Here is a 51,376-nt window from a genome sequence, read left to right as displayed (position 1 = left end):
CTCAACTCCCTCGCCGACTACCTCACCAAGGTCGGAACCGCCAACCAGCAAACCGAGCAGAAATAACCATCAGGATTTCTGGCGCATCACACTAGTGCACCAGGCCGTCTCCTCCGGATCCTCCCGGGGTCAGAAGCCGTGCCGGGAGCCGCCGTCGACCGGGAGCATGATGCCCGTCAGGTACGACGCCGCCGGGGAGAGCAGGAAGGCCGCCGTGCGGCCGAACTCCTCCGGTGCGCCGTACCGGCGCAGCGGGATGCGGGACTCGTTCCCGGCACGCGCGGCCTCCGCATCACCGGACAGCGCGTCGAGCTCGCGCACGCGGTCGGTGTCGATGCGGGCCGGAAGCAGGCCGACCACCCGGATCCCGCGCGGGCCGAGCTCCAGCGAGAGGGACTTCGCGAAGCCGGCGAGGCCCGGGCGCAGGCCGTTGGAGATGGTCAGGCCGGGGATCGGCTCGTGGACCGAGCCCGACAGGACGAAGCCGATGACCCCGCCCTCGCCCAGCTCGGCGGCCGCCGCCCGGGCGAGGCGGACCGCGCCCAGGAAGACCGACTCGAAGGCCGCCGACCACTGTGCGTCGGTGTTGTCCGCCGCGAAGCCCGGCGCCGGGCCGCCCACGCTGATCAGGATGCCGTCGAGGCGGCCGAAGCGCTCCCGCGCGGTGGCGACGAGCCGTGCGGCCGCCTCCGGGTCGGAGTTGTCGGCCGCCACACCGGCCGCGTTCGGGCCGAGCTCGGCGGCGGCGTCGGCCGCCCGCTTCTCGTCCCGGCCCGTCAGGAGCACCTTCGCACCGTCGGCGGCCAGTTCCCGGGCGGAGGCGAGGCCGAGGCCGCGCGTGGCCCCGGTGACGATGTAGACACGGTCTTTCAGTCCAAGATCCATGCCGACACGCTACGCCGTCGCCGGCTCCTGCCGGGAGGCTTCGGCCCGGGCGGCCTCTTCCTCGCGCTCGCGCTTCTCCCGCCGTACGAGGACCACCCAGCCCACCGGAACCGCGCCGGCGAACAGCCACCACTGGACGGCGTACGCCATGTGCGGGCCGATCGAGTCGTGGTCGGGGTCGGAGACGGTCTCCGGGGTGCCGTCCGCCGGGGCCGGAGCGGTGAGCTCCAGGTATCCGCCGAGGACCGTCCGGCCCAGGTACTCCGCCTGCTGCTCGCTGTTGATCAGCATCACCTGGCGGTCCGGCAGGCCCTTGCGGTCCTTGATGCCGCTACCGCCGCTGGTCTCGTCGGCCTTCAGCCGGCCGGTGACCGTGACCTCGCCCGCGGGTGCGGCCGGCACCGGGGGGTAGGCGCGCGGGTCGTCGCCGCCCGCCACCCAGCCCCGGTTGACCAGGACCACCCGGCCGTCGGAGAGGACCAGCGGGGTCAGGACGTGGAAGCCGACCTTGTCGTCGTTGTCGGTGCGCATCCGGACGACGACCTCGTGCGCGGTGTCGTACGTGCCGGTCGCGGTGACCGAGCGCCAGAAGTCCGCGCGGGGGACCCGGTGCCCGGGGGAGGTGATCCCGGTCATGGGGACCGGCTTCGCCCGCAGGTTCGCCTCGATCAGCTGGTTCTGCGTGACCCGGTGCTCATGGCGGTGGTACTGCCAGAACCCCAGCTCGATCATCGCGGGGATGAGGGCGAGGGCCATCAGGGTGAGGAACACCCACTGCCGGGTCAGCACAAAGCGGTACACGCCCACGACGGTACCCGCAGCGCGAAGGACCCCGGCGGCCGGGTGGCCGTCCGGGGTCATGGCGTACGGAACGGGATGTCGGGACGGGATGCCGGGACGGGGTGTTGCAACGGGGTGTCGGGACGGGGTGTTGCAACGGGGTGTCGGGACGGGGTGTCGCAACGGGGTGTCGGGACGGGTCGCGACGCGGGGAGTCAGACGCGGTCGACGATGCCCACCTTCCCCTCCGCCCGGGCGCAGTGCGCCCCGCAGAACCACTGGCCCGCGACCTCGACACCCTGGCCGATGATCGAGACCCGGCAGTGCTCGCAGACGGGCGCCATGCGGTGGATGGCGCAGGAGAAGCAGTCGAAGACGTGCACGGCGCCCTGCGCGTGCACCTCGAAGGACATGCCGTAATCGTTTCCGCAGACCTCACAACGTGCCATGGGCCGAATGCTGCGCACGGGGAAGGAGCGGAACAAGATCCAGCGGGGTGAGTCGCCGCGCCTGCACCCGGCCGGCGCAACGGCTCTCCGGTTCAGGACTCGGCCGGGGCCACGTCCCGCAGCAGCTGGGTGAAGGCCGCCTCGTCGACGACCGGCGTGCCGAAGCTCTTCGCCTTGACCGTCTTGGAAGTCGCCGAATCGGGGTCGTTGGTCACCAGGAGGCTGGTGAGCCGCGACACACTCGTCGCGATGTGCAGGCCCGCCTCGACCGCACGGTCCTCCAGCAGCTCCCGCTCCACCGAGGTGTCACCGGAGAAGGCGATCCGCATGCCCTGCTTCAGCGGCTTGCCGTCCTCGAAGCGCCCCGGATTCGGGTGCGGGCACGGCGGCCGCTTGCGCGAGGGCCGCCAGCTGCTGCCCCGGTAGGAGGCCTGGTACCCGACCCGCGGGGTGACGGCGGAGTCCGACCACTCCGTCAGCGGCCGGCATTCCAGCAGGGGCAGCCGTACGCCGCCCTGCGCGGCCGCGTGCAGCGAGGGACGGAACGCCTCCGCGAGCACCCGGGCGTCGTCGAGCGCGTGGTGGGCGCGCTGCTGGACCACGCCGAAGTGCGCGGCGAGCGACTCCAGCTTGTGGTTGGGCAGCGGCAGGTTCAGTTCCTTCGACAGGGCGATGGTGCACAGCCGCTGACGGACCGGTGCGGTCGCGGCGGCCCGCGCGTACTCCCGGGCGATCATCTGCCAGTCGAAGATGGCGTTGTGCGCGACCAGTACCCGGTCCGCGAGCCGGTCGGCGAACTCCCCGGCGATGTCCTCGAAGAGCGGGGCGTCGGCGAGCATCGCGCTCGTCAGCCCGTGGATCCACACCGGTCCCGGGTCCCGCCGCGGGTTGACCAGCGTGTACCAGTGGTCCTCCACATTGCCCTGGGCGTCGAGCCGGTAGACGGCGGCGGAGACTATCCGGTCGTCGCGAGCGAGCCCGGTGGTCTCCACGTCGACGACCGCGTACCCCTGTGGGTACGCGGTCGGCCACATCGTCTCTGCGGTCGTACGGTCGTCGAGCATGGTCACAGAGGATATCGGCCCCGACTGACACCCGTGGCCGCACCGGCGCTTCCCGGCCGTCAGCCCAGGGCGGCGACCAGGTCGCCCGCCGCGAGCTGTTCGAGGCCGCAGCCGTCAACCGGCCCCGGCAGCAGCCGGTATACGGAGCCGCTCGCGCCGGCGGGCGCGACCTCGCCGTCCACCAGCGCGAGGAACACCGACCGCCCCGAAGCCGCGGTGCCCGCGAGGGCGTCGGCCTCCGCGGAGGCCAGCACGCCGTCCGGATCGCGCAGGCCGACCAGCCGGGCGGCGAAGGCTGCGGTGCCCTCGCCGGAGCCCCGGCGGTAGGTCCACAGTTCGTCGGGGTCGCTCGGCCGGGGCGTACGGCGCAGCACGGTCACCTCGCGGCAGCGCGCGGCCGCGTGCCAGCCGGCCAGCTCCCACAGGGTGGTGCGGCCGGTCGAGAAGTACTGGAACAGGTCGCGGCCGATCCGGGCCAGGTCCTCCTGGTGCGCCCACACGCTGTGGTAGCCCTCGTCGTCCGGCAGGTGGACGTCGGTCCACAGGAACCCGCGCCGCTCCAGGTCGACGAGGAGCGGCACGTGGATCCGGGAGTTGCCGACCAGGTCGTAGCGCTGGCGCACGGTCCGCGGGTCGTAGCGGGCGGTGCGGCCGGAGCGGGTGGGCAGGGCCATGAACCCGGCGAAGGCATCGGGCAGCAGCTCGAAGGGGATGTTGTTGAAGCTGAAGACGACCGGCATGGCGAAGCGCACACCGGAGTCGGCCAGGGCGTCCAGGTCGATGTCCACGTACTCGCTCGCCCCGTGCGGCGCCGGCGCCGAGACGAGGTCGCCGGAGTGGACGACGGCCCGCGCGCCGTACACGAGGTTCGTGAAGTCGCACAGGCCCGCGTAATTCCAGTCGGCGTCGAACAGCACCACCGACAGGTCCAGGTCCACGCGCTTGCGCGCCGGCTCCATCCAGTGCAGGAACATGCGCAGCACCTCGCCGTCCGGCAGCGCCTGGAAGCTGCCCTTGGGGACGGTGACCAGCGCCTTCGCCGCCGCCCGCTCGGCGGAGGGGACGTGGAGGTGGGCGAGGCGGGAGTCGAGGACCGCCATGTCGTACGGGTCGGCCGCGGCCAGCCGGCGCAGCACCTCGGCCTCGAACAGCTCGCACACCGCCCGGGTCACCGCCTCGGCCAGCGGGGCCCGGCCGTCGTCCACGGTGAAGGAGTGGGCGACCTGTCCGCGCGGGAAGAACACCCGCCGGGTACCGGGCAGATGGCGGATCCGCAGCCGCCCGAGCGCGGACAGCACGGGCCCCGGCCCGGCCTTCGGCAGCCGCTGCGCCAGTACCTCGGCGACCTGCGGCGCCAGGGTGTCGGCCGCGTACAGCCGCAGCAGGTGGTCCAGGCGCCGGACGAGCTCACCGGGCCGTTCGGCCAGCACGGCCAGGGCCCGGTCCGGATCCCCGCTGCGCAGGGCCTCCTCGGCGCGGCCCAGCCAGGTGGCCGCCCGGATGCGCGAGCCGTCGATCCGTACCGCGTGCGGGTACGCGGCCGCGGTGGCGAGCAGCGCGGCGCCGAGGGCGGTGCCGGTGGTGCCGGTGGTGTCGGTGCCGCGCAGCACGGCGAAGGCGAGGGCGGCGCGCGGGTGGCGGGCGTACCGCTCGAAGGGGTGCAGGATCTCGGCGGCCCGCTTCCACAGGTCCTCGTGGCGCAGTACGTCCTCGACGAGCAGCGCGGGATCGAGCCCGTCCAGGACGGCCAGCAGGTCGCGCCGCAGCGGGCGCGGCAGGGAGCGCAGGCGCGGGGGTTCCAGGAGGTCGGCCTCTCCGCCGGACCACACGGCGAGCAGCCGCAGCACGTCGGTGGCGGTGGTGAGCCTTTCGGGCAGCAGGGTCCGTACGGTCTCCCGCGTGCGGCGCTCGCGCAGCAGGGTGCCCAGCACCAGGGCCTTGGTCTCCCGCACCGGGACGGCGTCCGGGAGCCAGTCCAGGCCGGCCGGCACGTGGGCGAGGAGCACCCGGGCCTCCTCGGTGTCCTGCGGCGAGAGCGGGGTGCGGCGGGCCAGCAGCTTGCCGAGGGCGGTGACGGAGTCGGCCGCGCGGTCGGTGCCGAAGGCCAGCAGCCGCAGCGGACCGCCCCCGGAGGGAACCTCGCCCGGGTCCGGGGACGGCCGGATGAACGGGTCGTCGGCGTCGACGCGGCGGTGGCAGACCGGGCAGCCGGTGTAGTCGGCGCCGTCCCAGCAGGTCCGGCAGACCAGGTGGGCGCACGGGGCGACGGGGTGGACGCTGCCGACGGTCGCGCACAGCACGCACGGCTGGTCCGGCCACTGCAGGAGCAGGGTCAGGACGCGGTCGATCCACAGTGCGTGGGTGTCGTCGGGCACCGAGGCCGGGAACGAGCGGAACAGCGGCATGTGGGTGCGGTCCGCGCCCAGCAGGATGTCGATGTCCCCGATCAACTGCGTGCCGGCGGCGGCGAGTCCGGTGGGTCCCAGCCAGGCGAGTGCCGAACGCAGCGGGCCCGTCAGGGCGTAGCCCCGGTCGAGCAGTTCGGCTTCCAGGGCCGTCAGGCCCTCGGTCGTCGACGGGTCGCCCGGGCGTGGCCCGGCCTGGTCGACGTAGACGGTGTGCAGACGGCGCAACAGGACGGTCGACAGCTCGGGCAAAGGGGGGAGTCCTCCGGAACCGGAAAGGGAGAGTGGGCGGGGGCGGAGAGGGGACGCGCTACGGTTTTCAGAGGAAGGTGAGAAGGAAGCACGTCGCGGAGCCGCCCCCGCGCCGCAGATACAACCACGGGTGCGGGAGCGCGCCAAGCGATTTATCGCGGCGGGGCTGTGTCGGCTGTGTCGGCCGTGCCGGTCGTGTCGGCCGTGTCGGTCGCACCGTCCGGCGCGAGCAGGGCGTGCACCAGGGCCCGTACGGACAGCAGGAACAGCCGGTCCGGGTCCGCCGGGCGGGCCAGGGCGCGGGCGAGCGCCGGGTCGTGGGGGGCCGCGGCCGGGTCCCAGAGCTCGCTCTCGGCCGGGGACTGCGCGGGGGAGCGTTCGCGGTTGCGCTCGACGAGCAGGTACCCGACGACCTGGAACTGGACGGCGCGGACCGCGTCCGCCGCCCGGGCGCCGCGCAGCCCGGCGGCGTGCACCTCGTGGACGAGTGCCTGCTGGGCGGGCAGGAACATCCGCTCGGTGAGCCCGCGTTCGTGGACCATCGCGATCAGGTGCGGACGTGTCCGCAGCTCGCGGCGCAGGATCCGGGCCACCGCCATGATCCGGTCGGCCGGGGTGCGGCCGGTGGGCCGGATCGCGCCCATCTCCTCCACGGTCCGCTGGACGAGGGCGTCGAGCAGCGATTCACGGTTGCCGACGTGCCAGTAGATGGACGTCACGGCGGTGCCCAGCTCGGCGGCGAGCCCCCGCATGGTGAGCGCGGCCGGACCGTGCTGCATGACCAGGGACGCGGCGGCGTCCAGCACCTCGTCGCGGGTGAGCGTGGTTCTGGCCACGGTGTCCACCACCAATCTGTCGGATCGTCAATTCTGGTCCGTGCAGGGGTCTTTACCCTTCATCGGTGGCGGTGTAACTGTGTTACAGAACCGACTCCCCCCGAGCCGAGGGATGGTGCGAGACATGGCACGCGTACGGTACGGAGCGCGGACCGAGGCCGAGATCGCGGCGTCGCGCGAGAAGAGTTCCCAACTCCCCGACATCTGGTCCACCGGCGTCGTGGCCGTCTGGGAGAGCGACCCCGACGTGGTCGCGGCGGTCCTGCCGCCGCCGCTCAAACCGGCCGACCGGCCCCTGGTGCGGGCCAACATCAGCAAGGTCGACCTGCCCGGCTACCCGCTCGGCGCCGGCTCGGTGGCCGTCGCCGCCCGGCACGGCGGGGTCGAGGGCTGGTACCCCCTGGTCATGCCGATGACCTTGGAGCGCGCCCTGACCGGCGGCCGCGAGGTCTTCGGCGAGCCGAAGAAGCTGGGCGAGGTCACCGTGGAGCGCGACGGCCTCGTCGTACGGGCCGCTCTCGCCCGGCACGGGATCGCCTTCGTCGAGGTGCGCGGGGCGGTGGACCGCGCGCTGCCGCTGCCCGAGCCCGCCCAGAAGACCGACTTCTACTTCAAGTTCCTGCCCGCCGTGGACGGTTCGGGCTTCGACGTGGACCCGGTGCTCGTGCACTGCACGCGCAACGAGAAGGTCCGCAAGCTGGAGCACGTCACCGGCGACGTCGTGCTGCGGGAGTCGATGTTCGATCCGGTCGCCGACCTTCCCGTCCGCCGGATCGTGGAGATCACCATCGGCGAGAAGACCACCGACCAGAAGGGCCGGGTCGTCGAGCGGGTCAGCGCCCAGGCCCTGCTCCCGTACATCCACCAGCGCTACGACGACCCCATGCAGATCCTCGACGGACCGCCCGATGGGAGTGTCTGACATGCGACTCGAACCAGGACAGGTGGCCGTGGTCACCGGAGCCGCCGGCGGCATCGGCCTCGCCATGGCCCGCCGCTTCGCCGCCGAGGGACTGAAGGTGGTCCTCGCCGACGTCGAGGAGGGCGCCCTGCACAAGGCCGCCGACGAACTCGTCGCGGACGGGGCCCAGGTGCTCGCCGGAGTGGTCGACGTCAGCGACCGCGACTCCGTGATCGCGCTCGCCGACGCCGCCTACGAGGCCTTCGGCGCCGTGCACGTGCTCTGCAACAACGCGGGCGTCGGCTCCGGCGCCGAGGGCCGGATGTGGGAGCACGAGCCCAACGACTGGAAGTGGGCCTTCTCCGTCAACGTGTGGGGGGTCTTCCACGGCATCCAGGCCTTCGCCCCCCGCATGATCGCCGCCGGCGGCCCCGGCCACATCGTCAACACCTCCTCCGGCGACGGCGGCATCGCCCCGCTGCCCACCGCGTCCGTGTACGCCGTCACCAAGGCGGCCGTGGTCACCATGACCGAGTCGCTCTACGCCCACCTCAAGGCGGAGGGCGCCGCCGTCGGGGCCTCCGTCCTGTTCCCCGGACCGTACATGCTGCGCACCGGACTGTGGGAGTCGCACCGCAACCGGCCCGAGCGCTACGCGAAGGAGCGGCCGCGCAAGGCCCCGTACCGCAGCCTCGACCAGTACGAGGCCGCGATGAGGAAGGCCGGCCACGAGGTGGAATTCACCCCGGTCGAGGAGGTCGCCGAGCACGTCGTCGACGGAATCCGCGCCGGCCGCTTCTGGATGCTCCCGGCGAGCGAACACAGCGACCGGCAGATCCGCGCCCGGTCGCAGTCGATGCTCGACCGGGCCAACCCCGGCTACCTGGAAAGCTTCATCCTCGACTGAGGGGCGTCAGTGGTGAGTACGAACGAAGACCGGACCGAAGACCGGACCGAAGACCCGTACCTGATCATCTCCTCCGACTGCCACGCGGGCCTGCCCACCGAGCAGTACCGGCCCTACCTGGATTCCCGCTTCCACCCCCAATTCGACGAGTTCCTCGGCGAACGCGACGCCCGCCGGGCGGAGGCCACCCGCCTCGGCGTCCGCAACGAGGCCTTCGCCGAGAAGTGGTTCCACGACCACGAGGAAGGCCTCAAGGGCGGCTGGGACACCGGGCAGCGGCTGAAGGAACTCGACGGCGACGGTGTGGCCGCCGAGGTCGTCTTCCCCGACGCGGACGCCGTCGACAGCCAGACCGCCGCCCCCTTCGGCGTCGGCCTCGGCCTCTCCGGCGACCAGGACCCCGAGCTCGGCATGGCGGGCGCGCAGGCGCACAACCGCTGGCTCGCGGAGTTCGTGGGGCAGCACCCGGAGCGGCACTGCGGAGTCGCCCTGCTCCCCATCACGGGCGAGCCGGAGAAGGTCGTCGCCGAGATCCACCGGGCCAAGGCGTCCGGGCTGGGCGCGCTGATGATCCCCGCGATGTGGGTGGACAAGGCGCCCTACCACGACCGCCGCTACGACCCCGTCTGGGCGGCGGCCGCCGAGACGCAGATGCCGATCGTCACCCACTCCGGGTCCTCGCCGCGCCACGAGTACGGCGATCACCTGGGCATCTTCGTCTCCGAGGTCACCTGGTGGCCGGCCCGCCCGCTGTGGTTCCTGCTCTGGTCGGGGGTCTTCGAGCGCCACCCCGGGCTGAAGTTCGGCGTTGCCGAGGCGGGCTGCTGGTGGCTGCCGAACCAGCTGTGGTTCATGGACCGGCTCTACCTCGGCGCGCACGGCGGCAAGAAGCTCTCGCCGTTCGAGGAGCTGAAGCGGCCGCCCAGCGAGTACCTGGACCGCCAGGTCTTCATCTGCGCGACGAACACCAAGCGCCGGGAGCTCGCGCAGCGGTACGAGATCGGCGTGGACAACATCCTGTGGGGCTCGGACTTCCCGCACCCCGAGGGCACCTGGCCGAACACCCGGGCCTGGCTGAAGAACACCTTCCACGACATCCCGGTCGCGGAGACCCGCCGGATGCTCGGACTCGCGGCGGCCGGGGTCTTCGGCTTCGACACCGCGAAGCTGGCCCCGATCGCCCGCCGGATCGGCCCCACCCCGGCCGAGCTGGGCCAGTCCCCGGACCAGGCGGCGGTGGAGGCCTCCTGGGCCCGCTCCCGCGAGGTGGGCCGCCACTGGCTCACCGACAACGACTTCCCGGTGCTGGGGGTGAACCCGTGACGTCCGAGGACCGCTACACGGTGATCTCGGCGGACTGCCACGCGGGCGCCGACCTGCTGGACTACAAGCCGTACCTGGAGAAGCGCCACCACGAGGACTTCGACGCCTGGGCCGCCACCTATGTGAACCCGTACGAGGACCTCCTCGCGGACACCGCCGACCGGAACTGGAACTCGGCGCGGCGGCTCGCGGAACTGGAGGCCGACGGCATCGTCGCCGAGGTCCTCTTCCCCAACACCATCCCGCCGTTCTTCCCCAAGGCCTCCCTGATGGCCCAGCCGCCGACGGCCGCCGAGTACGAGATGCGCTGGGCGGGGCTGCAGGCCCACAACCGCTGGCTGGCGGACTTCTGCGCGGACGCGCCGGGGCGGCGGGCGGGGGTGGCACAGATCCTGCTGAACGACGTGGACGCGGCGGTCGGCGAGATCCGCCGGGCCCGGGCGGCCGGCCTGACGGGCGGCATCCTGCTCCCGGGCGTCCCGCCCGGCTCCACCGTCCCCGAGCTGTACTCCGCCGCCTACGACCCCATCTGGGCGGTGTGCGACGAGCTCGACGTCCCGGTCAACCACCACGGCGGCTCGGCCTCGCCGCCGCTCGGTGACGAACCTGCGGCCCGGGCCGTCTTCATGGTGGAGACGACCTGGTTCTCGCACCGCGCCCTGTGGCACCTCGTCTTCGGCGGAGCCTTTCGCCGCCACCCGGGCCTGAAGCTGGTCCTGACGGAGCAGGGCTCCGGGTGGATCCCCGGCGTGCTGGAGATGCTGGACTATTACCACGGCCGCCTGGTCGCGGCATCGGCCACGGCCGAGTCCAAGTTCGGGGCGGGCCTCGCGGAGTCGATGGGCCGGGGCCCGAGCGAGGTCTGGCGGGACAACTGTTTCGTGGGAGCGAGCTTCATGCGCCCCCACGAGGTCCCGCTGCGGGAGCGGATCGGCCTCGACAAGATCATGTGGGGCAGCGACTACCCCCACGACGAGGGCACCACCCCCTTCTCCCGCGAGGGCCTCCGCATCGCCTACGCGGGCCTCCCGCGCGAGGAGGTCGCCGCGATGGTCGGCGGCAACGCGGCCCGCGTGTACGGCTTCGACCTCGCCCTGCTGGACGCGGTCGCCGCCAAGCACGGCCCGCTGGTCTCGGAGATCGCGGAACCCCTGACGCAGATCCCGCCCGAGGCCACCAGCCCGGCATTCGCCCGAGGGGGGTCGGTCCGGGTCTGGTGACACCGGCTCCCGCCGGGGTCGCTCGGTCCGTGGGGGACCCGGGCCGCCCCGGCGGGCCCGCGCCCGGCCGGGGCGGCTCACGGGAGGTACGTGATCCGCTCCGGCGGCACGAGCTCGGCCCCGTGCACCCGGACGTTCGCCCCGACCTCGATCCGCAGTCGGTCCAGCGGTGCGAGGGGCGCGAGGTCGTACTCGCCCCCGTTGAAGAGGCTCAGCCTGGTCAGTTCGGGCAGCTCCCGCAGGGCGTGCAGGCCCGCGGGGAGGTCACAGTTGCTCAGGGCGAGCGTCTCCAGGCGGGGACACCGCAGGAGCGCTTCGGGGCCGAACCGCGCGTCGAGGACCTGGAGCCCCGTCAGGCCGCCCGGATTGGGCAGCGCCATGAAGTCCGCCACCCGCTCGGACCCGGAGAGCGTCAGCCAGGTCAGCCCCGGCCAGCGGTCGATCCCGTCCAGGGCCAGGTGCGCCGCCTGCGGCAGCAGGCTCAGCGCCGTCAGCCCCGGGGGAGCGGGCAGTTCGGAGACCCGGTCGATGCCGGCCACCGCGTAGTTCAGGTTCAGGACGGTCAGGGTGTCCATGCGGGCCAGCGGGGCGAGGCTCAGCCGGTCGCGGACGCCGGTGAGGGACAGGGTGTCCAGCCGCAGCGCGTTCAGGGGGTCGAGGAACTCGATCCTCGGGCAGTCGTACAGCCCGAGGGACGTCAGGTCCTCGAAGACCGTGAGGGGGGCCAGGCCGGTCAGCGGGCTGCGCAGCAGCGTGAGGTGGCGCAACCCCTGCAGGGCCAGTACCTCGGGGGGCAGCGGCCGGTCCCAGGTGAGGTGGATCCGTTCGATCCCGTGGAGCCGGCTCAGGGCGGCGAACTGGTCCCGGTTGCCCACCCACAGCTGGACGTCGTCCAGGCGGGTGCGCGCTAGCACCGCGTCGGCGTACCCGTTCACGTCCTCGAAGCGGTCCCAGCCGTCGGCGAGTTCCCGGCGCACCTTGTAGCGATCGTCCGGCCGGAACCGGGCGAGGCGCTCCATTGCCTGCTCGCCGCCGATCAGCGTGGCCGTCCGGACCGTGGCCGCGGCCGCGTCCTCCTCCAGGTACAGGGGTTCCGTCAGCAGCTCCAGCACCAAGGGGCCCGCCTTCGCCAGCTCCTGGGCCTGCGCGGCGCTGCGGGGCGGCAACAGTTCGGCCGTGCGCTGCTCGATCTCGGTGCGGACCGCCGGATCCAGCTCCGGCGCGTGTTCCAGGCAGGCCGCAGCCAGCAGGACCAGCCGGCTGCGGTACTTCTTCACCTTGTCCGCCCGTCCCAGGAGCCGCCGCAGCAGGGTGGCCCGCTCGTCCGGACGCGCGTGGCCCACGGCCATCCGTACGACGTCGTCCCAGGTGTCGTCGTGGGCGTTGCTCACCAGCACGCCCAGGTCGCGCGCCTCCACCGCGGCCTTTGCCCCGAGGTAGTCCTGGAAGGTCCGGTGGACGAAGTCGACCGATCCCGGCACCGGTTCGCGCAGCAGGCCGCTGCGGATGAGCAGGTGGCTGAAGACCTCGGCCGCGCTGCCCTGCGCCCGAACCTGGGGCATGGAGTCGAGCCACTTCTCCACCATCTCCACGACCTCGTCGCAGTCGGCCTCCGTCTGGCCGTTGCGGATCAGCCAGTACGCCAACCGCTGGAGCAGCAGGGTCTGTTCGTCACGGGTGAGGTGGACCTCCTCGACCCCGGTGATCTCCCGCTCGGCGTCCCGCCGGACGAGGAGCATCTCCAGGGCCGCGTCGTACAGCTCTTTGCGGGCCCGGGGCAGTTGCATCCTCCGGTCCCGGTTGAGCGCGCACAGCAGGGCGCACATCAGGGGGTTGGAGGCGAGGGCGGCCAGATCGCGCCGGGTGCCCACGGCCTCCCGCAGGGAGGCCTCGTACGCGTCGATCTCCGCCCGCTCCGCGTCGCGCGCGTCCTCGGCCCGAGCGGCCTCGTGCCAGTGCCCGATGAAGACGCCCGTGTCCTCCCGTTTCATGGGCAGCAGGGAGTACGAGGCGAAGCCCTGGCCGGCCGGCCAGTCCTCGGGGACCGCCGACGGCCGGGTCGTCACGACGAACCGAGCCCGCGGGAAGGCCGCGACGAGACCGCGGAGCCACACCTGGGTCCGGCCGCGCAGGCGCAGCGGCACCTCGTCCACCCCGTCGACGAGTACGAGGGCCCGCCCGGCCCGCATCAGCCCCTCGGCCCAGCCAGCCGGGGCGCTCAGCGGTACTCCGGAGGCGGAGAGAACTCCTCCGGCAGCGGCAGGCGTTCGGCGGAGGTGAAGGACCGCAGCCGCAGGACGAACGGCACACAGGCGTTCCACGGGGCGAGGTCTCCCTCGAAGGACCGCCGGGCCGCGTTGACCGCCAGCCACTGGATGAGGGTGGTCTTCCCGGATCCGGCGGGCCCGCGCAGCAGGATCCGGTCCGCCGAGGCCAGGGCGCGTTCGGCCCTCTGCGCGGTCTGGTGCGGTTCGGCCTTCCCGGGGAGCAGTTGCTCCCCGCCCACCGCGAGGCTGATGTAGGCCACGTCCAGCGGCCACTCCTGCCGGGAGCGGCTCAGGGTGACGCCGAAGAGCTGGAGGCGGCCGTGGGTGCGGGCGAGGTAGTCGCCGTAGCGCTCCTCGAAGGCGTGGTCGGCTCCGTCCGCGCCGCCCTCCTGGAGCGTGCGCACCGCCCGGGTCAGCTCCCCGGTCCGGCGGATGACCTCCACGTCCGCCCGCGCCGCGAAGGCCGGCAGCCGGGTCATGTGTTCCAACGCGTGTTCGCAGCTCAGGGCGACCAGGGCCCGGTACAGTTTCTGGCCGGCCACGCTCAGCCCGGCCGGCGGGCCGTGGGCGCGCACGTGCGCGGCGAGGGCCGTCGGGGACAGGTCCAGGGAGAGCATCGTGTCCATGTCCAGGGCGCCCAGCGCGGCGAAGGCGTCGCCGACGGCGTCCACGGCCGCAAGGCGCTCGTGCTCGGGCAGGTGGGCCGTCGCTCCGCCCATCCGTCCGGCCAGGGTCTCCGTGAGCCGCCGGATCTCCGGATCGCGCAGCTCCGGAGGGGGACGGCGCCAGCGTTGTCCCGGGCCGACCGGGTCCTGCGTCAGGCCCGCGCCCGGGGTCCGGGCCAGGAAGGACTTCACCACCGCGCTCGCCGCGGTGGCCGCCACCCGTAGAAGAAGCGTCTCGAATCCCGTCACGTGGCCTCCCCGCCCTGGCCGACCAGTATCGGCGGTACCCGCGGTAACCCGGATGGATACCGATCGGTAACAACCCCTAGCGGCACCCCCGAGGGCGCCTCTATGGTGCGGGACATGCCGAACCTGCCCGATGTCGTGCTGTGGTCCATACCTGCCTTTGTGCTGCTCACCGTCATCGAGGTGGTGAGCTACCGGCTCCATCCCGACGAGGACGCCGCCGGCTACGACACCAAGGACGCCGTCACGAGCGTCACCATGGGGCTCGGCAGTATCGGCTTCGACCTTCTCTGGAAAATCCCGGTCGTCGCCGTCTTCACCGCGGTCTACGAACTGACCCCGCTGCGCGTGCCGTTCCTGTGGTGGACCGCGCTGCTGATGCTGCTCGCGCAGGACTTCCTCTACTACTGGCAGCACCGCCTGCACCACGTCATCCGCATCCTATGGGCCTGCCACGTGGTCCACCACAGCAGCCGGCGGTTCAACCTCACCACCGCCCTGCGCCAGCCCTGGACCAGCGCCACCACCTGGTGGTTCTACCTGCCGATGGTGGCCCTCGGCGTGCACCCGGCGGCGATCCCGTTCTGCTACGGGATCAACCTGCTCTACCAGTTCTGGGTCCACACCGAGCGCATCGGCAAGCTGCCGCGGCCCTACGAGTACGTCTTCAACACCCCCTCCCACCACCGCGTCCACCACGCCTCGCAGGGCGGCTACCTGGACCGCAACTTCGGCGGCATCCTGATCGTCTGGGACCGGATGTTCGGTTCCTGGGTGGGGGAGACGGACAAGCCCGTCTACGGGCTCACCAAGAACATCGGCACCCACAACCCGCTGCGCGTGGCCACCCACGAGTACGCGGCCATCGCCCGGGACGTGCGCGCCGCCGGGAGCTGGCGCCAGCGGGCCGGACACGTCTTCCGCGGCCCCGGCTGGCAGCCCGCCCCCGCATCCGCCCCCGCCCCCGGATCAGCATCCGCCCCCGCTCCGGCCGCCGGCGCCGCAGCCGACCCCGCCGCCCCGGCCGTACAGGAGACCACCGCGTGAGCACCGCCGAGTCCCCGGGCCGACCCGCCCCCGCCTGGGCGGCGGACCAGGCACCGGCCGGCCGGCCGCGCCTCGGCCGCATCGCCCTCGTGGCCTTCGCCGTGGCCGCCGCCGTCGACCTCGGCTCGCTGCTCGCCGGCTGGCACCTCGGGCACGTCATCGCCAAGCCCCTGCTGATGCCGCTGCTCGTGACCCACATGGCCGCCCGCGGCGCGCCCCGGCTGCTGCTCGCCGCCCTGCTGTTCGGCTGGGGCGGGGACCTGGCCCTGCTCTTCGACGCCGAGCCCGCCTTCCTCGTAGGCATGGGCTCCTTCGCCGTCGGGCACGTCTGCTACCTCGTCCTCTTCGGCAAGCGGCCCGCGAACCCGCTGGTCGGAGGCGCGTACACGCTCGCCCTCCTCGGCACCGTCGCCCTGCTGTGGTCCGACCTGCCGGCCGACCTGCGGATCCCCGTGGCCGGCTACAGCCTGCTGCTCACGGCCATGGCGTTCCGCTCCAGCGCCCTCGGCCTGCGGGCCGGGATCGGCGGCGGGCTGTTCCTGCTCTCCGACACCCTCATCGCCACCGGCGTCGCCGAATGGCCCCAGCTGCCCCGACCGGACTTCTGGATCATGGCCACGTACCTCGCCGCCCAGTACCTGCTGGCCACTGGCGCGACCTCGCGGGAAGCAGGCGTACGGTATGACGGTTCCACAGTCGTACAAGACTGAACGATCCCGAACCGGAGGACTGCACCACCATGCGCGCCACCGTCATCCACGCCCCCCACGACATACGCGTGGAGGAGGTGCCCGACGCTGCGATCCAGCGCCCCGAGGACGCCGTCGTCCGCGTCCTGCGTGCCTGTATCTGCGGCAGCGACCTGTGGGCCTACCGCGGCGAGGCCGAGCGTCAGCCCGGCCAGCGCATCGGCCACGAGTTCCTGGGCATCGTCGAGGAGACCGGCTCCGCCGTGTCCGGCGTGCGGGCCGGTGACCTCGTCGTCGCGCCCTTCATGTGGTCGGACGGCACCTGCGAGTACTGCAAGGAGGGCCTGTTCACCTCCTGCGACCACGGCGGTTTCTGGGGCTCGGTCGGCCACGACGGAGGCCAGGGCGAGGCCGTCCGCGTCCCGCACGCCGACGGCACCCTGGTGACGCTGCCCGCCGGGGCCGTTTCCGACGACCACCTGCTGACCGGGCTGCTCGCGCTGTCCGACGTCATGGGCACCGGCCACCACGCGGCGCTGGGCGCGGGCGTGCGCATGGGCTCCACGGTCGCTGTCGTCGGCGACGGCGCGGTCGGCCTGTGCGGCGTCCTCGCCGCCAAGCGCCTGGGAGCCGAGCGGATCATCGCGCTGGGCCGCCACACCGCACGTACGGACATCGCCAAGCTCTTCGGGGCCACCGACGTCGTCGCCGAGCGCGGTGAGGCCGCCGAGGCGGCCGTGCGCGAGCTCCTCGGCGGCCGGGGCGCGCACGCGGTCATCGAGGCGGTCGGCACCGAGGAGTCGATGCGCACCGCCGTGAACATCACCCGCGACGGCGGGGCCATCGGCTACGTCGGCGTCCCGCACGGCAGCGGCACCGGCCTCGACCTCGGTGTCATGTTCGACCGCAACATCACCCTGCGCGGCGGCGTGGCCCCGGTTCGCGCGTACATCCCGGAGCTGCTGGAGGACGTGCTCAGCGGCGCGATCGACCCGGCGCCCGTCTTCGACCGGACCGTGTCCCTGGACGAGGTCCCGGACGGCTACCGGGCGATGGACGACCGCAGCGCGCTCAAGGTGATGATCAAGCCCTGACCTGCCGGACGGACGAACGGACGGACGGACGGACGGGCCGGGCGGGTGATCCCCGCCCGGCCCGTCCGCCTCGTTCCGGCAGCGGCCGCTACTTCACGGCCTTGAGCGCGTCGATCACGCCGTAGCCGTAGTAGCCCGTCTGCCCCCACTTGCTCTGGCAGGTGGTGGCGTCGATCAGGGTGCCCGCGGCGTCGTATATCTGCGCCGGACAGGCCGCCTTCGTGGACTGGGCCTTCAGCATCGCCTGGAGCTGAGAGGGCGTGGCCGACGGGTGGGTGCTCTTGAGGAGCGCCGCGACGCCCGCGACGTGCGGAGCGGCCATCGAGGTGCCCTGCTTGTAGCCGTAGCCCCCGCCCGGGACGGTCGACAGCACGCGCCCGTTGGCGTCCGGGGTGTCCGGGACCTGCCACTTGTCGCCGCCGGGGGCGGCGACGTCCACGACCCCGAGGCCGTAGCTGGAGTAGTACGAGCGCAGGCCCTTGTCGCCGGTCGCGGAGACGGTGACCACACCCGGCAGCTGCGTGGGCAGGTCCAGGCAGACCTTCGGGTCGATGGTGCGCGGCACCGGGGTGGTGTCGTTCGGGCTGGTCTCGTCGACGAGGGAGTCGGCCGCCAGGTCCTGGTTGGAGTTGCCGGCCGAGGCGATGTGGAGCGTGCCCTTGCGCTCGGCGTACTTGGTGGCCCGGCCGATGGCCTCCACCAGCGCCTTCTGGTCGTCGTCGGACTTGCAGTTGAAGAGCCACGGGTCGACGTAGTAGCTGTTGTTGGTCACCTCGATCCCCTTCTCGGCGGCGAACATGAAGCCGCAGACGACCGCCTCGGTGTAGAAGAGGCTGGTCCCGGGCTCGCTCACCTTGATCGCGGCGATCTTCACGCCCGGCGCGACACCGCTGACGCCGATGCCGTTGCGCGCGGCTCCGATGGTGCCGGCCACGTGCGTGCCGTGGTCGCTCCCGTCGGCGTACGGGCGCCAGGCGCCCTCGGTGGTGTCGGCGACGCCGCCCACGCAGTTGGCCGACTGGCTCCTGGAGAAGTTCGGGGCGAGATCGGGGTGGGTGTCGTCGACACCCGTGTCGATGATGCCCACGGTGACGTTCCGGCTGCCATCGTTGATCTTGTGAGCCTTGTCGGCCTTGATCGTCCGCAGGTCCCACTGGTTGGGCTCCAACGGCTCCTGACCCTCCTGGGCCGCTGCCGCCGCCTTGGCGGCGTCCGCCGCGCTCAGCTGCTGGGTCGCACCCTCCTCGGTGGTCCGCGCCGCCGACATCGGGGCCGTCCGGGTGGCGCCGACCGACACGAACAGGCCGCGCTGGGCTCGCAGCTGCTTGGCGAAGTCCGGGTTCTGGGAGTGTGCGACCACGACCCCGATCTGTTCATAGGACGTCACCACCGTTCCGCCGGCCCGCTCGACGGCCTTCTTCGCCGCCTGCACCGTGGCGTACGCGTTCAGGTTGGCCACGTACGACAGCTTGGGGCCGGAGGTGTCGGCCTGCGAGGCCGTCGCCGTGCCGGCCGTACCGCCCAGCGGGGCGGCCGAGGCCGAGACCGCGGGCAGGAAGGCGAGCGAGGCGGTGAGCGCCAGGCCGACGGGTACGGCGAGAGCACGGCTGCGCTTCTTGGGCGCACGCGACCCCAGCTGATCCATGGGTTCTCCAGGTCATCTTCGAAAAAGCCGCCCGGACGCGATCGCGTCGGGCGGGTTCATGACAAGTGAACCTAGCGTCGCCGTTCCCCTCTACGCCATCAGTTCGAGAAATCAGTTCCCGAAGAATCAACGGGTGTTGAACCGTCCTGCCGCGCCGTCCGTGCCGTTGACAGGGGGGATCGGCACCACCGTCCCCCCACACGGAGGTTGTTTTGTCCGTCGTCCCCACCGCACCCGCGTCACAAGGAGATCCCCCCGTGACCACCGAAGCAGCGCCGCCGCCGGGCAGCGCGGGAACGCCACCGGCCGCCCCCACGGCAGACGACTACGCGAGCGTCCAGCAGAGCGCGGAGTTCGCCGAACTGCGCAGCTCCTACCGCTCCTTCGCCTTCCCGCTCACCGTGGCCTTCATCGCCTGGTACCTGCTCTACGTCCTGCTGTCCAACTACGCGGGCGGCTTCATGGGGACCAAGCTCTTCGGCAACATCAACGTCGCCCTCGTGCTCGGCCTCGCCCAGTTCGCGACGACCTTCCTGATCGCCTGGCTCTACGCACGGCACGCGGCCGCGCAGCTCGACCCCAGGGCCGAGGCCATCAAGGCGCGGATGGAGGCCGCCGAATGAGCGGCGCGACGCACCTGACGACGCTCGCAGCGGGAGCCTCCGAGCACCGCCCGCTGATCATCACCCTGTTCGGGCTGTTCGTCGTCGCCACCCTGATCATCACCGTCTGGGCCGGCCGCCAGACCCGGGGTGCCGCCGACTTCTACGCGGGCGGCCGCCAGTTCACCGGCTTCCAGAACGGCCTCGCCATCTCCGGCGACTACATGTCCGCCGCGTCCTTCCTCGGCATCGCCGGAGCCATCGCCCTCTTCGGCTACGACGGCTTCCTCTACTCGATCGGCTTCCTCGTCGCCTGGCTGGTCGCCCTGCTGCTCGTCGCCGAGCCGCTGCGCAACTCCGGCCGCTACACGATGGGCGACGTCCTCGCGTACCGGATGCGCCAGCGGCCCGTCCGTACCGCCGCCGGCACCTCCACCATCGTGGTCTCGATCTTCTACCTGCTCGCCCAGATGGCCGGCGCCGGCGTGCTCGTCTCGCTGCTCCTGGGCATCACCAGCGACGGCGGCAAGGTGGCCGTCGTCGCGCTGGTCGGCGTACTGATGATCGTCTACGTGACCATCGGCGGCATGAAGGGCACCACCTGGGTCCAGATGATCAAGGCGGTGCTGCTGATCGCGGGCGCCCTGCTGATCACCCTCCTGGTGCTGGTGAAGTTCAACTTCAACATCTCCGACCTGCTGGGCAAGGCCGCCGAGAACAGCGGACAGGGGACGAAGTTCCTCGAACCCGGGCTCAAGTACGGCAAGGACCCGACCTCGAAGCTGGACTTCATCTCGCTCGGCCTCGCCCTCGTCCTCGGCACCGCGGGCCTGCCGCACATCCTGATCCGCTTCTACACGGTGCCCACCGCGCAGGCCGCCCGTAAGTCCGTCCTCTGGGCCATCGGCATCATCGGCGGCTTCTACCTGATGACGATCGCCCTCGGCTTCGGCGCCGCGGCGCTGCTCGACCGCGACGAGATCATCAAGTCCAACAAGGCCGGCAACACCGCCGCACCCCTGCTCGCCCAGGCCGTCGGCGGCGGCCCCGACTCCACGGGTGGCGCCATCCTGCTGGCCGTGATCTCCGCGGTCGCCTTCGCCACCATCCTGGCCGTCGTCGCGGGCCTCACCCTCGCCTCCTCCTCGTCCTTCGCGCACGACCTGTACGTGAACGTGATCCGCAAGGGCAAGGCCACCGAGAAGGAGGAGATGCGCGCGGCCCGCTGGTCCACCGTCGTCATCGGGGCCGTCGCCATCGGCCTAGGCGCACTGGCCCGCGACCTGAACGTGGCCGGCCTGGTCGCGCTCGCCTTCGCGGTCGCCGCCTCCGCGAACCTGCCGACGATCCTCTACAGCCTCTTCTGGAAGCGCTTCACCACCCAGGGCGCGCTCTGGTCCATCTACGGCGGACTGATCTCGGCGGTCGGCCTGGTGCTGTTCTCCCCGGTCGTGTCCGGAAAGCCCACCTCGATGTTCAAGGACGCGGACTTCTTCTGGTTCCCGCTGGAGAACCCGGGGATCATCTCGATCCCCCTCGGCTTCCTGCTGGGCTGGCTGGGAACCGCCCTCTCCAAGGAGAAGGCCGACCCCCAGAAGTTCGCCGAGCTGGAAGTGCGATCCCTCACCGGAACCGGGGCGCACTGACATCGTCCGAACACCCAGCGTGGCCGCGTCGTAGATCTCTACGACGCGGCCACGTTACGTCTCGTTCATTCGGGCACCTCTGGATGACACAGGGGTCCCGTAGTCTCGAAATAGAACGCGTGAAGTAGATCCAATGTCCGCGCGTACCTCTACTTCCGGACAGGGGAGGGGGCCCACAGTGCTTCTCGACACCTACGGCCGCGTGGCCACTGACCTGCGCGTCTCACTGACCGACCGGTGCAATCTGCGCTGCACCTACTGCATGCCCGAAGAAGGGCTGCAGTGGCTCGGCAAGTCGGACCTGCTCAGTGATGACGAGATCGTCCGGCTGATCCGCATCGCGGTCACGCAGCTGGGGATCACCGAGGTCCGGTTCACCGGCGGAGAGCCGCTGCTGCGGCCCGGTCTGGTCGGTATCGTCGAGCGGTGCGCGGCCCTGGAGCCCCGCCCCAAGATGTCGCTGACCACCAACGGCATAGGTCTCAAGCGCACGGCGCAGGCCCTGAAGGCCGCCGGGCTGGACCGGGTGAACGTGTCCCTGGACACCCTGCGGCCCGAGGTCTTCAAGACCCTCACCCGCCGCGACCGGCACAAGGACGTCATCGAGGGCATGGCCGCGGCCCGCGAGGCCGGCCTCACCCCCGTCAAGGTCAACGCCGTGCTCATGCCCGGCCTCAACGACGACGAGGCCCCCGACCTGCTGGCCTGGGCCGTGGAGAACGAGTACGAGCTCCGCTTCATCGAGCAGATGCCGCTCGACGCCCAGCACGGCTGGAAGCGCGACGGCATGATCACCGCCGGAGACATCCTGGAGTCCCTGCGCACCCGCTTCACGCTCACCGAGGAAGGCGCCGTCGAGCGCGGATCCGCCCCGGCCGAGCGCTGGGTGGTCGACGGGGGCCCGGCCACCGTCGGTGTCATCGCCTCGGTCACCCGGCCGTTCTGCGGCGCCTGCGACCGTACGCGGCTCACGGCCGACGGCCAGGTGCGTACGTGCCTGTTCGCCACCGAGGAGTCGGACCTGCGCGCGGCCCTGCGCTCGGGCGCCCCGGACGAGGAGATCGCGCGGCTCTGGAAGGTCGCGATGTGGGGCAAGAAGGCCGGGTCCGGTCTTGACGACCCGTCCTTCCTGCAGCCCGACCGCCCGATGTCCGCGATCGGCGGCTGACCGGGTCCCGGGTCCCGGGACCCGAGTCCGGGTCCCGGTCGGTTCAAGCCAGGTCAGCGCGGGCGGTCCGAGCCCTCCGGCTGCACCCACTCGTCCAGCTTCACGACGTCCTTGAGGAAACCGCGGACCCCCAGGAACTGGGAGAGGTGTTCGCGGTGCTCCTCGCACGCCAGCCAGGTCTTGCGCCGCTCCGGCGTGTGCAGCGTCGGGTTGTTCCACGCCAGGACCCACACGGCCGCGTCGCGGCAGCCCTTGGCGGAGCAGGTGGGGTTCTCTTCGGGGCCGGCGGCGCTGGAGGAAGTCACAGCCCCACATTAGAACGGAATGGCGACGCCGAGCAGCCACGGGGGGAGCTGCCCGGCGTCGGTCCGTCGCTCCGACGGGGGATGCGGAGCGCGTGAGCAGTATGTCACGCAGGACCCGGTGGAGTGCACCGGAACTTCACGATTGATCTGAGCTCTTCTTGAGGTTTCCCGGGTCCAGTGCCGGTCGCACGGGGGCCGGGGCGAAGTGCGAGGGCAGCGAGGGCGTCGACTCGCGCCCGGCGTTGGCGATGACCACGGCAACGTAGGGGAGCAGGGCTCCGGCCACGAGCGTCACGATGGCCACCGGGCGCTGCACGTTCCACAACAGCACGGTCGCGATGACCGACAGGGTCCTGATCGTCATCGAGATCACGTACCGGCGCTGGCGGCCCCGCACGTCCTCGGCGAGACCCATCCGGGCACCGGTGATCCGGAAGACCTCGGCCCCGTTCCGCTTCTGCCGCTTCGTCCGCTCCACGCTCCACCACCCGATCGCCAACCGGGCACTCCCGGCCCGGACCCTCCCACGGTACGCCCGCCCCCGGGCCGGGAGGAGAGGGGGGACCCCCGTACGGCACTGTCCGAAATGCGTCGTACGCCGGATGGGCCGACACTGGGCGCACGTGCGCACAACGCGCCAGGAGGAGGCTCGACATGGGTTGGTTGTGGGCGATCATCGTCGGTTTCGTGCTGGGGCTGATAGCCAAGGCCATCCTGCCGGGCAAGCAGCACCAGCCGCTGTGGCTGACCACCCTCTTCGGTATCGCCGGTGCCGTCCTCGGCAATGCGGTGGCCACCTGGATCGGTGTCGGTGAGACCGCGGGCATCGACTGGACCCGGCACCTGCTGCAGATCGTCGGGGCGGTCGTCATCGTCGCGCTCGGCGAGATGATGTACGGAGCGATCAAGGGCAAGCGGCAGACGACATGACGCACCGCGGGCCATCCGCGGGTCATGACGGAGGGGCCGGCCGGACCCAGGGGGTACCTCCCAGCGGTAGCTGGGGGAGTCCGAACCGGCCCCTCCGCCGTGTTCTGCCGTGCTCACGCGCCCTGCGAGGCGTCAGGCGCCGGTGACCTCCACCGCGGCCAGGTTCTTCTTGCCCCGGCGCAGCACCAGCCAGCGCCCGTGGAGCAGGTCCTCCTTGGCGGGGACCGCGTCCTCGGCGGTGACCTTCGCGTTGTTCACGTAGGCGCCGCCCTCCTTCACGGTCCGGCGGCCGGCCGACTTGCTCGCGACCAGGCCGGTCTCCGCGAGCATGTCCACCACGAGGCCGGGCTCCGTCACCTGGGCGTGCGGCAGCTCGGACAGGGCCGCGGCCAGCGTGGCCTCGTCCAGCTCCGCCAGGTCGCCCTGACCGAACAGTGCCTTCGACGCGGCGATCACGGCGGCGCACTGGTCGGCGCCGTGCACGAGCGTCGTCAGCTCCTCGGCCAGCGCCCGCTGGGCGGCGCGCGCCTGCGGCCGCTCGGCGGTCTGCGCCTCCAGCTCCTCCAGCTCCTCACGGGACTTGAAGGACAGGATCCGCATGTAGGTGGAGATGTCCCGGTCGTCCACGTTCAGCCAGAACTGGTAGAACGCGTACGGCGTGGTCATCTCCGGGTCGAGCCACACGGCCCCGCTCTCGGACTTGCCGAACTTGGTGCCGTCCGCCTTGACCATCAGCGGGGTCGCCAGCGCGTGCACGACCGCGCCCGGCTCGACCCGGTGGATCAGGTCGAGTCCGGCCGTCAGGTTGCCCCACTGGTCGGAGCCGCCCTGCTGGAGCACGCAGCCGTAGCGCCGGTACAGCTCCAGGAAGTCCATGCCCTGGAGCAGCTGGTAGCTGAACTCGGTGTAGCTGATGCCCTGGTCGGAGTCGAGCCGCTTGGCGACCGAGTCCTTCGTCAGCATCTTGTTGACGCGGAAGTGCTTGCCGATGTCCCGCAGGAACTCGATGGCGGACATGCCCGCCGTCCAGTCCAGGTTGTTCACCATGAGCGCCGCGTTCTCGCCCTCGAAGGACAGGAACGGCTCGATCTGGGTGCGCAGCCGGGTCACCCAGTTCGCGACGGTCTCCGGGTCGTTCAGGGTCCGCTCGGCCGTCGGTCGCGGGTCGCCGATCTGCCCCGTGGCCCCGCCGACCAGCGCCAGCGGCCGGTTGCCGGCCTGCTGGAGCCGGCGCACGGTGAGCACCTGGACCAGGTGCCCCACGTGCAGCGAGGCCGCGGTCGGGTCGAAGCCGCAATAGAAGGTGACCGGACCGTCCGCGAAGGCCTTGCGCAGGGCTTCTTCGTCGGTGGACTGGGCGAAGAGCCCGCGCCACTTCAGTTCGTCGACGATGTCAGTCACGGTCGTGACTCTCCTTGAGAGATGGAGTGAGTAGGGACGTGGATGAGGGGTCTACCCGCACATTCTAGGTGGTCAGACGCCCTTGCTCACCGAACTCATGTTGAAATCGGGGATACGCAGCGCCGGCATCGCGGCGCGCGTGAACCAGTCGCTCCACTCGCGCGGCAGGGTCTTCTCGGTCCGGCCGGCCTCCGAGGCCCGCGACAGCAGGTCCACGGGGGACTCGTTGAACCGGAAGTTGTTGACCTCGCCGACCACCTGCCCGTTCTCCACCAGGTAGACGCCGTCCCGGGTCAGGCCCGTGAGCAGCAGCGTCGCCGGGTCCACCTCGCGGATGTACCAGAGGCAGGTCAGCAGCAGACCCCGCTCGGTGGACGCGACCATCTCCTCCAGCGACTTCTCGCCGCCCGCGTCCAGGATCAGGTTCCCGAAGCCGGGGGAGAGCTGCATCCCGGTCAGGCCCGCCGTGTGCCGGGTCGTGCTCAGCCGGTTCAGGTGACCGTCCGCGATCCACTCGGTCGCCGGGACCGGCAGGCCGTTGTCGAACACCGAGGCGTCGTCGCCGGAGCTGTGCGCGATCACGAACGGCGCGGACTCCAGGCCCGGCGCGTTCGGGTCGCTGCGCAGGGAGAGCGGCAGTCCGGACAGCTTCTCGCCGAGCCGGGTGCCGCCGCCGGGCTTGGAGAAGACCGTACGGCCCTCCACCGCGTCCCGGGCCGCCGCCGACCACATCTGGTGGATCAGCAGGTCGGCCACGGCGGTCGGCGGCAGCAGGGTCTCGTACCGGCCCGCGGGCAGGTCGATCTTCCGCTCCGCCCAGCCGAGGCGCACGGCGAGCTCCGCGTCCAGCACGGTCGGGTCCACGTCCTTGAAGTCCCGGGTGGAGCGGCCCGCCCAGGCGGAGCGCTGCCGGTCCGGGGACTTCGCGTTGAGCTCCAGGGTGCCGTTCGGCTGGTCGTGGCGCAGCCGCAGGCCCGTCGAGGTGCCGACATACGTGGAGACCAGCTCGTGGTTGGCGAAGCCGTACAGCTCCCGGCCGCCCTCGCGGGCCCGGGCGAAGGCCTCGCCGAGGGCCGGGGCGAAGTCCGCGAAGACCGCCGAGCTCGTCTCGGCCGGGGCGTCGGTGAAGTCCGGCGAGGCCGGGGTCCCGGTGACCAGCGGCTGGGCGTCCTCGGCCGGGCCCGCCCCGCGGGCGGCCGCCTCGGCGGCCCGGACCAGCGGCTCCAGGTCGTCCGCGGTCACGGCGGAGCGCGAGACGACCCCCGAGGCCGTGCCCTCCTTGCCGTCGACCGTGGCGATGACCGTCAGGGTCCGGCCGCGGGTCACGCCGTTCGTCGTCAGGGCGTTGCCCGCCCAGCGCAGATTGGCGCTCGACCCCTCGTCCGCGATGACGACGCAGCCGTCGGCGGTGGACAGCTCCAACGCCCGCTCGACGATCTCGTGGGGCTTGGTGATGCGAATCGACGAGCTCATCGCCCGGCCTCCTGCGTGGTGTTCAGGATGTTCACGTCGCGGAACAGCGCGGACGGGCAGCCGTGCGAGACCGACGCCACCTGGCCCGGCTGGGCCTTGCCGCAGTTGAAGGCGCCGCCCAGGACGTAGGTCTGCGGGCCGCCGACCTTCTCCATCGAGCCCCAGAAATCGGTGGTGGTGGCCTGGTACGCGACATCGCGCAGCTGCCCGGCCAGCTTGCCGTTCTCGATCCGGAAGAACCGCTGCCCGGTGAACTGGAAGTTGTAGCGCTGCATGTCGATCGACCAGGAGCGGTCGCCGACCACGTAGATCCCGCGCTCCACCCCGCCGATCAGGTCCTCGGTCGAGAGCCCGCCCGGATCCGGCTGGAGGGAGACGTTCGCCATCCGCTGGACCGGCACGTGCCCGGGGGAGTCGGCGAAGGCGCAGCCGTTGGAGCGCCCGAGGCCGGTCAGCTTCGCGATCCGCCGGTCCAGCTGGTAGCCGACCAGGGTGCCGTCCTTGACCAGGTCCCAGCTCTGCGCCTGGACGCCCTCGTCGTCGAAGCCGACGGTGGCCAGCCCGTGCTCGGCGGTGCGGTCACCCGTCACGTTCATGATCGGGGAGCCGTACCTGAGCTTGCCCAGCTGGTCGAAGGTGGCGAAGGAGGTCCCCGCGTACGCCGCCTCGTAGCCCAGCGCCCGGTCCAGCTCGGTGGCGTGGCCGATCGACTCGTGGATGGTGAGCCACAGGTTGGACGGGTCCACCACCAGGTCGTAGCGGCCGGCCTCGACGCTCGGCGCCCGCATCTTCTCGGCGAGCAGGCCGGGGATCTGCTCCAGCTCGGAGTTCCAGTCCCAGCCGGTGCCGGTGAGGTACTCCCAGCCGCGGCCGGCGGGCGGGGCGATGGTGCGCATCGAGTCGAACTCGCCGGTCGTGCCGTTCACGGCGACCGCGGTGAGCTGCGGGTGGATCCGGACCCGCTGCTGCGTGGTCGAGGTGCCCGCGGTGTCGGCGTAGAACTTGTTCTCGTGGACGGCGAGCAGCGAGGCGTCCACGTGGGCCACCCCGTCGGCCGCCAGCAGGCGCGCGCTCCAGTCGGCGAGCAGTGCGGCCTTCTCGGAGTCCGGCACCTCGAAGGGGTTCACGTCGTACGCGGAGATCCACGTCCGGTCGGCGTGCACCGGCTCGTCGGCGAGCTCCACCCGCTCGTCCGAACCGGCGGCCTTGATCACCTGGGCGGACAGCTTCGCCATGGCCACGGCCTGCGAGGCCACCTTGGCGGCGGCGTCCATGGTCAGGTCCACACCGGAGGCGAATCCCCAGCTGCCCCCGTGCACGACCCGGACCGCGTACCCGAGATCGGTGGTGTCGGAGCCACCGGAGGGCTTGGCGTCCCGCAGGCGCCAGGAGGCGCTGCGGATCCGCTCCAGCCGGAAGTCGGCATGCTCGGCGCCCAGCGCGCGGGCCCGGGCGAGCGCCGCGTCGGCGAGCGCCCGCAGGGGCAGCGCGGTGAAGGCCGCGTCGATGGAATGGGGCACGGAAGTCCTCCCGTGGTCGGAGCCGGTCGCCCCGATCATGTCGCGATCGGGGCCCTTGTGCCTACATCTTTCTGTAGGGATTCGACAGAGCCGGTCGCAAGGCCCTGTCGGGGGTCGATTCTCCGTACGAGCGATGCGACCTATAGGTTTTTGGTATTCAGACCGCTAGCGAAAGGGTGATCCGTTGAGCCGCTCGGTTCTCGTCACCGGAGGAAACCGGGGCATCGGCCTCGCCATCGCCCAAGCCTTCGCGGAGGCCGGCGACAAGGTCGCGATCACGTACCGGTCGGGTGAGCCGCCGGAGGCGCTCACCTCGCTCGGTGTCCTGGCGGTGCGGTGCGACATCACCGACTCCGAGCAGGTGGAGCAGGCCTACAAGGAGATCGAGGACGCGCACGGCGCGGTCGAGGTGCTCGTGGCCAACGCCGGCATCACCAAGGACACGCTGCTGATGCGCATGTCCGAGGAGGACTTCACGTCCGTCCTCGACACCAACCTCACCGGCACCTTCCGGGTGGTCAAGCGCGCGAACCGTGGCATGCTCCGTGCCAAGAAGGGCCGCGTCGTCCTGATCTCCTCGGTCGTCGGGCTCCTGGGCTCGGCCGGCCAGGCCAACTACGCCGCCTCCAAGGCCGCGCTGGTGGGCTTCGCCCGCTCCCTCGCCCGCGAGCTGGGTTCCCGCAACATCACCTTCAACGTCGTCGCCCCCGGTTTCGTGGACACCGACATGACGAAGGTGCTCACCGACGAGCAGCGCGCGGGCATCGTGGGCCAGGTGCCGCTCGGCCGTTACGCGCAGCCCGAGGAGATCGCGGCAGCCGTCCGCTTCCTGGCGTCCGACGACGCCGCGTACATCACCGGAGCCGTCATTCCCGTTGACGGCGGATTGGGCATGGGTCACTGATCACCATGAGCGGAATTCTCGAGGGCAAGCGCATCCTCATCACGGGTGTGCTGATGGAGTCCTCCATCGCCTTCCACACGGCCCGGCTGGCCCAGGAGCAGGGCGCCGAGGTCATCCTCACCGCGTGGCCGCGTCCGTCGCTGACCGAGCGCATCGCGAAGAAGCTGCCGAAGCCGGTCAAGGTGATCGAGCTCGACGTCACCAACGACGAGCACCTGGCCCGCCTGGAGGGCCTCGTCCGCGACGAGCTCGGCGGCCTCGACGGCGTCGTCCACTCCATCGGCTTCGCGCCGCAGGACGCCCTCGGCGGCAACTTCCTGAACACGCCGTTCGAGTCGGTGGCCACCGCCATGCACGTCTCGGCGTTCTCGCTGAAGTCGCTGGCCATGGCCTGCAAGCCGCTGTTCCCGGCGGAGGGCGCGGCCATCGTCGGCCTCACCTTCGACGCGCAGTTCGCCTGGCCGCAGTACGACTGGATGGGCCCGGCCAAGGCCGCCCTGGAGGCCACCAGCCGTTACCTCGCCCGTGACCTGGGCAAGGAGAACATCCGCTGCAACCTGGTCTCGGCCGGGCCGATCGGCTCCATGGCCGCGAAGTCCATCCCGGGCTTCTCGGAGCTGGCGGACGTCTGGAACTCCCGCTCGATGCTGGAGTGGGACATGAGCGACCCGGAGCCGACGGGCAAGGGCGTCGTGGCCCTGCTGTCGGACTGGTTCCCGAAGACCACCGGCGAGATCGTCCACGTGGACGGCGGCCTGCACGCGATGGGTGCCTGATCTCCGATCGGGTCTCCCGTATCCGTACGGCGGCGGCCGCGCTTCCCTTCCGGGAGGCGCGGCCGCCGCCGTTTTCGCGTTGCGGCGGTGGCGTGTTCGATCGCATGTTCACCGGCCGACTGGATCTTCCCGAGTCGAAAACCGTGACAGATACCTGCAAACTGACCAAGCCGGGATCTTCTCGGCTCCTGCGGGGAGGAGGTAGGAGTGCGCGCGAGGCCGAGCCGAGCTGTATCCGTGCTGGTCACGTCCGTGATCCTGACCGGACTCATGGTCCCCGGAGCCGCCGCGCAGCCCGTGGGGGAGGAGCCCGTACCCGGCCCCGAGGTGGTGGCCCCCGCCGTCGTGGAGTTCACCGACATCCCCGTCGAACCCCCCGCGCAGCCCGTACGGCCCGCCGGGGGCGAGCTCTTCGGCGCCGACTGCGACACCGTGATCCACGGCTCGCAGGTGTCGGCGTACTGCCACAACGCCTACCCGGAGACCGACCTCGTACGGCTGCACGTCGAGTGCGACCGCTGGTGGGACGTGGACGGCGACGGTGTCGCCGTTGCCGTCGGCCCGGCCGGCCGGACCGAGCTCGTCGGCCGCTGCTGGAAAGAGGTCCGCTCGGCCTGGGTCAGCCACCGGCGCCCGTGAGCGGGGCGTCCTCCGGGTTCCTGCCGAGGCAGGCGAAGGGGTAGCCGGCGGCCTCCGAGGCCGCCGCGTCCCCGTCGCCCCGCCGGATCGCCTCGATCAGCCGGGCGTGGTCCAGATGGGCGGAAGGGCGCAGCTCGGCCCCCACGTCCGCCCGCAGCCAGTCGGCCACCAGGTCGCCGAGGTCCGCGTACAGCTCGATCAGCACGTCGTTGTGCGAGGCGGTCACCACCGCCATGTGCAGACTCACGTCCGCCGCCACGAAGACCTCCGCGTCCCCGCCCGCCCAGGCCTCCTCACGGCGCGCCAGCAGGGCGTCCAGCTGTACGAGGTCCCGCTCGGTGCGCCGCTCCGCCGCCAGCCGGGCCGCCGAGGACTCCAGCGTCGAACGCAGCTCGGCGATGTGCCGCGGCTCGGCCCCGGCGAAGCGGCGGTGCATCACGCCGGCCAGCTCGCTGGTGGCGATGACGTACGTCCCCGAGCCCTGCCGGATGTCGAGGAGGCCGTTGTGCGCCAGCGCCCGCACGGCCTCGCGCACCGTGTTGCGGGCGACCCCGAGCAGCTCGACGAGTTCCGGCTCGGTCGGGATACGGGCGCCGACCGGCCACTCGCCGGAGGTGATCTGGTTCCGCAGCTGGGCGATCACCTGATCGACGAGTGCGGAGCGCCGAGGCGAGGTCAGCGGCATGGGTTCCTCTCCGGAGTGACTTCAGGGGACTTCAAGAGACTTCACGAGACGTCACGGGACTTCAAGAGCGATTGGACAACCAATCATCCCATGATTCTATGATGGTTGAATGCCCGACGAAGAAATCCGGACCATGAACCGCCCGCCGGTCGTGCGCACCGCCCCCGACCAGCACCTGCCCGCCCCCGCCCAGGCCGTCCCCACCTGGCTCGGACCGGTGCTCATCGTCGGAATCGTGCTGGCCGCCCTCAACCTGCGGCCCGCCATCACCAGCCTCGGCGCCCTCTTCGAGGAGACCCGCACGGGTCTCGGCATGAGCGGCACCGTCGCCGGACTGATCACCTCCGTCCCCGCCCTCTGCTTCGCCGTCTTCGGCGTCACCGCGCCCCGGCTCTCCCGCCGCTTCGGCCCGGCCGCCGTCGTCTGCGCCGGCATGGCCGCGGTCGCCACCGGCCTGCTCATCCGCCCCTTCGCCGGCGGCGCCGTCGGCTTCCTCGCCGCCAGCGCCCTGTCGCTGGCCGGCATAGCCCTCACCAACGTGCTGCTCCCGGTGATCGTCAAGCGCTACTTCCCGGACAAGGTCGGCACCATGACCGGCCTGTACTCCATGTCCCTGGCCGCCGGCACCTCGCTCGCCGCCGCCGCGACCGTCCCGCTGACCGACGCCCTCGGCGGCAGCTGGCGCACCGGCCTGCTGATCTGGGCCGTGCTCGCCCTGCTCGCCGTACTGCCCTGGCTGCCCGTCGCCCGTGCCTCCCGGCGTGCCGACCGGGCCGGGGCCGCCGCCGGCCCCGTCGGGTCCGGGGCCGGCCCGCGGGTCGTCCGCAGCCGTACCGCCTGGGCCCTGGCCTGCTACTTCGGCCTCCAGGCCACCGGCGCGTACATCACCATGGGCTGGCTCCCGCAGATCTTCCGCGACGCCGGGGTCTCCGCCTCCACGGCCGGAGTGCTCCTCGCCGTCACCATGGTCATGGGTGTCCCGCTCGCCTTCGTCATCCCCGGCCTCGCCGCCCGGATGAAGAACCAGGGCGCCATCGCCGTCACCCTCGGCGTCTTCGGCCTCACCGGCTACCTCGGCCTCTACTTCGCCCCCGCCGCCGGAGCCTGGGCCTGGGCGCTCCTGCTGGGCATCTCCAACTGCGCCTTCCCCCTCGTCATCACCCTCATCGGGCTGCGCGCCAAGTCCCCGGCCGGCGTGGTCAAGCTCTCCGCCTTCGCCCAGAGCACCGGTTACCTCATCTCCATCCCCGGGCCCCTCCTCATCGGCGCCCTCTACCAGCACAGCGGAGGCTGGGACCTGCCGCTCGCCCTGATGGCCGGACTGCTCGTGCCGCAGATCGCGCTGGGCATCCTCGCCGGACGGGACCGCACGATCGAGGACGAATGCGGCATGGGAGACTGACCGGCATGTCGCCCGTACTTGAACCGAACCCGCAGAACGGCCGCAAGAAGCTCGGCCTCGTGCTCGGCGCGTTCCTCGCCGTGACCGTGATCATCTCCGTCATCGCCACGATCGCCTCCCCCTGAGCGCCGTGCCCCTGTGCGCCGTGTCCCCTGAGCGCCGTGTCCCCGTGAGGGCGGACACCCGGGGAGGGTGGGGCTAACCCCACCACCCCTAGGGGGTCAGGCTCAGGGTGAAGTGGGGTGTGCCCCGGATGGGAACCACTGCCCCGGATCCATAGATTCGTAGGCAGCGAGTCAGTCCGGTCCACACTCACGGAGGCGGCCATGTCGGCCCCCACGCACATCAGGCCCCTCCCGCCGGGCCCCTCCGGCCCCCGGGCCCGCGCCACCACCGCCGCCGGCACCCGGCTGCACTGGTGGGCACTGGCCCTGCCCGCCCTCGCCTTCGGGCTCCTGCTGCTGCTCCTCGCCGGATCCGGCGAGGCCCACGCGGCCACCGGCGAGGTCTCGGGCCTCGTCCAGGTCGCCGAGCGGGTCCTGCGCGCCGTCGGCTGACCTCCCGCGCCCCCTCCCCTTCGTGGTGAGCCCCCCAACACCCACCGCCCCGTGGCTCGTTTCGTGGGAAGCTGGGAGTCATGAGCGCCGACACACCCCGCAGGATCGCCCTCCTCCGGCACGCCAAGGCCGACTGGCCCGAGGTGTCCGACCACGATCGACCGCTCGCGGAACGAGGCCGCAAGGACGCGCCGGCCGTCGGTCTGAAGCTCGCCGAAACCGGCATCGTCTTCGACCTGGCCCTGTGCTCCACCGCCGCCCGCACCCGCGAGACCTGGAAGCTCGCCGTCCAGGAGATGCCGCACCGCCCGAAGACCCACTACGAGGAGAGGCTCTACGACGCCTCGCTGGGCGAGCTCATCGCCCTGCTCAACGAGACCTCCGACGAGGTCTCCGACCTCCTCGTCATCGGGCACAACCCCGGCATGCACGCCCTCGCCGACGCCCTCTCGGCGCGCGCGGAGGGCGAGACCCAGACCCGTATGGCCCGTACGGGCTTCCCGACCGCGGCCCTCGCCGTGGTCTCCTTCACCGGATCGTGGAAGTCCGTGGAACACGGCGTGGGCACACTGCTCGACTACTGGACCCCCAAGGGCCTCTGACCAGCGGTCCCAGGACACCGAAGGGCCCCGGCAGCCGCATCGGCTGCCGGGGCCCGTTCGCGCTCGTCGGGGTCAGGGCTCAGGCCAGGTCGGCGGCCTCGATCTCCTCGCGGGTGATCCCGAGCAGGTACAGCACCGCGTCGAGGAAGGGCACGTTCACCGCGGTGTGCGCGGCCTCGCGGACCACCGGCTTGGCGTTGAAGGCCACGCCCAGCCCGGCCGCGTTCAGCATGTCCAGGTCGTTGGCGCCGTCGCCGATGGCCACCGTCTGGGACAGCGGTACGTCGGCCTCCGCGGCGAAGCGGCGCAGCAGCCGGGCCTTGCCCGCCCGGTCCACGATCTCGCCGGTGACCTTGCCCGTCAGCTTTCCGTCGACGATCTCCAGGGTGTTGGCGGAGGCGAAGTCCAGCCCCAGCCGCTCCCGCAGATCGTCCGTCACCTGGGTGAAGCCGCCGGAGACCACACCCACCTGGTAGCCGAGCCGCTTGAGCGTGCGGATCAGGGTCCGCGCGCCCGGGGTCAGCTGCACCTCGGCGCGGACCTTGTCCACGACGGACGCGTCCAGGCCCGCGAGCAGTGCCACCCGGGCGTGCAGCGACTGCTCGAAGTCCAGCTCACCGCGCATGGCCCGCTCGGTGACCTCGGCGACCTCGGCCTCGCACCCGGCGTGCGCGGCGAACAGCTCGATGACCTCGTCCTGGATGAGGGTCGAGTCCACGTCCATGACGACCAGGCGCTGGGCCCGCCGGTGCAGTCCGGCCGAGACCACGGCCACGTCCACGCCGATGTGCGCGGAGGCGGTGGCCAGCGCGGTGCGCAGCGGCTCCGTCTCGACGCCGGAGACGGCGAACTCCACCGCCGTCACCGGGTACTTGGCGAGCCGGAAAATACGGTCGATGTTGCCGCCGGTCTCGGTGATCCGGGAGGCGATCGCGGCCGTGGACTCGGCGGTGAGCGGGTGCCCGAGCACGGTGACATGCGAGCGGCCGCTGCCGCGCGGCCGGTTGTCACCGGTACCGGAGAGGATCTCGGCCTGCATCTTGAGGGATTCGGCCCAGCTGTGGACGGTGGCCCGCAGGTCGCCCTCGGCTCCGTCGGCGGGCTTGGTGACGAGGGCGCACAGGACGATGCGGCCACGGGTGACGACCTGCTCGATGTCGACGACGTCGACGGAGTAGGCGGCGAGGGTGTCGAACAGCCCGGCGGTGATCCCGGGACGGTCCTTGCCGAAGATCTTGACGAGGAGGGTGGGGACGTCGGAGGTCTGCGATGCGCTCATGGTGCCCTCACCGTATCTTCCCTACCCGGGCCCCAGGACCCCCGTCCCACCTCTTGAACGGTCGCGCCGACCGGGCGGCGGCCGCCGGGCCTCACCGCGGTGGCTTCGGCGGCTTCGGCGGCCTCGGCGGGGGAGGCGGGGCCCCCGGCGGGGGAGGGGGAGTGAAGGGCTCCCGGCGGGGCGGTCTCGGCGGCCTGGGCGACCAGGGCGGGATGCCGGTCACGGTCACGTCCCAGGAGCCGTCCGCCTCCCCGCCCGCTCCGGGCCGCGGGCCGCGCGCGGGCCCGCCGTACGGTACGGCCCCGGGGTACGCGGCCGTCGGCGCGCCGGGGTCGGGCCACCCCGGCGCGGGCCCCGGCGGCCCGGCCCGGCCCGGCAGGCCCGCCCGGCGCCGGCGGGTCAGCAGCGCACCCGCCGCCCCGGCCACCGCCCCCCAGAGCGCGCCCAGCAGCAGCGCGTACGGGACGTCCCCCCGCAGCTCCACCCCCGCGTCCACCGCGTCCACACCCAGCACCGCGAGCGAGGCGTCCGCCGAGAACCCCGTCAGCCGCACCAGCACCGCCAGCGCCACCCCGGCACAGGCCGACAGCCGCGCCGCGCACCCCAGGATCCCGCGCCCCGGTGTCCGTACGGCCGCCAGCACGCCCGCGTAGAGCAGCAGCAGGGCCGCCCCCGCGACCAGCAGCCAGATCCGCTCGTCGTACTCCCCGAGACGGGCCACCGTCACCGGCTCCCGCGCGGACACCGCCGGCAGATCGTCCAGCGGATCGGGAAGCAGCCGGGCCGGAACCCCCGTGACCCGGCCGCGCACCGGCACGAACAGCCCCAGCAGCACCCCCAGCCAGCTCCCGTTCGGCGCCCCCAGCAGCGCTCCGCCCAGCACCCGCCGCGGCTGGTCGTCGCCCAGCGCCGCCCACACCGCCGCCGCCCATCCGGCCGCCACCGCGACCAGCAGCATCGCCACCACCGCCGAGGCGGCCGGGCGCAGCCGGGCCAGGGCCGCCGGCCCGCGCCGCGAGACCAGCAGCGCGAGCGCCAGTACGGCGAGCACCCACACCCCCGCGTCCAGCAGGGTCGGTCCGAGCTCCACCGAGAACCCCACCCGGGTCCGGGTCTCGATCAGGTCCCCGATGCGGTCCGGGAGCAGCCCGCCGATGTCCCCGATCCCCGGGATCTCGACCTTCGCGGGGGTCTTCGGCAGCGGCAGCGTCCCGTCGAGGGTGACCACGTCGTGCCCCGCCCACGCCAGCCCGCCCGCCGTCGCCACGAACAGCGCCCCGAGGACCGCCACCCTGGCCGCCGTCTCCCCGTGGCCCGCCCCGGCCCGGAGGGAACGCAGGAACAGCGACGCCAGGACCAGCGCCCCGGCCAGCGACACCCCCAAGGGCATGACGTCCAGGGAGGTTTCGGCCCCCGCACCGGTGACTCCGAGGACCGAGACGTCACCCGAGGGGGTCACGGTTCCACCGACCGCGAGGACCACCGCGGCGGCCGTCATCGCGCCGAGCGAGCCTCCCGCGGCGTCGGAGGCGTCGGCGCCCAGCAGGTGCAGCCCGAGTCCGGCCGCCCCCGCCATCACGATCAGGGACCAGCCGACGGCGGCGACGGCGGACAGCAGCACGTCCCCCCAACGAATGCGGCGCATACGGTGAACCCCCGATGCCTACCGAGCGGTACGCGACGGGACCACCGGGCGAGAAGTCCCGTATCTCACTCTCCGGGTGACTTTCGACCCCGTCAACGGGCAGTCGTAGACGCCCCGGCAAGGCCCGGATTCCACATACGGCTGTAGGCCTGAAATAGTTCCCCCGGATGTTCGCCATCCCTAGACTCCCTGACGTCATGGGGGATCTCGGGGGACTTAAGTGGGGCTGGAGTGCCGGAACTCGTACTGGAATTGAATGGAAGGACCTGGACGCTCGATCCGTCCAGGTCGTACTCGCTGGGGCGTGACCCCCAGGGAGACGTGGTGATCGACGATGCCCGGGTGTCGTGGCGGCATGCCACCATCACCTGGAACGGCCGGGGTTGGGGCATCGAGGACCACGGCAGCACCAACGGCACCTACGTGCACGGGGCCAGGGTCCAGCAGACCGAGCTCGTGCCCGGCACGCCGGTCCACCTGGGCAACGCGACGGACGGCCCGCGGCTGAATCTGAGCGCCGCCGGCGCCGCCGCGCCGCAGCCGGCCGTCGCGCAGCAGGCGCAGCAGGCCCCGGCCCAGGCGTACGCCCAGCCGCAGGCCCCGGCCTACCAGGCCCCGCAGCAGCAGCCGCAGCACCAGGCCTGGGAACAGCAGCACGCACAGCAGCAGCACGCGCAGCACCAGCCGCAGCAGCCGCAGGTCCACCTCCCGCACCAGCAGGGCGCCGCCGCTCCCGGCCCGGCGCAGGGCGCGGCCCCGGCCTACGGGGACCGCAGCCCGACGACGTTCCACCAGCTCTCGCTGGGCCACGTCATGCGGATCGGCCGTGCGCTGGAGAACGAGCTGGTGGTCTCCGACCTCCAGGTCTCCCGCCACCACGCCGAGTTCCGCTCCATGCCCGGCGGCCGCTTCGAGATCCACGACCTCGGCAGCCACAACGGCACCTACGTCAACGGTCAGCCGCTGGCGAAGTCCGGTACCGCGCTGCTGGGCCCGAACGACATCGTCGGCGTCGGCCACTCGACGTTCCGGATCGTCGGCGACCGCCTCGAGGAGTTCGTCGACACCGGCGAGGTCTCCTTCTCGGCCCGCCACCTCACGGTCACGGTCGACGGCGGCAAGCAGATCCTCAGGGACGTCACCTTCGGCGTCCCGGAGAAGTCGCTGATCGGCGTCATCGGCCCCTCCGGCTCCGGCAAGTCGACGCTGCTCAAGGCGCTGACCGGCTACCGCCCGGCCAACGAGGGCGACGTCCTCTACGACAACCGCAACCTGTACAAGCAGTTCGCGGAGCTCCGCCAGCGCATCGGCCTGGTCCCGCAGGACGACATCCTGCACAAGGAGCTGCGGGTCCGCACCGCCCTCAAGTACGCGGCCAAGCTCCGCTTCCCGGGCGACACCGCCGAGTCCGAGCGCGCCGCCCGCGTCGACGAGGTGCTGCGCGAGCTCAAGCTCGACATCCACAAGGACAAGAAGATCACCGCGCTCTCGGGTGGTCAGCGCAAGCGTGTGTCCGTGGCCCTGGAGCTGCTCACCAAGCCCTCGCTGATCTTCCTGGACGAGCCGACCTCGGGCCTCGACCCGGGCATGGACCGCGACGTCATGCAGCTGCTGCGCGGCCTCGCCGACGACGGCCGCACGGTCCTCGTCGTCACCCACTCGGTCGCCGAGCTGGCCATCTGCGACAAGCTGCTGGTCATGGCCCCGGGCGGTTCGGTCGCGTACTTCGGCCCGCCGGACGAGGCGCTGAACTTCTTCGGCTACACCACGTGGGCGGACGTGTTCTCGGCCTTCGAGAACTACCGCGACTACGACTGGGCCGGCCGCTGGAAGGGCTCCCAGCACTACCAGCTGTACGCCGCCGACATCGACGCGGTCGCCCCGCAGTCCGTCGCGATGCCTCCGGCTCAGCAGATGCGCCCGACCAAGCCGCAGGGCTGGGGCTCGCAGCTGTGGACGCTGATCCGCCGCTACGTCTCGGTGATCGCGTCGGACGTGGGCTTCCTGGCGCTGATGGTGCTCCTGCCCGCCGTCCTGGGCGTGGTCTCCACGGTGATCCCCGCGAAGTTCGGCCTCGCGCCGCCCGTCGCGCCGTCCCGCTTCAACGGCGACGCCGGCACGATCATGCTGATCCTCGCGGTCGGCATGTGCTTCTCGGGTGCCGCCAACTCGGTCCGTGAGCTGATCAAGGAACGGGTCATCTACGAGCGAGAACGGGCGACCGGCCTCTACCGGTCCGCGTACCTCATGTCGAAGGTGATCGTTCTCGGCGTCATCACGGCCATCCAGGGCGTGATCATCTGCGCGATCGGCTTCTTCCCGCGCGACCTGCCCACCGAGGGCCTGATCATGCCGCCGGCCGTCGAGATCTGCGTGTCGGTCATCGCGCTCGGCTTCACCTCGATGATGTTCGGCCTGGTGATCTCCTCGCTGGTGAAGACCGCCGAGAAGACCATGCCGCTGCTGGTCATGTTCGCGATCGTCCAGGTCGTCTTCACCGGCATCCTCTTCCAGGTCTACGACTCCCCGGGCCTGGAGCAGTTCGCCTGGCTGATGCCGTCCCGCTGGGCCATCGCCGCCGCCGGCACCACGCTGAACCTCGGCAAGCTCATGCCGCCGTGGGACGCGGAGAACCCGACCAACACGGACCCGCTCTGGGACGCCACGATCGGCCAGTGGAGCCTGAACATCACCATCCTGCTGCTCATCGGCGTCGCCTGCGGCTTCGCGGTGCAGCGCCTGCTGCGCCGCCACGAGCCCGAGGTCATGCGCGCGGGCAAGTAGGACGCGGGCGGGACGACCGCACGCACGCCCGTGCGCACGCACGGCAAACGCCTCAGGGCGGCATCCGGAAGTCCGGGTGCCGCCCTGAGGCGCATGGGGGGGCTTGGGTACGCCGAGGCCTAGTAGGCGCTGTTGACGTTGTCCATGGAGCCGTAGCGGTCGGCCGCGTAGTTGCAGGCGGCGACGATGTTGGCGACCGGGTCGTACTGGTCGAACTTGGTGCCCTTGACGTGGTACGCCTTGAAGGTCGGGAGGATGACCTGGAGCAGACCCTTGCTGGGGATACCGTTCTGGGCGTTGATGTCCCAGTTGTTGATCGCCATCGGGTTACCGCTGGACTCGCGCATGATGTTCTTGTGGATTCCGGCGTAGGTGCCCGGAATGCCCTCCTTCTTCATGATGAAGAGGGCTTCCTTGATCCAGCCGTCGAGGTTGTTCGCGAAGACCGGGGTGCGGGCGGCGGAACGGCTCGCGGCGGTCTTCGCCTCGCGCGCCTTCTTCGCGGCGGCCTCGGCCTTGGCCTTGGCGTCGGCGTCGGCCTTGATCTTGGCCGCGGCCTTCGCGTTCGCCTGGGCGATGACCTGCTGTGCGGAGAGGTTTCCGTGTAGCGCCTTCGTCTGCGCGCCGTTGACGGCCTGGGTCCAGGCGACGGGGGCGGCGTTGACCGTCTCGGCCTCGGCGGCGTCGGCCGGCACGAGGGAGAAGGCGACGGCGGCGGCGCTCAGCGTGGCGACACCGGCGATGGACAGCTTGTGTGCCTTCGTCAGACGACTGTGACCGGGGGTGCGGGAAGCAGACATGGCGGGGCAACCTCTTCGAATAGCGGGAGTCGCAGGAAGGCGCTTTGTGGATCCGGGGATCCGCGGTGCTGTGCGACGGGAGCAATTCTTAGCGGCGGCAAAATCCTGTGGCAAAGGTGTGACGTACGATCCCGCTTAGTGGATCACGCACGGACGCCGAGGCCCGAATTCAGGCCTCGGCGCTAGGTGGGACAGCACTGACAGGGTGTTTATCCGTCCACTAGGCAGCTTCGTAAGTGATGTGGGTCCTATGTGCGGGGTCACATCAGGCACCTAGCGGTTTCACCGTGCGTTGCTGGAGCAATTCATATGGTCACGGCTCTCATCCTTGAGTAGCAGATGGACGTCCCCGAACTCGTGCCAGAGGCAGAGCCGGGCCAGTGCCTCGGCATACCCGAGCCGTACGGCGGCCCGCCCCGCGACGGCCTCCAGCATCAGCAGATGGGATGCCTCGGGCTCGTGCAGCCCGGTCAGCAGCCCGTCCGCCACCCGCACCCCCCGCTCCGGAGTCACCACCAGATCGGTCCACCCGGCGGCCGGGCGCACCCGCCCCCGGGCGTCCGCGGCCGACTCCAGGGCCCGTACCGCCGTGGTCCCCACCGCGATGACCCTCCCTCCGGCGGCCCGCGCGGCGTTCACCAGCCCCGCCGTCGTGGCGGACACCTCGTACCGCTCCGGGTACGGAGGCTCGTGCGCCTCCTGCGAGGCCACCCCCGTGTGCAGGACCAGCGGGGCGAACTGCACCCCCCGGCTCACCAGCCGCGCCACCAGCTCCGCCGTGAAGGGCCGGCCCGCGCTCGGCATCTCCGCCGAGCCCGACCCGTCGGCGGCCGGCACCGCGAACACCGTCTGATAGGCCGAGACCGGCTGGTCCCGCTCCGTGTACGCGTACCGGATCGGCCGCCCGTACGCCCGCAGCAGCCCAGGCACCCCGCCCGGCGCGGGGGAGGGGCGCGCCCACCACAGCCGGTCCGCGCCCGCCGCCAGGGGCTCCTCCAGGGTGAGGCGGTGCCCGCCCGGCAGCTCCAGCACCTCTCCGGCCGGCCCCCCGGCCCGCGGCCGGGTCGTCCCGCCCCCGTCCGGGGCGCGCAGCTCCACCGCCCAGCGGCTGTCGTACCCCCGCGTCGAGAAGTGCACCACCAGGTCCTCGCCGCCCAGCCGGGCGTCCACGGCGGCCGCCAGCGTGGCCGAGGTGTTCACCACCAGTACGTCCCCGGCCCGCAGCAGCCCCGGCAGCTCCCGGAAGGCGTGCAGCGACACCCGCTCGCCGCCCTGGGACACCAGCAGCCGCACAGAGTCCCGGCCCAGCCCCGGCCCTCGCTGCTCGGCCGGAACCCGGGCCAGCAATTGCGATGGAATGTCCGTTATATGCAGACCCTCCTCCTGCGGAGCCCGCTGCCCGCTCACCGCCCGCCCCCCGCGCCCGCTTCCAGGCCCGCCCCTACGGCCGCCTCCGCGGCCGCCCCCAGGCCCACCTCCGCCGCCAGCTCCCGCGCCGTGTACCGCCCGCTCGGCAGCGCCCGCTCCACCAGCCGCAGCAGCGCCGGAGCCACCTCCTCCGGCGTCGGCAGCCCCGCCAGGTCCTCGCCCGGCTCGGCCGCCGCCATCATCCGCGTCCGCATCGACCCCGGATCGGCCCACCACACCCGCAGCCCCGGCTCCTCCACCGCCAGCACGGCCGACATCAGATCCCCCGCCGCCTTGGTCGCCCCGTACGCCCCCCACGTCGCGTACGCCACCACCGCCGCGTCCGAGCTGATGTTGAGCACCGCCCCGGCCCGCGCCGCCCGCAACAGCGGCAGCCCCTCCTGGACCAGCCCCAGCGGCCCCACCACATTGACCTCGAAGGCCTCCCGCAGCCCGTCCAGCGCATGCTCCGCCAGCGGCACCAGCGGCTCGGCCCCGAGCACCCCCGCGTTGTTCACCAGCAGATCCAGCCCGCCCAGCTCCCGCGCAGCCGCCACCAGCGCCGCCCGGTGCGCCGCCGAGGACACGTCCCCGGCCACCGCCACCACCCGCGCCCCGGCCGTCCGCGCGGGCCCGGCCGCGGCCTCCTCCAGCGCCGCCGCACCCCGTGCGCTCAGCACCAGGTCCCAGCCCCGCGCCGCCAGCTCCCCGGCCAGTGCCCGGCCGAGCCCCCTGGACGCCCCCGTCACGATCGCCACCGACATGACAGCACCCTCGCCTTCCGTCCCGATCAGCAGATGCCCCCAACCTAGGAACGGCCCGACCCCCACCGCGTCGGCCACGAGCCCCACCCCCGCAGGTCCCTTCGACCTACGTCCACGGCCCGATCCCGCAGGTCACGGCCGCGGGTACGGTGAGCCCATGACCGGTAGCCCCCCGCACGGCGGGCCCCCCAGCGGCCTGGCCGCCGTGAGCACCGCACTGCTCGCCATGAGCCGCCGCCTGGAGGTCCGCGATGTCCTGCGCACGATCGTCGTGTCCGCCCGCGAACTCCTGGACGCCGAGTACGCGGCCCTGGGTGTCCCGGACGACCACGGCGGCTTCGCCCAGTTCGTCGTGGACGGCATCAGCCCCGAGCAGTGGCGCCGCATCGGCCCGCTGCCCCGCCAGCACGGCATCCTCGCGGCGATGCTCCACGAGGGAGGCCCCGAGCGCCTGGCCGACGTACGCGAGGACCCGCGCTTCGAGGGCTGGCCGGCCGCCCACCCGGAGATGTCCGACTTCCTCGGCATGCCCGTGCGCGACGGCGAGGAGACCCTGGGCGCCCTCTTCCTCGCGAACAAGCGCGGCCCTCGCGGCTTCACCGACGAGGACCAGGAACTCCTCTCGCTCCTCGCCCAGCACGCGGCGATCGCCCTCACCAACGCCCATCTCTACGAGCGCAGCCGCGAGCTCACCATCGCCGAGGAGCGCTCCCGGCTCGCCCACGAGCTGCACGACGCCGTCAGCCAGAAGCTCTTCTCGCTCCGCCTCACCGCCCAGGCCGCCGCCGCCCTCGTCGACCGCGACCCGGCCCGGGCCAAGGACGAGCTCCAGCAGGTGGCCGCCCTGGCGGCGGAGGCCGCCGACGAACTGCGCGCCGCCGTGACCGAGTTGCGCCCGGCCGCCCTGGACGAGGACGGACTGGTCGCCACCCTCCGTACGCACGTCCACGTCCTCGACCGCGCCCACACCGCGCACGTCACCTTCACCTGTGACGGCGTACGGGCCCTGCCCGCGACCCAGGAGGAAGCCCTGCTCCGCGTCGCCCAGGAAGCCCTGCACAACGCCCTGCGCCACTCGGCCGGCGACCGCGTCGAGGTCACCCTGGCCCGGACGCCCGCCGGGGGCGCGGTCCTCAAGGTCCTCGACACCGGCAAGGGCTTCGACCCCCGGACCGTCCGCCGGGCGGGCCGTCATCTGGGCCTGGTCTCCATGCGGGACCGCGCGAGCGGCGTCGGCGGCCGGCTCACCGTGCACTCGGAGCCCGGTCGGGGCACCACGATCGAGATGGAGGTCCCCGGTGGCTGACAGCACCGGCCGGAGTGGCAGCGGCGGCATTCGAGTACTGCTGGTCGACGACCACCAGGTGGTCCGGCGGGGCCTGCGCACCTTCCTGGAGGTCCAGGAGGACATCGAGGTGGTCGGCGAGGCCTCCGACGGCGAGGAGGGCATCGCCCGCGCCGAGGAGCTGGGGCCCGACGTGATCCTGATGGACATCAAGATGCCGGGCACCGACGGCATCGAGGCGCTGCGCAGGCTGCGCGAGCTGGCGAACCCGGCCCGGGTGCTGATCGTCACCAGCTTCACCGAGCAGCGGACCGTGGTCCCCGCCCTGCGGGCCGGTGCGGCCGGATACGTCTACAAGGACATCGACCCGGACGCGCTGGCCGGAGCCATCCGCTCCGTCCACGCGGGCCACGTGCTCCTCCAGCCGGAGGTGGCCCTCGCCCTGCTCTCCCAGGACGACCAGGGCTCACCGGCGGGCCGGCCCGGCTCGCTGACCGACCGCGAACGCGAAGTCCTGGGCCTGATCGCCGACGGCCGCTCCAACCGCGAGATCGCCCGCGCCCTGGTCCTGTCCGAGAAGACGGTCAAGACCCACGTCTCGAACATCCTGATGAAGTTGGACCTTTCCGACCGGACCCAGGCCGCATTGTGGGCGGTCAGGCACGGAATCGCCGAGTAATCGGAGGTAAATCGGATCGTCTCGTTCCGGACTGAGATTCATACGGTCGGGTGTATGTAGCCCACATGGCGTATCCCGATCGCGGGCCGGCCGTTCTCCAAGGCGTGCCGCGACGGCTGGTCGCGGCAGACGTACTGGAGGACGAGAACGTGAAGAACTTCAAGAAGGCCGCAGCCGTCACCATGATCGCGGGCGGCCTCCTCGCCGCCGGCGCCGGTGTCTCCTCGGCGCACGGCGGTGCGTCGGCGGAGGGCGAGGCCCTGAACTCGCCCGGCGTGGCCTCCGGGAACCAGGTCCAGGTCCCCGTGCACGTCCCGGTGAACGTGGTCGGCAACACCGTCAACGTGATCGGCCTGCTCAACGGCGCCTTCGGCAACACAGGCGTCAACGCCTGACCCGCCCCACCCCGGCCCCGCTTCCCCACCTCTCCCTGGGAAGCGGGGTTCCCTCATGTTCCACGCGGCCCTGGCGGCGCCGATTCCAGCCCCGCCGGCGTTTGAGGCGCGGGGTGTGGGGCGGAGCCCCACAAAGCCCGGCGCAGCCGGGGCCGCCGGGCCCGCCCGCGCAGCGCGGGGTCACCCCCGCTCGCGCGCCTCAACGGCCGAGTTGTACGCCGCCACGAGCGCCCGCCGAGCGACCCGCTCCACCGGCCGCAGCGCCTCCGCCCGCGCCGCCATCTCCGAGGCGGCCACCGCGCCCCCGTGCCCGTTCTCGTACGCCAGCGACACCATCAGGTCCACCCGCTGCGCCAGCGCCAGCACCCGCACCGCCCGCGGCGGATACCCCGGCGCCAGCGCGTCCCGCCCGGCCTCCGCCCGCGCCCGGTACGCCGACAGCGCGGCCTCCGCGACCGGCCCGGACCCCGCCACGTCCAGCCGGGTCAGCACCTCGGTCGCCTCGCGCAGCGCCTCCGCCAGCTCCCGCTCCGCCTCGCCCAGCGAGGGCACGTCCGCCGGCGGGGCCTCCCGTACCGGCAGCACGTGCCAGGTCACCGATACGTGCACGTCCCCGGCCGGCCCGGCCTCGGACACCTCCGGCACCAGGCCCAGCGCCGACCCCACCGCGACGACCGCCTCCTCGGCCTCCAGCGCCCGCGCGTTGAACTCCGGCGGCCCGCTCAGCCCCAGCGGATGCCCCGGCGCGGGCAGCGCCACCCGCAGCCCCGTCACCCCCAGGACCCGCAGCCGGCCGAGCGCCAGGGTGAGCCCGACGGGGCCCGTCTCACCCGGCAGCCCCTCCACCCGGTGCACGGCGTCCTCGCCCACGATCGACAACACGGCCTCGTCGGGCGAGACCAGACCGGCCAGCAGTGCGTTCCCCCAGGCGGCCAAGCGCCCTGAACGTGGTTCGAAAAGCATCCCCCTACTTTACGGATCGGCCCCGGCACCGGGCCCCGGCCCCGGACCCCTCGCCGAGTGGCGTAGGTTTTCCCCTGGGGCTGCGTCTACCGGCGCACAGAGAACCGTGACTGCAAGGGGTGACAACACGCTCATGAGCGATGTTCTGGAGCTGGTGGACGTATCCGTGGTCCGCGAGGGCCGGGCTCTGGTGGACCAGGTCTCCTGGTCGGTGAAGGAGGGCGAGCGCTGGGTGATCCTCGGCCCCAACGGCGCCGGCAAGACCACACTGCTGAACCTCGCCTCCAGCTACCTCTTCCCCACCAAGGGCTCCGCCACCATCCTCGGCAGCACCCTCGGCAAGGTGGACGTCTTCGAGCTGCGCCCCCGCATCGGTGTCGCCGGCATCGCGATGGCCGACAAGCTGCCCAAGCGGCAGACCGTCCTGCAGACCGTCCTCACCGCCGCCTACGGCATGACGGCGACCTGGCAGGAGGAGTACGAGGACGTCGACGAGCAGCGCGCCCGCGCCTTCCTCGACCGCCTCGGCATGACCGAGTACCTCGAACGCAAGTTCGGCACCCTCTCCGAGGGCGAGCGCAAGCGCACGCTGATCGCCCGCGCGCTGATGACCGACCCCGAGCTGCTGCTCCTCGACGAGCCCGCCGCCGGCCTCGACCTCGGCGGCCGCGAGGACCTCGTACGCCGCCTCGGCCGTCTGGCCCGCGACCCGCTCGCCCCGTCGATGGTCATGGTCACGCACCACGTCGAGGAGATCGCCCCCGGCTTCACCCACGTCCTGATGATCCGCCAGGGCAAGGTCGTCACCGCGGGCCCGATCGACCTCGAACTGACCTCCCGCAACCTCTCCCTCTGCTTCGGCCTCCCGCTGGTCGTCGAGCGCAACGGGACCGACCGCTGGACCGCCCAGGGCCTTCCGCTCGGCTAGTGGTGTGACCGGCAAGCCTTGCCGGTCACAGCCCAAGGCCGTCACCAGGCCCGTCCCTCACGTCTGTTACGGGTCCCCGCACCCTGTCCCGACCGTGCCCACCCGACCTACCATGACCATGTGGACATCGACGCGTGGGTGTGGTGGCTCATCGGCGCGGTCGGACTGGGCATCCCCCTCGTCCTGACCGCCATGCCGGAGTTCGGCATGTTCGCCGTGGGCGCGGTCGCGGCCGCCGTCACCGCGGCCCTCGGCGGGGGCGTGGTGGCGCAGGTCCTGGTCTTCGTGATCGTGTCGGTCGCGCTCATCGCCGTCGTACGCCCCATCGCCAACCGGCACCGCACCCAGCGCCCCCAACACCGCAGCGGCATCGACGCATTGAGGGGCAGATCCGCCGTCGTCCTGGAACGGGTCGACGGCAGCGGCGGCCGCATCAAGCTCGCCGGCGAGGTCTGGTCCGCGCGCACCCTCGACGCGGACACCAGCTTCGAACCCGGCCAGTCCGTCGACGTGGTGGAGATCGACGGGGCGACCGCCGTCGTCATGTGACAACCAGCCTGCTCGCGGCCCCAAGGTCTGCGAGACTCCGATCAACGGGGCAGCACAGACAGCCGGAAGGGCACGGGGAACCGCATGCAACCGATCATCATCGTCCTGATCATTCTGGTGGTTCTGGTCTTCATCGCACTGGTCAAGACGATCCAGGTGATCCCGCAGGCCAGCGCCGCCATCGTCGAGCGGTTCGGCCGCTACACCCGCACCCTCAACGCGGGCCTCAACATCGTCGTCCCGTTCATCGACTCGATCCGCAACCGGATCGACCTCCGCGAACAGGTCGTTCCGTTCCCGCCGCAGCCCGTCATCACCCAGGACAACCTGGTCGTCAACATCGACACCGTCATCTACTACCAGGTGACCGACGCGCGCGCCGCGACCTACGAAGTGGCCAGCTACATCCAGGCCATCGAGCAGCTCACCGTCACCACGCTCCGCAACATCATCGGCGGCATGGACCTGGAGCGGACCCTCACCTCCCGCGAGGAGATCAACGCGGCCCTGCGCGGAGTCCTCGACGAGGCCACCGGCAAGTGGGGCATCCGCGTCAACCGCGTCGAGCTCAAGGCCATCGAGCCGCCGACCTCCATCCAGGACTCGATGGAGAAGCAGATGCGCGCGGACCGCGACAAGCGCGCCGCGATCCTCCAGGCCGAAGGTGTCCGGCAGTCCGAGATCCTGCGCGCCGAGGGCGAGAAGCAGTCCTCCATCCTGCGCGCCGAGGGTGACGCCAAGGCCGCCGCGCTGCGCGCCGAGGGTGAGGCGCAGGCCATCCGCACGGTCTTCGAGTCCATCCACGCCGGCGACGCCGACCAGAAGCTCCTCGCCTACCAGTACCTCCAGATGCTCCCGAAGATCGCCGAAGGCGACGCCAACAAGCTCTGGATCGTGCCGAGCGAGATCGGCGACGCCCTCAAGGGCCTCTCCGGCGCCATGGGCAACTTCGGCCCCATGGGCGGCGGTTCGGGCTTCAACCCGCAGAACACGGGCAAGGACGGCGGCGGCATCCCGGCCGCGCGGGACAAGGACGGCGCGGACCGTCGCGAACAGCCCCCCATCGACTGACCCGCCATCCCCTTCCTGCATGATCAGTGAGGCCCCTCGACCTTCATGGCGGGGAGGCGACTCACTCATGCAAAGGGGATGGCACCGTCCATGTCCATCTGGGAATCACTCGCTGTCTTCGCCGCCGGCATCGGCGCGGGCACGATCAACACCATCGTCGGCTCCGGCACCCTGATCACCTTCCCGGTGCTGCTCGCCACCGGCCTGCCCCCGGTCACCGCCAACGTGTCCAACACCCTCGGCCTGGTGCCCGGTTCGATCAGCGGAGCCATCGGCTACCGCAAGGAGCTCCAGGGCCAGCGCACCCGCATCCTGCGGCTCGGCTCCGTGTCCCTCGTCGGCGGCCTCGCGGGGGCGATCCTGCTCCTCACCCTGCCGTCCGAGTCCTTCGACACGATCGTGCCCGTCCTGATCGCACTGGCCCTGGTCCTCGTCGTCTTCCAGCCCCGTCTCGCCGCCGCGCTGCGCCGACGCCAGGAAGCCGCCGGAGGCGACACCGGCCACCCCGACGGCGGACCGGCCCTGCTCGGCGGCATGCTGCTCTCCAGCGCGTACGGCGGCTACTTCGGCGCCGCCCAGGGCGTGCTCTACCTCGGCCTGATGGGCCTGCTGCTCCGCGAGGACCTGCAACGCATCAACGCCGTCAAGAACGTCATCGCCGCTCTGGTGAACGGCATCGCGGCCGTCGTCTTCCTCTTCGTCGCCGAGTTCGACTGGACGGCCGTCGTCCTCATCGCCGTCGGCTCCACGATAGGCGGCCAGATCGGCGCCAAGGTCGGCCGCCGCCTCTCGCCGACCGTCCTGCGCGCGGTCATCGTGACGGTCGGTATCGTCGCCATCGTCCAACTGCTCGTCAGCTGAGCGACGTAGAAGAACTACGCCGCCCAGCGCGACCGTCTCCACCGAACGCGGGGGATCCGCCTAGGCGGAACGCTCCAGCCACTCCGGGAGCGCCTCCCGCCCGGCCACCCCCAGGGCCAGCAGCATCGCGTCCGCCGGCGACGGCACGAAGGGCCTCCGGAGGAGCGGCATCCCCGCCTCCTCCGGAGTCCGCGCCGCCTTGCGATGGTTGTCCTCGGCGCAGGACGCCACCGTGTTCAGCCAGGTGTCCCCACCCCCCTGGGCCCGCGGCAGTACGTGGTCCACGGTCGTCGCGCGCTTCCCGCAGTACGCGCAACGGTGCTGGTCCCGGACCAGCACCCCCCTCCGCGACCAGGGAGCATGTCTTCGGAAGGGCACCCGGACATACCTGCAGAGCCTGATCACCCGGGGCATCGGAAGATCCATGGTGGCCGCGCGCACACGCAGCTCGGGGTGCGACTGTTCGACGACGGCCTTGTCCTGGAGCACCAGAACCACAGCCCGGTTCAGGGTCACTGTCGACAGCGGCTCGAAGCTCGCATTCAGCACCAGCGTGTCCCGCATCTCGCCCACCTCCCGTGTGCAGGCCCGCGACCACCCTGGCGGCAGGGCCCGCAACCACTCTGGCCGCGCGCGCCACGCGGGACAACGCAATAAAAATGCCCGGTCCTGGCCTTCTTTAGACCAGGACCGGGCGAACGCTCGGGAAACGATCAGAGCAGAGGCGCCCCGCACCTCGCTCCGGCTAGAACCAGTTGCGCTGCGAACCGACCGACGCGATCCACTGATTCAGGTACGCCGCCCAGTCCGTGCCCTGGTACGACTGCAGCCCCACCTGGAAGCAGCGGTAGGTGTCACTGCCCTCGGTGAACAGACCGGGCTTCTTGTCCATCTCCAGAACGACGTCCATCTCCCGGCCGTCAGAGATGAAGGTGAGCTCGACCTGGTGCAGCCCGCGGTACTGCGACGGCGGCAGGAACTCGATCTCCTGGTAGAAGGGCAGCGACTGGCGCGTCCCACGGATGTGCCCGCGCTCCATGTCCGCGCTGCGGAACGTGAAGCCGAGCTGCCGGAAGGCATCGAGGATCGCCTGCTGCGCCGGCACCGGGTGCACGTTGATCGCGTCGAGGTCGCCCGCGTCCACCGCGCGCGCGATCTCCAGCTCGGTGCTGACCCCGATGTTCATCCCGTGCAGGTGCTGACCCCCGAAGTGGGTGATCGGCGTCTCCCAGGGGATCTCCAGCCCGAACGGCACCACGTGCAGCGCGCCGGGCTGCACCTTGAAGGCACCGCCCAGACGCTGCTTGGTGAAGACGATGTCCTGCTTGTACTCCTGGTCGCCGCCCTCGACCTCGACCCGCGCCTGCAGCCCGACGGACAGCCCCTCGATCTGCTGCTCCACGGATCCACCCTGGATCCGTACCTCGCCCTGGACGATTCCGCCCGGCACGACGTTCGGCTCGGTGATGATCGTGTCCACCGAAGCACCACCGGCGCCCAGGCTCGCGAACAGCTTCTTGAAGCCCATGCTCTAACTCCCCTTGAAAGGATCTGGCGACTACGCCGCGACCACCCCGTACCAACGCGGAACCTTAGGCCCCGGTTCCAGGTGGACGCGTTCCACTACGCTCGACCGGATGAGCGCGCGCCCTGACCGTACGCCCCTGCCCAGGTCCTTCTTCGACCGACCGGCCCTCAGCGTGGCCCCGGACCTCCTCGGCCGCACCCTCGTCCGCCGCACCACGGACGGCCCCCTCGAACTGCGCATCACGGAGGTCGAGGCATACGAGGGGGAGACCGACCCCGGCTCCCACGCCTACCGCGGCCGCACCGCCCGCAACGCGTCGATGTTCGGTCCACCCGGACACGCGTACGTCTACTTCATCTACGGCATGTGGTTCAGCCTCAACCTGGTGTGCGGCCCCCCGGGCCACGCGAGCGGGGTGCTGCTGCGCGCGGGCGAGGTCACGGTGGGTGCCGAGCTGGCCGCCAAACGTCGAATTTCCGCCAGAAGCCCGAGGGAACTGGCCAAAGGGCCGGCGCGCCTGGCCACAGCCCTGGACGTGGACCGATCCCTCGACGGAACCGACCTCTGCGCGGGCCCGGAATCCCCCTTGTCCCTCCTCGCGGGCACCCCGACCTCGGCGGACCTGATGAGCAGCGGCCCGCGCACGGGAGTGGGCGGAGCCGGCTCGGCCCACCCCTACCGCTTCTGGGTCACCCACGACCCGACGGTGAGCCCGTACCGCGCCCACGCACCACGCCGCCGCCCAACTTGACTCGCCCCTTCCGGACGCCTAACGTAGCCCGAGCCGCTTGAACGGGCACTGCTGTCGGCAGACACCCAGAGCGGCCAACCCAACACCTACGACTTACCCCTGGCGGGGTCCTATTCGGCATGCCCGAATTCCTGGCCAGTGGCTCGATTATGAGCCGCAAGGGATAAGCGCTAAAGTGGTGGAACGCCGAAAGGCAAAGACCCCCAACGGTCACCGAATTCAAATCCACCGCCGGAAACGGCGCGGAAATGATCTGGTAGAGTTGGAAACGCAAGAACAGAACGAAAGCCCGGAGGAAAGCCCCAGCCGATGTGCTGAGGGTGAGTACAAAGGAAGCGTCCGTTCCTTGAGAACTCAACAGCGTGCCAAAAATCAACGCCAGAAGTTGATACCCCGTCCACT

At 71.7% G+C, this 51,376-nt stretch carries 51 protein-coding genes; 27 read left to right on the top strand and 24 right to left on the bottom strand.

The features are described from left to right. Window positions 1-129 precede the first annotated feature (129 nt). The 6 genes from ACFY04_RS40510 to ACFY04_RS40485 form a co-directional block, all read right to left on the bottom strand. The gene (locus ACFY04_RS40510) at window positions 130-885 is read right to left on the bottom strand and encodes an SDR family oxidoreductase (protein ID WP_373042993.1); all 756 of its coding nucleotides are present in this window, start codon (window positions 883-885) and stop codon (window positions 130-132) included. Between the two features lie 9 nt (window positions 886-894). Beyond that, a complete protein-coding gene (locus tag ACFY04_RS40505; RefSeq protein ID WP_389125536.1) occupies window positions 895-1,686 on the bottom strand; it encodes an SURF1 family protein in 792 nt (263 codons plus the stop codon). Between the two features lie 194 nt (window positions 1,687-1,880). Further along, window positions 1,881-2,114 carry a hypothetical protein gene (locus ACFY04_RS40500; protein ID WP_030009585.1) on the bottom strand — a complete coding sequence of 78 codons (234 nt, stop codon included), beginning with the start codon at window positions 2,112-2,114 and terminating at the stop codon, window positions 1,881-1,883. Between the two features lie 92 nt (window positions 2,115-2,206). After that, window positions 2,207-3,184, bottom strand: a complete 978-nt coding sequence (locus tag ACFY04_RS40495) for a DEDDh family exonuclease (protein WP_314249169.1) — start codon at window positions 3,182-3,184, stop codon at window positions 2,207-2,209. A 53-nt stretch (window positions 3,185-3,237) separates the two neighbouring features. After that, a complete protein-coding gene (locus tag ACFY04_RS40490) occupies window positions 3,238-5,835 on the bottom strand; it encodes an MXAN_6230/SCO0854 family RING domain-containing protein (RefSeq protein ID WP_389125533.1) in 2,598 nt (865 codons plus the stop codon). Window positions 5,836-5,987: 152 nt separating this feature from the next. After that, on the bottom strand, window positions 5,988-6,671 hold the full coding sequence (locus ACFY04_RS40485; protein WP_389125530.1) for a TetR/AcrR family transcriptional regulator: 684 nt from the start codon (window positions 6,669-6,671) through the stop codon (window positions 5,988-5,990). A gap of 124 nt (window positions 6,672-6,795) precedes the next feature. Between ACFY04_RS40485 and ACFY04_RS40480 the strand changes: the two genes are divergently transcribed. Genes ACFY04_RS40480 through ACFY04_RS40465 form a run of 4 tightly spaced genes read left to right on the top strand, consistent with a single transcriptional unit; the run spans window position 6,796 to window position 11,022 of the window. Further along, window positions 6,796-7,593 carry an acetoacetate decarboxylase family protein gene (locus tag ACFY04_RS40480; RefSeq protein WP_389125528.1) on the top strand — a complete coding sequence of 266 codons (798 nt, stop codon included), beginning with the start codon at window positions 6,796-6,798 and terminating at the stop codon, window positions 7,591-7,593. A gap of 1 nt (window position 7,594) precedes the next feature. Further along, window positions 7,595-8,479 (top strand): SDR family NAD(P)-dependent oxidoreductase, encoded by an 885-nt coding sequence (locus ACFY04_RS40475; protein WP_389125526.1) that lies wholly within the window; start codon window positions 7,595-7,597, stop codon window positions 8,477-8,479. A 12-nt stretch (window positions 8,480-8,491) separates the two neighbouring features. Next, complete coding sequence (locus ACFY04_RS40470) at window positions 8,492-9,802, top strand: amidohydrolase family protein (RefSeq protein WP_389125523.1); 1,311 nt, start codon at window positions 8,492-8,494, stop codon at window positions 9,800-9,802. Then, on the top strand, window positions 9,799-11,022 hold the full coding sequence (locus ACFY04_RS40465; RefSeq protein WP_389125521.1) for an amidohydrolase family protein: 1,224 nt from the start codon (window positions 9,799-9,801) through the stop codon (window positions 11,020-11,022). The genes ACFY04_RS40470 and ACFY04_RS40465 overlap by 4 nt, the downstream gene beginning before the upstream one ends. 77 nt (window positions 11,023-11,099) lie before the next feature. Here the strand turns inward: ACFY04_RS40465 and ACFY04_RS40460 are convergent, their stop codons facing one another. Further along, the gene (locus ACFY04_RS40460) at window positions 11,100-13,211 is read right to left on the bottom strand and encodes an NACHT domain-containing protein (RefSeq protein WP_389125519.1); all 2,112 of its coding nucleotides are present in this window, start codon (window positions 13,209-13,211) and stop codon (window positions 11,100-11,102) included. A 29-nt stretch (window positions 13,212-13,240) separates the two neighbouring features. Further along, on the bottom strand, window positions 13,241-14,203 hold the full coding sequence (locus ACFY04_RS40455) for an NACHT domain-containing protein (protein WP_389125516.1): 963 nt from the start codon (window positions 14,201-14,203) through the stop codon (window positions 13,241-13,243). A 114-nt stretch (window positions 14,204-14,317) separates the two neighbouring features. On the opposite strand from ACFY04_RS40455, the gene ACFY04_RS40450 reads away from it, so the two are divergent. The 3 genes from ACFY04_RS40450 to ACFY04_RS40440 are packed head-to-tail and all read left to right on the top strand — an operon-like array spanning window position 14,318 to window position 17,030. Next, complete coding sequence (locus ACFY04_RS40450; RefSeq protein WP_389125513.1) at window positions 14,318-15,247, top strand: sterol desaturase family protein; 930 nt, start codon at window positions 14,318-14,320, stop codon at window positions 15,245-15,247. Then, window positions 15,244-15,957 carry a lysoplasmalogenase gene (locus ACFY04_RS40445; protein ID WP_389125511.1) on the top strand — a complete coding sequence of 238 codons (714 nt, stop codon included), beginning with the start codon at window positions 15,244-15,246 and terminating at the stop codon, window positions 15,955-15,957. Before ACFY04_RS40450 ends, ACFY04_RS40445 begins: the two co-directional genes overlap by 4 nt. Before the next feature lie 29 nt (window positions 15,958-15,986). Then, window positions 15,987-17,030, top strand: coding sequence for a zinc-dependent alcohol dehydrogenase family protein (locus ACFY04_RS40440; protein WP_389125508.1), 1,044 nt, complete (start codon window positions 15,987-15,989; stop codon window positions 17,028-17,030). An 88-nt stretch (window positions 17,031-17,118) separates the two neighbouring features. Here the strand turns inward: ACFY04_RS40440 and ACFY04_RS40435 are convergent, their stop codons facing one another. After that, window positions 17,119-18,675 (bottom strand): S8 family serine peptidase, encoded by a 1,557-nt coding sequence (locus ACFY04_RS40435; protein ID WP_389125505.1) that lies wholly within the window; start codon window positions 18,673-18,675, stop codon window positions 17,119-17,121. A gap of 257 nt (window positions 18,676-18,932) precedes the next feature. Here ACFY04_RS40435 and ACFY04_RS40430 point away from each other — a divergent pair, with 257 nt between their 5' ends. From ACFY04_RS40430 to moaA, 3 genes are all read left to right on the top strand, one after another. Further along, window positions 18,933-19,298, top strand: a complete 366-nt coding sequence (locus ACFY04_RS40430; RefSeq protein ID WP_389125502.1) for a DUF485 domain-containing protein — start codon at window positions 18,933-18,935, stop codon at window positions 19,296-19,298. After that, entirely contained in the window at window positions 19,295-20,923 is a 1,629-nt protein-coding gene (locus ACFY04_RS40425) for a cation acetate symporter (protein ID WP_389125499.1), read from the top strand. The genes ACFY04_RS40430 and ACFY04_RS40425 overlap by 4 nt, the downstream gene beginning before the upstream one ends. A gap of 178 nt (window positions 20,924-21,101) precedes the next feature. Then, on the top strand, window positions 21,102-22,091 hold the full coding sequence (moaA, locus tag ACFY04_RS40420; RefSeq protein ID WP_030010460.1) for a GTP 3',8-cyclase MoaA: 990 nt from the start codon (window positions 21,102-21,104) through the stop codon (window positions 22,089-22,091). Between the two features lie 53 nt (window positions 22,092-22,144). Here the strand turns inward: moaA and ACFY04_RS40415 are convergent, their stop codons facing one another. Beyond that, complete coding sequence (locus ACFY04_RS40415; protein ID WP_389125496.1) at window positions 22,145-22,396, bottom strand: hypothetical protein; 252 nt, start codon at window positions 22,394-22,396, stop codon at window positions 22,145-22,147. A gap of 136 nt (window positions 22,397-22,532) precedes the next feature. Next, window positions 22,533-22,811, bottom strand: a complete 279-nt coding sequence (locus ACFY04_RS40410; protein ID WP_389125540.1) for a DUF3099 domain-containing protein — start codon at window positions 22,809-22,811, stop codon at window positions 22,533-22,535. A gap of 239 nt (window positions 22,812-23,050) precedes the next feature. Here ACFY04_RS40410 and ACFY04_RS40405 point away from each other — a divergent pair, with 239 nt between their 5' ends. Continuing rightward, the gene (locus ACFY04_RS40405; protein WP_314249200.1) at window positions 23,051-23,326 is read left to right on the top strand and encodes a GlsB/YeaQ/YmgE family stress response membrane protein; all 276 of its coding nucleotides are present in this window, start codon (window positions 23,051-23,053) and stop codon (window positions 23,324-23,326) included. A gap of 132 nt (window positions 23,327-23,458) precedes the next feature. Here ACFY04_RS40405 and tyrS read toward each other — a convergent pair whose 3' ends face one another. The 3 genes from tyrS to ACFY04_RS40390 all read right to left on the bottom strand — a co-directional run bounded on the left by tyrS (window position 23,459) and on the right by ACFY04_RS40390 (window position 27,759). Continuing rightward, window positions 23,459-24,727, bottom strand: coding sequence for a tyrosine--tRNA ligase (tyrS, locus tag ACFY04_RS40400; protein ID WP_389125494.1), 1,269 nt, complete (start codon window positions 24,725-24,727; stop codon window positions 23,459-23,461). Window positions 24,728-24,799: 72 nt separating this feature from the next. Then, window positions 24,800-26,200, bottom strand: coding sequence for a metallopeptidase TldD-related protein (locus tag ACFY04_RS40395; RefSeq protein ID WP_389125491.1), 1,401 nt, complete (start codon window positions 26,198-26,200; stop codon window positions 24,800-24,802). Further along, entirely contained in the window at window positions 26,197-27,759 is a 1,563-nt protein-coding gene (locus ACFY04_RS40390) for a TldD/PmbA family protein (RefSeq protein WP_389125488.1), read from the bottom strand. Before ACFY04_RS40390 ends, ACFY04_RS40395 begins: the two co-directional genes overlap by 4 nt. A 145-nt stretch (window positions 27,760-27,904) precedes the next feature. Here ACFY04_RS40390 and fabG point away from each other — a divergent pair, with 145 nt between their 5' ends. The 3 genes from fabG (at window position 27,905) to ACFY04_RS40375 (ending at window position 30,039) form a co-directional block, all read left to right on the top strand. Beyond that, complete coding sequence (gene fabG, locus ACFY04_RS40385) at window positions 27,905-28,624, top strand: 3-oxoacyl-[acyl-carrier-protein] reductase (protein WP_030016879.1); 720 nt, start codon at window positions 27,905-27,907, stop codon at window positions 28,622-28,624. Between the two features lie 5 nt (window positions 28,625-28,629). Continuing rightward, the gene (fabI, locus tag ACFY04_RS40380) at window positions 28,630-29,400 is read left to right on the top strand and encodes an enoyl-ACP reductase FabI (RefSeq protein ID WP_389125486.1); all 771 of its coding nucleotides are present in this window, start codon (window positions 28,630-28,632) and stop codon (window positions 29,398-29,400) included. 207 nt (window positions 29,401-29,607) lie between these two features. Continuing rightward, window positions 29,608-30,039, top strand: a complete 432-nt coding sequence (locus ACFY04_RS40375) for a hypothetical protein (protein WP_389125484.1) — start codon at window positions 29,608-29,610, stop codon at window positions 30,037-30,039. Here the strand turns inward: ACFY04_RS40375 and ACFY04_RS40370 are convergent. Beyond that, window positions 30,020-30,724 carry a FadR/GntR family transcriptional regulator gene (locus ACFY04_RS40370; RefSeq protein WP_389125481.1) on the bottom strand — a complete coding sequence of 235 codons (705 nt, stop codon included), beginning with the start codon at window positions 30,722-30,724 and terminating at the stop codon, window positions 30,020-30,022. The two genes, ACFY04_RS40375 and ACFY04_RS40370, sit on opposite strands and share 20 nt — an antisense overlap. A 109-nt stretch (window positions 30,725-30,833) precedes the next feature. Here ACFY04_RS40370 and ACFY04_RS40365 point away from each other — a divergent pair, with 109 nt between their 5' ends. The 4 genes from ACFY04_RS40365 to ACFY04_RS40350 all read left to right on the top strand — a co-directional run bounded on the left by ACFY04_RS40365 (window position 30,834) and on the right by ACFY04_RS40350 (window position 33,285). Continuing rightward, entirely contained in the window at window positions 30,834-32,126 is a 1,293-nt protein-coding gene (locus ACFY04_RS40365) for a CynX/NimT family MFS transporter (protein WP_389125479.1), read from the top strand. 5 nt (window positions 32,127-32,131) lie between these two features. Next, window positions 32,132-32,251 carry an SGM_5486 family transporter-associated protein gene (locus ACFY04_RS40360; RefSeq protein ID WP_252120216.1) on the top strand — a complete coding sequence of 40 codons (120 nt, stop codon included), beginning with the start codon at window positions 32,132-32,134 and terminating at the stop codon, window positions 32,249-32,251. Between the two features lie 201 nt (window positions 32,252-32,452). Next, complete coding sequence (locus ACFY04_RS40355) at window positions 32,453-32,683, top strand: hypothetical protein (RefSeq protein ID WP_373042964.1); 231 nt, start codon at window positions 32,453-32,455, stop codon at window positions 32,681-32,683. An 80-nt stretch (window positions 32,684-32,763) separates the two neighbouring features. Further along, complete coding sequence (locus tag ACFY04_RS40350; protein ID WP_389125476.1) at window positions 32,764-33,285, top strand: SixA phosphatase family protein; 522 nt, start codon at window positions 32,764-32,766, stop codon at window positions 33,283-33,285. A 79-nt stretch (window positions 33,286-33,364) separates the two neighbouring features. Here the strand turns inward: ACFY04_RS40350 and serB are convergent, their stop codons facing one another. Together serB and ACFY04_RS40340 are read right to left on the bottom strand one after the other, a co-directional pair. Next, window positions 33,365-34,564: a phosphoserine phosphatase SerB gene (gene serB, locus ACFY04_RS40345; protein WP_314249220.1), complete on the bottom strand. Its 1,200-nt coding sequence runs from the start codon at window positions 34,562-34,564 to the stop codon at window positions 33,365-33,367. 91 nt (window positions 34,565-34,655) lie between these two features. Beyond that, complete coding sequence (locus tag ACFY04_RS40340; protein ID WP_389125473.1) at window positions 34,656-36,209, bottom strand: streptophobe family protein; 1,554 nt, start codon at window positions 36,207-36,209, stop codon at window positions 34,656-34,658. A 231-nt stretch (window positions 36,210-36,440) separates the two neighbouring features. Here ACFY04_RS40340 and ACFY04_RS40335 point away from each other — a divergent pair, with 231 nt between their 5' ends. Then, complete coding sequence (locus ACFY04_RS40335; RefSeq protein WP_389125470.1) at window positions 36,441-38,993, top strand: FHA domain-containing protein; 2,553 nt, start codon at window positions 36,441-36,443, stop codon at window positions 38,991-38,993. Between the two features lie 119 nt (window positions 38,994-39,112). Here ACFY04_RS40335 and ACFY04_RS40330 read toward each other — a convergent pair whose 3' ends face one another. The 3 genes from ACFY04_RS40330 to ACFY04_RS40320 all read right to left on the bottom strand — a co-directional run bounded on the left by ACFY04_RS40330 (window position 39,113) and on the right by ACFY04_RS40320 (window position 41,964). After that, the gene (locus ACFY04_RS40330) at window positions 39,113-39,793 is read right to left on the bottom strand and encodes a transglycosylase SLT domain-containing protein (protein WP_389125468.1); all 681 of its coding nucleotides are present in this window, start codon (window positions 39,791-39,793) and stop codon (window positions 39,113-39,115) included. 282 nt (window positions 39,794-40,075) lie between these two features. Then, the gene (locus ACFY04_RS40325) at window positions 40,076-41,200 is read right to left on the bottom strand and encodes an S-adenosylmethionine:tRNA ribosyltransferase-isomerase (RefSeq protein WP_389125465.1); all 1,125 of its coding nucleotides are present in this window, start codon (window positions 41,198-41,200) and stop codon (window positions 40,076-40,078) included. Next, on the bottom strand, window positions 41,197-41,964 hold the full coding sequence (locus ACFY04_RS40320; protein WP_389125463.1) for an SDR family NAD(P)-dependent oxidoreductase: 768 nt from the start codon (window positions 41,962-41,964) through the stop codon (window positions 41,197-41,199). Before ACFY04_RS40320 ends, ACFY04_RS40325 begins: the two co-directional genes overlap by 4 nt. A 157-nt stretch (window positions 41,965-42,121) precedes the next feature. Between ACFY04_RS40320 and ACFY04_RS40315 the strand changes: the two genes are divergently transcribed. The 3 genes from ACFY04_RS40315 to ACFY04_RS40305 all read left to right on the top strand — a co-directional run bounded on the left by ACFY04_RS40315 (window position 42,122) and on the right by ACFY04_RS40305 (window position 44,323). Further along, window positions 42,122-43,270 carry a GAF domain-containing sensor histidine kinase gene (locus ACFY04_RS40315; protein ID WP_389125461.1) on the top strand — a complete coding sequence of 383 codons (1,149 nt, stop codon included), beginning with the start codon at window positions 42,122-42,124 and terminating at the stop codon, window positions 43,268-43,270. After that, on the top strand, window positions 43,263-43,928 hold the full coding sequence (locus ACFY04_RS40310; protein WP_373042956.1) for a response regulator: 666 nt from the start codon (window positions 43,263-43,265) through the stop codon (window positions 43,926-43,928). Before ACFY04_RS40315 ends, ACFY04_RS40310 begins: the two co-directional genes overlap by 8 nt. Window positions 43,929-44,077: 149 nt before the next feature. After that, complete coding sequence (locus ACFY04_RS40305; protein WP_030012639.1) at window positions 44,078-44,323, top strand: chaplin; 246 nt, start codon at window positions 44,078-44,080, stop codon at window positions 44,321-44,323. Between the two features lie 180 nt (window positions 44,324-44,503). Here the strand turns inward: ACFY04_RS40305 and ACFY04_RS40300 are convergent, their stop codons facing one another. Beyond that, a complete protein-coding gene (locus tag ACFY04_RS40300; protein WP_389125459.1) occupies window positions 44,504-45,286 on the bottom strand; it encodes a hypothetical protein in 783 nt (260 codons plus the stop codon). A gap of 133 nt (window positions 45,287-45,419) precedes the next feature. Here ACFY04_RS40300 and ACFY04_RS40295 point away from each other — a divergent pair, with 133 nt between their 5' ends. The 4 genes from ACFY04_RS40295 (at window position 45,420) to ACFY04_RS40280 (ending at window position 48,695) form a co-directional block, all read left to right on the top strand. Then, a complete protein-coding gene (locus ACFY04_RS40295; RefSeq protein WP_389125456.1) occupies window positions 45,420-46,214 on the top strand; it encodes an ABC transporter ATP-binding protein in 795 nt (264 codons plus the stop codon). A 120-nt stretch (window positions 46,215-46,334) separates the two neighbouring features. Then, window positions 46,335-46,763, top strand: coding sequence for an NfeD family protein (locus ACFY04_RS40290; protein ID WP_314249234.1), 429 nt, complete (start codon window positions 46,335-46,337; stop codon window positions 46,761-46,763). Window positions 46,764-46,847: 84 nt separating this feature from the next. Beyond that, on the top strand, window positions 46,848-47,834 hold the full coding sequence (locus ACFY04_RS40285; protein WP_314249236.1) for an SPFH domain-containing protein: 987 nt from the start codon (window positions 46,848-46,850) through the stop codon (window positions 47,832-47,834). A 90-nt stretch (window positions 47,835-47,924) separates the two neighbouring features. Then, a complete protein-coding gene (locus tag ACFY04_RS40280) occupies window positions 47,925-48,695 on the top strand; it encodes a sulfite exporter TauE/SafE family protein (protein WP_389125452.1) in 771 nt (256 codons plus the stop codon). Window positions 48,696-48,755: 60 nt separating this feature from the next. Here ACFY04_RS40280 and ACFY04_RS40275 read toward each other — a convergent pair whose 3' ends face one another. Together ACFY04_RS40275 and ACFY04_RS40270 are read right to left on the bottom strand one after the other, a co-directional pair. Beyond that, complete coding sequence (locus ACFY04_RS40275) at window positions 48,756-49,259, bottom strand: HNH endonuclease (protein WP_301372004.1); 504 nt, start codon at window positions 49,257-49,259, stop codon at window positions 48,756-48,758. A 181-nt stretch (window positions 49,260-49,440) separates the two neighbouring features. Then, the gene (locus ACFY04_RS40270) at window positions 49,441-50,223 is read right to left on the bottom strand and encodes a sporulation protein (protein ID WP_030010486.1); all 783 of its coding nucleotides are present in this window, start codon (window positions 50,221-50,223) and stop codon (window positions 49,441-49,443) included. A 109-nt stretch (window positions 50,224-50,332) separates the two neighbouring features. Between ACFY04_RS40270 and ACFY04_RS40265 the strand changes: the two genes are divergently transcribed. Further along, window positions 50,333-50,974: a DNA-3-methyladenine glycosylase gene (locus ACFY04_RS40265; protein WP_389125449.1), complete on the top strand. Its 642-nt coding sequence runs from the start codon at window positions 50,333-50,335 to the stop codon at window positions 50,972-50,974. A gap of 170 nt (window positions 50,975-51,144) precedes the next feature. On the opposite strand, the gene ACFY04_RS40260 is transcribed toward ACFY04_RS40265, so the two are convergent. Continuing rightward, the coding region (locus tag ACFY04_RS40260; protein WP_389125446.1) for a hypothetical protein at window positions 51,145-51,376 on the bottom strand (232 nt) is incomplete at its 5' end.

Origin of the sequence: Streptomyces sp. NPDC001549 (assembly GCF_042894025.1) — a bacterium.
In the GTDB taxonomy this organism is placed as follows: Bacteria; Actinomycetota; Actinomycetes; order Streptomycetales; family Streptomycetaceae; genus Streptomyces; species Streptomyces kutzneri.
Note: the sequence above shows the minus strand (reverse complement) of the source record. Positions and strands in the feature narration are given on the sequence as shown.

What these genes read in the sequence shown, in the direction of transcription:
- ACFY04_RS40435 (WP_389125505.1), bottom strand. Translation starts at nt 18,675, where the DNA reads ATGGATCAGCTGGGGTCGCGTGCGCCCAAGAAGCGCAGCCGTGCTCTC.
- ACFY04_RS40510 (WP_373042993.1), bottom strand. Translation starts at nt 885, where the DNA reads ATGGATCTTGGACTGAAAGACCGTGTCTACATCGTCACCGGGGCCACG.
- fabI (WP_389125486.1), top strand. Translation starts at nt 28,630, where the DNA reads ATGAGCGGAATTCTCGAGGGCAAGCGCATCCTCATCACGGGTGTGCTG.
- serB (WP_314249220.1), bottom strand. Translation starts at nt 34,564, where the DNA reads ATGAGCGCATCGCAGACCTCCGACGTCCCCACCCTCCTCGTCAAGATC.
- ACFY04_RS40475 (WP_389125526.1), top strand. Translation starts at nt 7,595, where the DNA reads ATGCGACTCGAACCAGGACAGGTGGCCGTGGTCACCGGAGCCGCCGGC.
- ACFY04_RS40285 (WP_314249236.1), top strand. Translation starts at nt 46,848, where the DNA reads ATGCAACCGATCATCATCGTCCTGATCATTCTGGTGGTTCTGGTCTTC.
- ACFY04_RS40330 (WP_389125468.1), bottom strand. Translation starts at nt 39,793, where the DNA reads ATGTCTGCTTCCCGCACCCCCGGTCACAGTCGTCTGACGAAGGCACAC.
- ACFY04_RS40300 (WP_389125459.1), bottom strand. Translation starts at nt 45,286, where the DNA reads ATGCTTTTCGAACCACGTTCAGGGCGCTTGGCCGCCTGGGGGAACGCA.
- ACFY04_RS40480 (WP_389125528.1), top strand. Translation starts at nt 6,796, where the DNA reads ATGGCACGCGTACGGTACGGAGCGCGGACCGAGGCCGAGATCGCGGCG.
- ACFY04_RS40270 (WP_030010486.1), bottom strand. Translation starts at nt 50,223, where the DNA reads ATGGGCTTCAAGAAGCTGTTCGCGAGCCTGGGCGCCGGTGGTGCTTCG.
- ACFY04_RS40315 (WP_389125461.1), top strand. Translation starts at nt 42,122, where the DNA reads ATGACCGGTAGCCCCCCGCACGGCGGGCCCCCCAGCGGCCTGGCCGCC.
- ACFY04_RS40360 (WP_252120216.1), top strand. Translation starts at nt 32,132, where the DNA reads ATGTCGCCCGTACTTGAACCGAACCCGCAGAACGGCCGCAAGAAGCTC.
- ACFY04_RS40405 (WP_314249200.1), top strand. Translation starts at nt 23,051, where the DNA reads ATGGGTTGGTTGTGGGCGATCATCGTCGGTTTCGTGCTGGGGCTGATA.
- ACFY04_RS40340 (WP_389125473.1), bottom strand. Translation starts at nt 36,209, where the DNA reads ATGCGCCGCATTCGTTGGGGGGACGTGCTGCTGTCCGCCGTCGCCGCC.
- ACFY04_RS40265 (WP_389125449.1), top strand. Translation starts at nt 50,333, where the DNA reads ATGAGCGCGCGCCCTGACCGTACGCCCCTGCCCAGGTCCTTCTTCGAC.
- ACFY04_RS40355 (WP_373042964.1), top strand. Translation starts at nt 32,453, where the DNA reads ATGTCGGCCCCCACGCACATCAGGCCCCTCCCGCCGGGCCCCTCCGGC.
- ACFY04_RS40365 (WP_389125479.1), top strand. Translation starts at nt 30,834, where the DNA reads ATGCCCGACGAAGAAATCCGGACCATGAACCGCCCGCCGGTCGTGCGC.
- ACFY04_RS40280 (WP_389125452.1), top strand. Translation starts at nt 47,925, where the DNA reads ATGTCCATCTGGGAATCACTCGCTGTCTTCGCCGCCGGCATCGGCGCG.
- ACFY04_RS40410 (WP_389125540.1), bottom strand. Translation starts at nt 22,811, where the DNA reads ATGGGTCTCGCCGAGGACGTGCGGGGCCGCCAGCGCCGGTACGTGATC.
- ACFY04_RS40295 (WP_389125456.1), top strand. Translation starts at nt 45,420, where the DNA reads ATGAGCGATGTTCTGGAGCTGGTGGACGTATCCGTGGTCCGCGAGGGC.
- ACFY04_RS40350 (WP_389125476.1), top strand. Translation starts at nt 32,764, where the DNA reads ATGAGCGCCGACACACCCCGCAGGATCGCCCTCCTCCGGCACGCCAAG.
- ACFY04_RS40390 (WP_389125488.1), bottom strand. Translation starts at nt 27,759, where the DNA reads ATGATCGGGGCGACCGGCTCCGACCACGGGAGGACTTCCGTGCCCCAT.
- ACFY04_RS40320 (WP_389125463.1), bottom strand. Translation starts at nt 41,964, where the DNA reads ATGTCGGTGGCGATCGTGACGGGGGCGTCCAGGGGGCTCGGCCGGGCA.
- ACFY04_RS40370 (WP_389125481.1), bottom strand. Translation starts at nt 30,724, where the DNA reads ATGCCGCTGACCTCGCCTCGGCGCTCCGCACTCGTCGATCAGGTGATC.
- ACFY04_RS40460 (WP_389125519.1), bottom strand. Translation starts at nt 13,211, where the DNA reads ATGCGGGCCGGGCGGGCCCTCGTACTCGTCGACGGGGTGGACGAGGTG.
- ACFY04_RS40395 (WP_389125491.1), bottom strand. Translation starts at nt 26,200, where the DNA reads ATGAGCTCGTCGATTCGCATCACCAAGCCCCACGAGATCGTCGAGCGG.
- ACFY04_RS40500 (WP_030009585.1), bottom strand. Translation starts at nt 2,114, where the DNA reads ATGGCACGTTGTGAGGTCTGCGGAAACGATTACGGCATGTCCTTCGAG.
- ACFY04_RS40450 (WP_389125513.1), top strand. Translation starts at nt 14,318, where the DNA reads ATGCCGAACCTGCCCGATGTCGTGCTGTGGTCCATACCTGCCTTTGTG.
- ACFY04_RS40275 (WP_301372004.1), bottom strand. Translation starts at nt 49,259, where the DNA reads ATGCGGGACACGCTGGTGCTGAATGCGAGCTTCGAGCCGCTGTCGACA.
- ACFY04_RS40425 (WP_389125499.1), top strand. Translation starts at nt 19,295, where the DNA reads ATGAGCGGCGCGACGCACCTGACGACGCTCGCAGCGGGAGCCTCCGAG.
- ACFY04_RS40440 (WP_389125508.1), top strand. Translation starts at nt 15,987, where the DNA reads ATGCGCGCCACCGTCATCCACGCCCCCCACGACATACGCGTGGAGGAG.